Source organism: Cohnella fermenti, from assembly GCF_004801405.1.
In the GTDB taxonomy this organism is placed as follows: domain Bacteria; phylum Bacillota; class Bacilli; order Paenibacillales; family Paenibacillaceae; genus Cohnella; species Cohnella fermenti.
The window spans coordinates 1-57,671 of sequence record NZ_SSOB01000025.1 but is presented as its reverse complement, the minus strand read 5'-3'; the positions used below and the strand labels follow the sequence as shown (position 1 = coordinate 57,671).

The 57,671-nt window shown below is 59.4% G+C and carries 47 protein-coding genes and 1 riboswitch (1 of these 48 running past the window's edge); of the genes, 15 read left to right on the top strand and 32 right to left on the bottom strand.

The features are described from left to right. The 3 genes in view from E6C55_RS19125 to E6C55_RS19115 are tightly spaced (each overlapping or abutting the next) and all read right to left on the bottom strand, a layout consistent with a single transcriptional unit that may run on beyond the window. A protein-coding gene (locus E6C55_RS19125; RefSeq protein ID WP_136371417.1) for a Ger(x)C family spore germination protein crosses the window boundary here: on the bottom strand, window positions 1-176 show its beginning. It extends 985 nt beyond the left edge of the window; the window shows 176 of its 1,161 coding nt (coding positions 1-176); the start codon lies at window positions 174-176; its stop codon lies beyond the left edge, outside the window. Continuing rightward, a complete protein-coding gene (locus tag E6C55_RS19120; protein WP_230986761.1) occupies window positions 173-1,735 on the bottom strand; it encodes a spore germination protein in 1,563 nt (520 codons plus the stop codon). The genes E6C55_RS19125 and E6C55_RS19120 overlap by 4 nt, the downstream gene beginning before the upstream one ends. Further along, window positions 1,620-2,837 carry a GerAB/ArcD/ProY family transporter gene (locus E6C55_RS19115; protein ID WP_136371416.1) on the bottom strand — a complete coding sequence of 406 codons (1,218 nt, stop codon included), beginning with the start codon at window positions 2,835-2,837 and terminating at the stop codon, window positions 1,620-1,622. The genes E6C55_RS19120 and E6C55_RS19115 overlap by 116 nt, the downstream gene beginning before the upstream one ends. 154 nt (window positions 2,838-2,991) lie before the next feature. Between E6C55_RS19115 and E6C55_RS19110 the strand changes: the two genes are divergently transcribed. After that, complete coding sequence (locus E6C55_RS19110) at window positions 2,992-3,879, top strand: AraC family transcriptional regulator (protein ID WP_230986757.1); 888 nt, start codon at window positions 2,992-2,994, stop codon at window positions 3,877-3,879. A 429-nt stretch (window positions 3,880-4,308) separates the two neighbouring features. On the opposite strand, the gene E6C55_RS19105 is transcribed toward E6C55_RS19110, so the two are convergent. Continuing rightward, entirely contained in the window at window positions 4,309-6,705 is a 2,397-nt protein-coding gene (locus tag E6C55_RS19105; RefSeq protein ID WP_230986756.1) for a beta-galactosidase, read from the bottom strand. A gap of 277 nt (window positions 6,706-6,982) precedes the next feature. Between E6C55_RS19105 and E6C55_RS35225 the strand changes: the two genes are divergently transcribed. Beyond that, window positions 6,983-7,882, top strand: a complete 900-nt coding sequence (locus E6C55_RS35225) for a C40 family peptidase (RefSeq protein WP_136371414.1) — start codon at window positions 6,983-6,985, stop codon at window positions 7,880-7,882. A gap of 119 nt (window positions 7,883-8,001) precedes the next feature. Continuing rightward, window positions 8,002-8,292, top strand: a complete 291-nt coding sequence (locus E6C55_RS19095; RefSeq protein WP_136371413.1) for a hypothetical protein — start codon at window positions 8,002-8,004, stop codon at window positions 8,290-8,292. A gap of 403 nt (window positions 8,293-8,695) precedes the next feature. On the opposite strand, the gene E6C55_RS19090 is transcribed toward E6C55_RS19095, so the two are convergent. The 4 genes from E6C55_RS19090 to E6C55_RS19075 all read right to left on the bottom strand — a co-directional run bounded on the left by E6C55_RS19090 (window position 8,696) and on the right by E6C55_RS19075 (window position 14,973). Next, window positions 8,696-11,746, bottom strand: a complete 3,051-nt coding sequence (locus E6C55_RS19090; protein WP_136371412.1) for an efflux RND transporter permease subunit — start codon at window positions 11,744-11,746, stop codon at window positions 8,696-8,698. Between the two features lie 68 nt (window positions 11,747-11,814). Beyond that, window positions 11,815-13,200 carry a sensor histidine kinase gene (locus E6C55_RS19085; RefSeq protein WP_230986755.1) on the bottom strand — a complete coding sequence of 462 codons (1,386 nt, stop codon included), beginning with the start codon at window positions 13,198-13,200 and terminating at the stop codon, window positions 11,815-11,817. Then, entirely contained in the window at window positions 13,193-13,876 is a 684-nt protein-coding gene (locus E6C55_RS19080; RefSeq protein WP_136371411.1) for a response regulator transcription factor, read from the bottom strand. Before E6C55_RS19080 ends, E6C55_RS19085 begins: the two co-directional genes overlap by 8 nt. 188 nt (window positions 13,877-14,064) lie before the next feature. After that, on the bottom strand, window positions 14,065-14,973 hold the full coding sequence (locus E6C55_RS19075) for a LysR family transcriptional regulator (RefSeq protein WP_136371410.1): 909 nt from the start codon (window positions 14,971-14,973) through the stop codon (window positions 14,065-14,067). Window positions 14,974-15,130: 157 nt separating this feature from the next. Here E6C55_RS19075 and E6C55_RS19070 point away from each other — a divergent pair, with 157 nt between their 5' ends. Next, window positions 15,131-16,168: a 2,3-butanediol dehydrogenase gene (locus E6C55_RS19070; RefSeq protein WP_136371409.1), complete on the top strand. Its 1,038-nt coding sequence runs from the start codon at window positions 15,131-15,133 to the stop codon at window positions 16,166-16,168. 151 nt (window positions 16,169-16,319) lie between these two features. On the opposite strand, the gene E6C55_RS19065 is transcribed toward E6C55_RS19070, so the two are convergent. After that, a complete protein-coding gene (locus E6C55_RS19065; protein WP_136371408.1) occupies window positions 16,320-16,532 on the bottom strand; it encodes a hypothetical protein in 213 nt (70 codons plus the stop codon). A 200-nt stretch (window positions 16,533-16,732) separates the two neighbouring features. Here E6C55_RS19065 and E6C55_RS19060 point away from each other — a divergent pair, with 200 nt between their 5' ends. Further along, the gene (locus E6C55_RS19060; protein ID WP_136371407.1) at window positions 16,733-17,905 is read left to right on the top strand and encodes a cation:proton antiporter; all 1,173 of its coding nucleotides are present in this window, start codon (window positions 16,733-16,735) and stop codon (window positions 17,903-17,905) included. Window positions 17,906-17,971: 66 nt separating this feature from the next. Here the strand turns inward: E6C55_RS19060 and ahpF are convergent, their stop codons facing one another. Both ahpF and ahpC read right to left on the bottom strand, forming a co-directional pair. Beyond that, window positions 17,972-19,501, bottom strand: coding sequence for an alkyl hydroperoxide reductase subunit F (gene ahpF, locus E6C55_RS19055; RefSeq protein WP_136371406.1), 1,530 nt, complete (start codon window positions 19,499-19,501; stop codon window positions 17,972-17,974). A 17-nt stretch (window positions 19,502-19,518) separates the two neighbouring features. Then, window positions 19,519-20,082, bottom strand: coding sequence for an alkyl hydroperoxide reductase subunit C (gene ahpC, locus E6C55_RS19050; RefSeq protein WP_136371405.1), 564 nt, complete (start codon window positions 20,080-20,082; stop codon window positions 19,519-19,521). Between the two features lie 526 nt (window positions 20,083-20,608). On the opposite strand from ahpC, the gene E6C55_RS19045 reads away from it, so the two are divergent. Both E6C55_RS19045 and E6C55_RS19040 read left to right on the top strand, forming a co-directional pair. Next, complete coding sequence (locus tag E6C55_RS19045) at window positions 20,609-21,889, top strand: ArsB/NhaD family transporter (protein ID WP_136371404.1); 1,281 nt, start codon at window positions 20,609-20,611, stop codon at window positions 21,887-21,889. A 30-nt stretch (window positions 21,890-21,919) separates the two neighbouring features. Beyond that, window positions 21,920-22,207 carry a hypothetical protein gene (locus tag E6C55_RS19040; RefSeq protein WP_136371403.1) on the top strand — a complete coding sequence of 96 codons (288 nt, stop codon included), beginning with the start codon at window positions 21,920-21,922 and terminating at the stop codon, window positions 22,205-22,207. A gap of 62 nt (window positions 22,208-22,269) precedes the next feature. Here E6C55_RS19040 and E6C55_RS19035 read toward each other — a convergent pair whose 3' ends face one another. From E6C55_RS19035 to E6C55_RS19015, 5 genes are all read right to left on the bottom strand, one after another. Then, complete coding sequence (locus tag E6C55_RS19035; RefSeq protein WP_136371402.1) at window positions 22,270-22,950, bottom strand: hypothetical protein; 681 nt, start codon at window positions 22,948-22,950, stop codon at window positions 22,270-22,272. A gap of 100 nt (window positions 22,951-23,050) precedes the next feature. Then, window positions 23,051-24,151 carry a GerAB/ArcD/ProY family transporter gene (locus tag E6C55_RS19030; protein WP_136371401.1) on the bottom strand — a complete coding sequence of 367 codons (1,101 nt, stop codon included), beginning with the start codon at window positions 24,149-24,151 and terminating at the stop codon, window positions 23,051-23,053. Window positions 24,152-24,175: 24 nt separating this feature from the next. Then, a complete protein-coding gene (locus tag E6C55_RS19025) occupies window positions 24,176-24,394 on the bottom strand; it encodes a hypothetical protein (protein ID WP_136371400.1) in 219 nt (72 codons plus the stop codon). Further along, the gene (locus E6C55_RS19020; RefSeq protein ID WP_136371399.1) at window positions 24,391-25,596 is read right to left on the bottom strand and encodes a Ger(x)C family spore germination protein; all 1,206 of its coding nucleotides are present in this window, start codon (window positions 25,594-25,596) and stop codon (window positions 24,391-24,393) included. Before E6C55_RS19020 ends, E6C55_RS19025 begins: the two co-directional genes overlap by 4 nt. After that, window positions 25,586-27,175, bottom strand: coding sequence for a spore germination protein (locus E6C55_RS19015; RefSeq protein ID WP_230986754.1), 1,590 nt, complete (start codon window positions 27,173-27,175; stop codon window positions 25,586-25,588). The genes E6C55_RS19020 and E6C55_RS19015 overlap by 11 nt, the downstream gene beginning before the upstream one ends. A 141-nt stretch (window positions 27,176-27,316) precedes the next feature. Here E6C55_RS19015 and E6C55_RS19010 point away from each other — a divergent pair, with 141 nt between their 5' ends. Beyond that, entirely contained in the window at window positions 27,317-27,742 is a 426-nt protein-coding gene (locus E6C55_RS19010) for a FixH family protein (protein ID WP_136371397.1), read from the top strand. Window positions 27,743-27,753: 11 nt separating this feature from the next. Here the strand turns inward: E6C55_RS19010 and E6C55_RS19005 are convergent, their stop codons facing one another. After that, on the bottom strand, window positions 27,754-28,434 hold the full coding sequence (locus E6C55_RS19005; RefSeq protein ID WP_136371396.1) for a sulfite exporter TauE/SafE family protein: 681 nt from the start codon (window positions 28,432-28,434) through the stop codon (window positions 27,754-27,756). Continuing rightward, window positions 28,431-30,647, bottom strand: coding sequence for a heavy metal translocating P-type ATPase (locus tag E6C55_RS19000; protein ID WP_168735747.1), 2,217 nt, complete (start codon window positions 30,645-30,647; stop codon window positions 28,431-28,433). The genes E6C55_RS19005 and E6C55_RS19000 overlap by 4 nt, the downstream gene beginning before the upstream one ends. Before the next feature lie 202 nt (window positions 30,648-30,849). Between E6C55_RS19000 and E6C55_RS18995 the strand changes: the two genes are divergently transcribed. Beyond that, a complete protein-coding gene (locus E6C55_RS18995) occupies window positions 30,850-35,223 on the top strand; it encodes a DUF7507 domain-containing protein (RefSeq protein ID WP_168735746.1) in 4,374 nt (1,457 codons plus the stop codon). 93 nt (window positions 35,224-35,316) lie between these two features. Here the strand turns inward: E6C55_RS18995 and E6C55_RS18990 are convergent, their stop codons facing one another. Further along, the gene (locus E6C55_RS18990) at window positions 35,317-36,624 is read right to left on the bottom strand and encodes a class II aldolase/adducin family protein (RefSeq protein WP_136371393.1); all 1,308 of its coding nucleotides are present in this window, start codon (window positions 36,622-36,624) and stop codon (window positions 35,317-35,319) included. An 85-nt stretch (window positions 36,625-36,709) separates the two neighbouring features. Then, the gene (locus tag E6C55_RS18985) at window positions 36,710-36,916 is read right to left on the bottom strand and encodes a hypothetical protein (RefSeq protein ID WP_136371392.1); all 207 of its coding nucleotides are present in this window, start codon (window positions 36,914-36,916) and stop codon (window positions 36,710-36,712) included. 165 nt (window positions 36,917-37,081) lie between these two features. Between E6C55_RS18985 and E6C55_RS18980 the strand changes: the two genes are divergently transcribed. After that, window positions 37,082-38,110: an NADH:flavin oxidoreductase/NADH oxidase gene (locus E6C55_RS18980; protein WP_136371391.1), complete on the top strand. Its 1,029-nt coding sequence runs from the start codon at window positions 37,082-37,084 to the stop codon at window positions 38,108-38,110. Between the two features lie 190 nt (window positions 38,111-38,300). Here the strand turns inward: E6C55_RS18980 and E6C55_RS18975 are convergent, their stop codons facing one another. Next, complete coding sequence (locus E6C55_RS18975; protein WP_136371390.1) at window positions 38,301-39,653, bottom strand: MATE family efflux transporter; 1,353 nt, start codon at window positions 39,651-39,653, stop codon at window positions 38,301-38,303. A 137-nt stretch (window positions 39,654-39,790) separates the two neighbouring features. Here E6C55_RS18975 and E6C55_RS18970 point away from each other — a divergent pair, with 137 nt between their 5' ends. Continuing rightward, window positions 39,791-40,477 carry a TetR/AcrR family transcriptional regulator gene (locus E6C55_RS18970; RefSeq protein ID WP_136371389.1) on the top strand — a complete coding sequence of 229 codons (687 nt, stop codon included), beginning with the start codon at window positions 39,791-39,793 and terminating at the stop codon, window positions 40,475-40,477. A 268-nt stretch (window positions 40,478-40,745) separates the two neighbouring features. Here E6C55_RS18970 and E6C55_RS18965 read toward each other — a convergent pair whose 3' ends face one another. Beyond that, complete coding sequence (locus tag E6C55_RS18965) at window positions 40,746-42,068, bottom strand: plasmid pRiA4b ORF-3 family protein (protein WP_168735745.1); 1,323 nt, start codon at window positions 42,066-42,068, stop codon at window positions 40,746-40,748. Between the two features lie 153 nt (window positions 42,069-42,221). Further along, on the bottom strand, window positions 42,222-42,575 hold the full coding sequence (locus E6C55_RS18960; RefSeq protein WP_136371387.1) for a DoxX family protein: 354 nt from the start codon (window positions 42,573-42,575) through the stop codon (window positions 42,222-42,224). A 144-nt stretch (window positions 42,576-42,719) separates the two neighbouring features. Here E6C55_RS18960 and E6C55_RS18955 point away from each other — a divergent pair, with 144 nt between their 5' ends. After that, window positions 42,720-43,073, top strand: a complete 354-nt coding sequence (locus E6C55_RS18955; RefSeq protein ID WP_136371386.1) for a winged helix-turn-helix transcriptional regulator — start codon at window positions 42,720-42,722, stop codon at window positions 43,071-43,073. 342 nt (window positions 43,074-43,415) lie between these two features. On the opposite strand, the gene E6C55_RS18950 is transcribed toward E6C55_RS18955, so the two are convergent. The 7 genes from E6C55_RS18950 to E6C55_RS18920 form a co-directional block, all read right to left on the bottom strand. Further along, a complete protein-coding gene (locus E6C55_RS18950) occupies window positions 43,416-44,603 on the bottom strand; it encodes a KamA family radical SAM protein (RefSeq protein ID WP_136371385.1) in 1,188 nt (395 codons plus the stop codon). A gap of 130 nt (window positions 44,604-44,733) precedes the next feature. Then, window positions 44,734-44,873, bottom strand: a riboswitch (cyclic di-AMP (ydaO/yuaA leader). Window positions 44,874-45,037: 164 nt separating this feature from the next. Continuing rightward, a complete protein-coding gene (abc-f, locus tag E6C55_RS18945; RefSeq protein WP_136371384.1) occupies window positions 45,038-46,504 on the bottom strand; it encodes a ribosomal protection-like ABC-F family protein in 1,467 nt (488 codons plus the stop codon). Between the two features lie 303 nt (window positions 46,505-46,807). Then, window positions 46,808-47,170: a GIY-YIG nuclease family protein gene (locus E6C55_RS18940; RefSeq protein ID WP_136371383.1), complete on the bottom strand. Its 363-nt coding sequence runs from the start codon at window positions 47,168-47,170 to the stop codon at window positions 46,808-46,810. 38 nt (window positions 47,171-47,208) lie between these two features. Next, complete coding sequence (locus tag E6C55_RS18935) at window positions 47,209-47,688, bottom strand: DUF6530 family protein (protein ID WP_136371382.1); 480 nt, start codon at window positions 47,686-47,688, stop codon at window positions 47,209-47,211. 218 nt (window positions 47,689-47,906) lie between these two features. Further along, the gene (locus E6C55_RS18930) at window positions 47,907-49,196 is read right to left on the bottom strand and encodes a BNR-4 repeat-containing protein (RefSeq protein ID WP_211093617.1); all 1,290 of its coding nucleotides are present in this window, start codon (window positions 49,194-49,196) and stop codon (window positions 47,907-47,909) included. Window positions 49,197-49,371: 175 nt separating this feature from the next. After that, window positions 49,372-50,715 carry a (Fe-S)-binding protein gene (locus E6C55_RS18925; RefSeq protein WP_330999639.1) on the bottom strand — a complete coding sequence of 448 codons (1,344 nt, stop codon included), beginning with the start codon at window positions 50,713-50,715 and terminating at the stop codon, window positions 49,372-49,374. Then, window positions 50,708-52,123 (bottom strand): FAD-linked oxidase C-terminal domain-containing protein, encoded by a 1,416-nt coding sequence (locus tag E6C55_RS18920; RefSeq protein WP_136371381.1) that lies wholly within the window; start codon window positions 52,121-52,123, stop codon window positions 50,708-50,710. Before E6C55_RS18920 ends, E6C55_RS18925 begins: the two co-directional genes overlap by 8 nt. A gap of 105 nt (window positions 52,124-52,228) precedes the next feature. Between E6C55_RS18920 and E6C55_RS18915 the strand changes: the two genes are divergently transcribed. The 3 genes from E6C55_RS18915 (at window position 52,229) to E6C55_RS18905 (ending at window position 55,666) form a co-directional block, all read left to right on the top strand. Further along, window positions 52,229-52,969: a FadR/GntR family transcriptional regulator gene (locus E6C55_RS18915; protein ID WP_230986753.1), complete on the top strand. Its 741-nt coding sequence runs from the start codon at window positions 52,229-52,231 to the stop codon at window positions 52,967-52,969. A 612-nt stretch (window positions 52,970-53,581) separates the two neighbouring features. Next, on the top strand, window positions 53,582-54,163 hold the full coding sequence (locus E6C55_RS18910; protein WP_211093616.1) for a hypothetical protein: 582 nt from the start codon (window positions 53,582-53,584) through the stop codon (window positions 54,161-54,163). 24 nt (window positions 54,164-54,187) lie between these two features. Next, window positions 54,188-55,666, top strand: coding sequence for a methyl-accepting chemotaxis protein (locus E6C55_RS18905; protein ID WP_136371379.1), 1,479 nt, complete (start codon window positions 54,188-54,190; stop codon window positions 55,664-55,666). A gap of 144 nt (window positions 55,667-55,810) precedes the next feature. Here E6C55_RS18905 and E6C55_RS18900 read toward each other — a convergent pair whose 3' ends face one another. After that, window positions 55,811-56,374, bottom strand: a complete 564-nt coding sequence (locus tag E6C55_RS18900; protein WP_136371378.1) for a 5' nucleotidase, NT5C type — start codon at window positions 56,372-56,374, stop codon at window positions 55,811-55,813. Window positions 56,375-56,498: 124 nt separating this feature from the next. Continuing rightward, on the bottom strand, window positions 56,499-57,191 hold the full coding sequence (locus tag E6C55_RS18895; RefSeq protein ID WP_136371377.1) for a hypothetical protein: 693 nt from the start codon (window positions 57,189-57,191) through the stop codon (window positions 56,499-56,501). Window positions 57,192-57,671 lie beyond the last annotated feature (480 nt).

Here is a 57,671-nt window from a genome sequence, read left to right as displayed (position 1 = left end):
TTGGCCACACTGGAGAAATCCAGCGCTTGAACGTAGACGTGATAGGCGCCGTTCTTGTAATCCAGTCCGATCGCCTTGGCGTAAGTGACGTTCTGAATCTCGGAGGAGCTCCAGCAGCCGGTTAGCAGCAGCAGCGTCACCAGGGGACAGACGATCGCCGCGATCCGCCTGCTCATGTATTCTGTCCCTTCCGGTCCGGCTGCTGCGTGCTGAGGTTGACCGGCCGCTTCTTGTGCTGACTGCGGGGCAGCTTAAACAAGGCAGCCATCGCCTGTCGGATATTAAGCGGACTCACGGGCGCCAGATACGGATTGCCGAACGACTCCAGCCCGGACAGGTAGACGACAAACAGAATTAACGAGAGGATAAAGCCGTACACGCCAAGCGTTGCGCTGAACAGGAACGACACGAACCGGATCAGAATGATCGAGCTCGTCATCACCTGATTGACAACGGTCGCTCCCGCCACTACGGTCGTGGCGACGACAACGATCATGAGCGGGGAGACAATCCCGGCGCGGATGGCCGACTCGCCGATGATGAGTCCGCCGACGACCGTCAACGTCTGGCCGATCGCGCTCGGCAGGCGGACGCCCGCTTCCCGGAACAGCTCCATCAGGCTCATGATCAGGAACATCTCCACGGCCGACTCCATCGGCAGCCCCATCCGCCCTACCGAGATGGTGGCGACAAGCGGGAACGGCAGTTGATCCATGTGGAAGGCAGTGAGCGCCAGGTAGAAGCCGGGCAGGAACAGGCTCATGAGCAGTCCGACAATGCGCAGCACCCTGCCGACATTCACCGCCAGGAACGGGAAGTACGCGTCCTCCGGCGACTTCAGCAGCAGGAACAGGTTGACCGGACCGATGATCACGGTCGGATTGCCGTCCACGACGATAATAAAGCGGCCGCTGAGCAAGCATTCCGCGGCGTAGTCCGGCCTTCCCGTGTAATCCGTGATCGGGAACAGCGTGAATCGGGTCGGCGTCAGCAGATCCTCCAATTGGTTGCTTGTGAGAACCCGCTCCGTCCGGAGATTGCGCAGCCGTTCCAGCACATGCGAGACCGTCTGCGTGTTGGCGATGCTCTTCATATACAGGAGCGCCACTTTATTCGAAGATCGCGAGCCGACCACTTCGAATACGCAGGCGAGGTCAACCGTACGCAGCCTGGCCCGAATCAGGGCGACATTGACGGCGAGCGGCTCGATGAAGCCGTCCTTCGGCCCGCGAACCGACACCTCTGTCGTGGATTCCTCCGGCGTCCGCGTCGGGAGGTTGGAGATGTCGAGGCTCCAAGCTTTGCCGAGGTCGGGAACGCAGAACAGCATATGGCCTTCGAAGATGCGCCGGGCCAGAACGTCGCGCCCCTCCGACGTATTGTCGAAGTCGATGTGCGACCACAGCAGCGTCGACTCCCGTTCGATCGCCTCGCGGCTCTCGAACCTGGTCACCTCGAACACGCGATGAATCTCCGGCAGGATAACGTCATTGATCATCTTCGTCTCCGACATCCCGCTGCAGAAGGCGGTCACGAATTCGGACAACGATTCCAGCGGGTAGTGGCGATCGACAATGACGTCCTCGCACGCGCTGAAAAACTGCTTAAGCGCCGGGCCGTTAAGAAGAAGGGGCTTGGCCCGTCCCTCCTCCTGGGACGCCTCCGGACCCTCCTGCGGGGGTGCTCCGGCCGCCTTCTTGTCCTGACTGCCCTTCTTGTCCACTATCGGTTTTATTCGCACGACGTTTCCTCCTCATCTTGTCTTTTCGCCGAATCAGGGTGAGAATCGCGAGAAAGGTCATAAGCGTGTACACGTACGCCAGCATGACCGGGAACTGGACCCGCTTCAAGTATTCGTACACGAGGTCGGAGCGCCACCAATACACCGATATCCCGCCCATGCCGACGGCGAGACCCGTCAGCACGGAATATCGCGCACGCGGCTTGCGGATCTCCAGCAGATCCACGATCAGATATAGGCTGATGGCGATGCGGCCGAACGAGCCGCACAGCCACTGGTAGATGGACAGGAAGTCGACGTGCTGGAGCAGCTTGCCGATGTTGACCAGCTTCCATTGCTCGAACGGCGGGCTCCTCTGCTTCATCGCTTCATAGGGGCCGAATTCCGTAATCGCCGACATCGTCGGCCCGACCGCCATTCCGATCATGAAGACGACGAGCGCCAGCATGTGCCACAGCTTGAACCTGCTCTTCACCTCATGGTGGAAATAAATAAGAATCCAGATCTCCATAAGCGCGGCCAAGGCATAGACCGTCCCTTCCCAGACGGGGCCCATCCCGTATTCCATGACCGGCAGCAGCCGGCTGTAATCCTTGTAGCGAGTGTTCGCCGTCATGACGAAATACCCGAGGAACAGCACGACCGGCAGAATGATCGAAGACGTGATAGCGATCGAGCGGATGCCCAGGCAAGCCGCGATAAGCGGCACGAGCACGCCGACCGACACGATGAGCGCAATCGGCGTGAATTGCAAGTAGGTCGTGACCGCCCAGAACGAAGTCTCGTACAGCGTATGCGTGCCAAGGACGAAGATCATAATCGAGGACGTGATGCGAATCGTCCAAGCCGTTGCGGCGCCGAACTGATCCTGAATCCAGTCCGTCAGCCTTCGTCCATCCGTCCGTCGGATCACCCGGTACATCATGAGCACGAACAGCAAGAAGAACGGTGCGGCAACGATATTGGAGAGCCAGGCATCCCTTCCGGCCGCGTCGAGGACCGCCGGAATCGACAGCACGTGGCACACGAGCCCGGCGCTGAGCAGAATGATGCTGAACGAGAGCCAGATCGTGATGGAGCCTTTGCCGGATTGCATAAGGGCCTTCTCCTCTCTGGATAATCATGCCTTTAGCGTGTGCAACATCTTCCATTTTATTCGAGTGTCGAGAGAAGACTCGCCAAGCGCAGCGATTCGGATTATGATGGAGGATATTCGGGATTCTCGGAAAATGGAGGAAGGAGTGCGCCCGGTGACCGATATTCATAAGAGAGAAGGCTTCGCGGAGGAGAAGCTCATCGTTCTTCCCGATTACGCGGCAAGCGAGCTGTCCGGCTTCGAGCTGACCCGCGGCTTGTATGTGAGCGATATCGGACACTTCCCCCGCGCGAGGTTCCATTATCGGGAACGCCCGGAGGGCTGCGACGCCCATATCGTCATCTTCTGCACGGACGGAGAGGGCTGGGTCGAGCTGGACGGGCGCAGCGCGGCGGTGCGCGAAGGCCACCTGGCAATTATCCCGTCCGGCTCCCCGCACCGTTACGGAGCGTCGGAGCGTTCTCCCTGGAGCATCTACTGGTTCCACCTGAAGGGAGAGCTCGTCGCCCCTCTCCTTGAACTGTACGGCCTCGGCGGGGCCTCCTTCGCCATTCCGATCGGCCTGCAGAATCGGTTCCTCGAGAGCTTCGACCGCTGCTACCGCCTGCTCGCGGACAAGCCCTATTCCCTGCCTGCCCAGGTGCACGTCTCGCAGACGATCGGCCACCTGCTCGGCTCGATCGGCCTCGGACACGGCGGAAGCCATCGTCACCGCAAGCGGGAGGAGGAGCTGGACCAGGCGATCCGCTACCTGAACGAACACCTCGATTCCGCCGTCACCCTGGCCGAGCTGGCCGCGCACACGGGAATCTCGAAGCAGCATCTCATCTACTTGTTCAAGCAGGAGACCGGCTTCCCGCCGATCGACTACTACTTGCGCCTGAAGATGCAGAAAGCCGGCCAGCTTCTCAGCTTGACCGGCTTGTCCGTGAAGGAGATCGCGGCCCTCGTCGGGCTTGGCGATCCGTATTATTTCTCGCGCATGTTCAAGAAGATGATGGGCGTCTCCCCTACCGAGTACCGCAGCGTCCCGAAGGGGTGAACGGTCGGTGCTAATCTTGCCCGTGCGGCAGCCGTCGCCGATGAGGTCGGGATACGATCAAGCTGCCATTGGTTGGACTGGATGCGGGCTGCGGAATCTAGGCGGAATTTGGGCGGAATTTGGTTGGTTTGGATGCAGGATGCGGGCTGCGGAATGCAGGCGGAATTTCGTGCTTATGCGTTTGATCTGGCCGCGGGGTTCGGGGTTCAAGATCTATGTGAAAAATCACATTCATTCCGAGGAAAAAGCGGCTTCGAGCCGCCATAAATGTGAAAAATCACATTCATGGCGGCAATTCCGGTTCGAAGCGGCGAATGTATGCGAAAAATCGCATAAAACGCCTCGATTCGCCCGGAATCCGACCCACGAATGTGAAAAATCACATTAAATCAACGTCGAGCTGCGATCCCGCTAAAACCCTCTGTCCTGTTACCCCCTCCCCCTTCGCACAATCAGCTCCTGCACCGCCGCGACAGTCGCCGACTTGAGCTCGGCGATCGTCTCCGCCGCATTCTCGCTCCAGCCCGCCATCGTTGTGTTGCTGCTGACCACGCTGCCCTTGCGGATCGGCGAGATGTACACGTACATGCCGTCTCGCTCCAGGCGCTCGCGCAATGGCGCCAGGCCGATCTCCCAGGCGTTGCCGTTGCTGAAGTTGTCGTGGATCAGCTCCCCGTCGATGAAGGCGTAGCCGATGTCGCCGGTGTACTCGATCCGCAGCAGCGCCTCCTTCGCCTCGTCAAGCGCCCCTTGCTCGAAGGTGAAGATCGCCTTGTCGCGGCCGACCCGCTCGAGCCCGAAGCGAATCTCGCGGCGCGGCAAGCGGAAGCGGTACGAGGCGAACAGTCCCTCTTCCTGCCGCTGCACAAGCTCCCCTCCGGCAACCTCGCCGATTCCCGCCGGCCCGCCGGCCGCCGCTTCGAAGTCCGGGAATACCCGCAGCGTTGTCTCCTCCCCGGCTCTCCCGGTCCATTCGAGCTTAAGCTCGTCCCGATGAACCAGCACATTGACATCGGTCAGAAGCAGCCGCTCGCGGCCCCAGACGTTCGCCTGCCACAACCCTAGGCTGATCTCGTCGGACAGCGTCAGCAGCACGACCCGCTTGCCCTCCTGCGAGACCAGCTCCAGCGTCGTCAGCTCTTCCGCGTCGTCCGGCTTCACGACGGTCAGGCTCCCCGTCTCGCGGACGCTCGCCGCGCCGGCCTCGACGCTTCGCAGCGAACCGCTCGCGAAGACGTATTCCGGCGGCATTCCCTTCGGCGCGGAGAAGGCGTACAGCACGCCGCCGTCCGTCTCCAGCCGCGTAATCGGCTGAGCCGTCGCGCTGACGAGCCGGATGCCGTCCAGGTCGAAGTTGTACGGCAGCATGGCATACCCGTCCTTGCCGAGGCGAAGCGGGCCTGCGGACGGGAAGCGAATGTCGCCCTCCGCCGTCGTCACGGTGACGCCGTCCGGCACAGACAAATCGCGCGTCTCGACATGGTCCTGGTAATTGTTCAGGAACAGCAAGCCGGAGCCGTCCGCGGCCCGTACGGCATAGCGAAGCGTCTCGACGTCGCAGGGGTCCATCGCCGACGTGTCTCCCGGCAGAATCGTCTTCGTTCGGCAGAACCATTCCTCGAACGTGCGGAAGAACAGGTGCTGAAGCCGAGTCCGGTGATACGATTCGCGCACCTGGCCGAACTCTCCGATGCAGGCGTTGAAGTCGTAGGAGATTTTCGGCGTTGCCAGATCGTTCAGGAAGGTGTCCCGCTTGCCTCTCGGATTCGAGCCGCCATGATACATGTAGTATCCGATCAGGTTGCAGCCCTCGGCCACCTTGATGCCCGTCATCGCCGGCACGCTCACATACGGGAAGTCGAAGCGGTACCGATAGAACGGCGTCATGCCGCCTCCCATCTCGCAGCAGGCGTACGGGTGGTCCTCCGGCGCATACGTCGGCTCGAAGTTGTAGCTCTTCGGGATGTCGTTGTTATGTTTATCGCGGAAAATATACTCCGGAGTCGCCGGGTGCTCCTTCATCTCCCCGAAGCGGTCGTGCTCGTAGTAGATCCACGGCCAATGCGAGTAACCGCCCCACAGCGGCAGCATCTCTTCGGCCGGCGCGGACGCGCCTCCCCAAGCGGTGCATGTATACAGCGGCGTGTCGAGCCCGGCTTCGAGCGCCATCCGCTTCAGTGTCAGCATGTGCTCTTCCCCGTCTTCGCCGGTCGTCATCCATTCGTTGCTGATTCCCGTCGTCAGCGCCCACTGGGCCGCGGAATGCCGGTGCTCGTTCTCGATCTGCGTGCCGATGACCGGGCCTCCGTCCTTGTACAGCAGCCCTTGAACCTGCTCGGCGATCTGCGCATACAGCGGCTTAACGAACGCCAGATACCGCTCGTCGTTCGAGCGAATCCGGAAGGGCCGTCCGAACAGCCAGTCCGGCATGCCCCCGTTGCGCATCTCTCCGTGATCGAACGGACCGATCCGGATAATGACGTACAAGCCGATCTCTCCGCACAGCTCGACGAACCTCCGCAGATTTCTTGGCCCCGACCAATCGAAGCTCCCTTGAACCTCCTCATGAACGTTCCAGAAAATATACGTCGCAACGATGTTGACGCCGCCCATCTTCATCTTGACGAGCTCGTCCTCCCAGCGGTTCTCGTCATAGCGGGAATAGTGGAACTCGCCGCAGATGCCGAAGAACGGCTTCCCGTTCCTCTCCAGATAATAATTGCTCATGCCCAGCCGTTCGCCGTCCGGGTTCGCCCCCGACATCCGGCCGGAACCGGGACGAATGGATTTGCGATCCTGCCTCGCGTCAATTCGATATTCCGTCACTTGCTCTGCCTCCCCGGGCTATCGTGTAGATGCCGTATGCGTACTACTGTAACCCCTTCCAGGCAACAAGCCAATAAACGAAATGCGGGAGTTGATGGACAATATTCTCGTCAAGCCGATTTAGATGATGATTTTCTAATGAAGTTCTCATTCGGGCGGCGCACGCGTTGGCGGCCAAGCGGTCGCCTTCTCCTTGGTAACTGATGGGTCGAATCGATGTGGTATGGTGGTTACAGGCAACACCCATCCTGCACCCCCAAAGGAGGATATTCATCTCATGAACAACTTTAACATTCCATATAAGACATCCGACAAAAGGTTCCGCAAGGCGATAACCGGCACCGCCTTAAGCGTTGCGATTCTGTTCTCCGGCAGCGCCCTTCTGGCGCCGCAATCGACCTACGCCGCTTCCGCCGGCAATGCCGCCTCCGCTTCCGTCGCCGCAACCTCGACCTCAAGCTCGCTCGCGGATAAGATCATTGCCACGGGCAAACAATACCTCGGCGTCGAGTACGAATTCGGAGCGAAGAGCGGCCAGACGAACACGTTCGACTGCTCGTCGTTCACCCAGTACGTCTTCAAGCAGAACGGCATCGAGCTGCCGCGCTCCTCGAAGCAGCAAGCCAAGATGGGCACCTATGTGGCGAAGAGCGACCTGCAGCCGGGCGATCTCATATTCTCCGATACGAACAGTGACGGCGTCATCAACCACGTCAGCATCTATATCGGCAACGGACAAGTGCTGCAGACGTACCGCGTCGGCATCGGCGTAACGATCTCGGACTTCGAAGGAAGCACATGGGATCGCACCTATGTGACCGCCCGCCGCGTAATTGCGGACGATTCGGCGACGAACGATACGGCGAATGAGGCAACGGACGATGCAACTGCAACGAATGATACAGCTAATGGTGCGACGGATGATACAACGGACGATGCATCGAATGCTGCAACGGACGATGCGGCGCAAGCACCAACGGACGAGTTGTCGAATGCGGCGAAGGACAACGCGGCAGGCGGCGCAACGAACCAAGAACGCGGCGCTTGGACGGACAATGGGTCCCGATCGGGCGCGAACCGCGGTGCGAATACGGGAACGGCCGACCGAGATGCTTCCTGGCAGTCTTCGCTTCAGCAGCAGCTTGGCCAATTTTTCTCGAACAATCGCATGAACTGAACGCACGCGGCGGGGCACGCGGTATGAAGAGCGGAGCGGATCATTAGCCGCGGGGATATAGCCGTTCCTCCGGCGCACTTCCTTACATCTACTGGTTAAAAAAAAGGAAGTGGACAGCCGTGTCAATCGGATTTTTTACCTTCTATTCGCAGGATGCGGGCGTCGGACAAGGCTATTATTCCGCCGTCGATCCGTCCGGAACGGCCGGGCTCGTGACGATGAGCGTCGACAGCCTGACCGGACCCGCGCGCCTCGTCATTACAAGGTACGACGGGCTTCCCCCCTTCGAGCTGACCGTTCAGGGCGGTCTCGAATACGGGGTCAGCATCGACCGGATTCAGACGATCGGCATTCTGAACCTAAGCTCGGCCACCGTCACCGGCTCCTTCTCCATCTCGATCCCCGAATAACGGCAACGGCGTCGACCACGAGTCGGCGTCGTTGTTTTGTATACGAAGGAAGACGGCGATGACAACGATGCCGACGACTGACAGGAATTTATGCGAAAAATCGCATTGGCGCAGCTCGATACCGGGGCGTTCGGACGATTATATGCGAAAAATCGCATTCGTGGGAGGAATTTCCGGCTCGACTTGCCGCATATATGCGAAAAACCGCATAAAAAGCCGCGATTGCCGCCAATTCAAGCCGACGAATGCGAAAATTCATATAAAAGCGGCAATATCTCCAATCGCCTCGGCATCATCTCCAATCTCCAAGGTCATCGGGCCAGGATCGGGCGGACGCCAAGAACGGCCGCTCTGCGAGCGGCCGTTATATTCGAATGCGCTTGTATCCGTGAGCCCGATTCGCCTAGAAGCTCTCCGCCTCGCGCTCCTTGCGCTTCCTCCAGGCCATCTCGTAGATGACCGGGACAACGATCAGCGTCAGCAGCGTCGAGGTGAACAAGCCGCCGATAACGGTGATGGCGAGACCTCCGGAGATCAGGCTGGTCGAGGAGCCCGACAGCGCGAGCGGCAGGAGCGCCAGCATCGTGGCGAACGCCGTCATGAGGATCGGTCTCAGCCGCGTCGTCGACGCTTCGATAATCGCATCGGTCAGCGCCATGCCGCTCTTGCGGTTCTTCTCGACGCGGTCGAGCAGCACGACGGCGTTCGTGACGACGATGCCGACGAGCATCAGCATGCCGATCATCGCGCTCATCGACAGCGCTTGTCCGGTCAGGAGCAGCCCGGTGAGCGAGCCGACCGGGATAAACACGAGCGACGACAGAATGATCAGCGGCGTGGTCATCCCGCCGAACGTCATGCTCATGACGAGGAACACGAGCCCGACCGCGATGGCCATCGCGATGCCGATGCTGGTGAAGCCTTCGGTGATCATCGCCAGGCCGCCGCCGAAGCTGATCTCCACGTCGGACGGCAAGGCCAGGCTGCGAACGTCGTCCTGTACGCGATTCGTGACCGAAGCCGTGTCGGCGCCGTCCTTGATGCTTGCGCTCACTTCCGCATACAGCTTGCCGTCGTCGTGATTGATCGTCGCCAGCGCGTTCTGGACGTCGACGGTGGCGATGTCCCTCAGCGCCACGGGTCCGGCGGCGGTCGGAATCGCGATGCTCTCCAGCTCTTCCCGCGAGGCGACCTGACGGTCGTAAGAGATCGTCACGTCGCGTTCCTTGCCTTCAAGCGAGTACGTGCCGGCGCCCAGCGGCTTCAATTGCTCGTTCACGGCTTGCATGACGGCCATGGCATTGACGCCGGAATCGATTCCCTTCTGATTAAGCGACAGCACCCACTTCGGGGACACATCGTTCATGTTGTTGCTCGTGTCCTTGAGATCGGCTTGGGCCAAGAGCAGTTGCTCGACCTGCTTGGCCGCCTGCGCCAGGTGCTCCGCGTTCGCGGAATACAGCGTGACGTCGATGCCGCTGCCGTCCGGCAAGCCTTGCTGCTCGCCTTCCTTGACCGTGACGGTCGCGCCTTCGACCTCGGCGGCGACAAGCGCCGGAAGCTCGGCATTCGCTTGCTCCACGCTCTTCGCAGCGTCCTTGTCGCTGGAGAATTGAACCGTCACCGTCGCTTTATTGTTCTGCGCGACGCCTCCTCCGAACGGGTTGCCGGAGCCGCCGCCGATGCTGAGCTGGTAGTTGTCCATTCCGTCCAGCTTGCTGACGTACTCCTCGACCTTGACCGCGACCTGGTTTGTCTGCTCCTGCGAGCTCTTCGTCGGCAGCGACACCTCGATGGATGCCGTCGGCACCGTGTCGGCCGGCAGGAACGCGACGCCGAGCGCCGGAATCGTGCAGAGCGAGCCGATCAGCAGCACGACCGACAGGCTGAACACAAGCGCCTTGCGGCGCAAAGCCCCGCGAATGATTCTCTCGTAGACGCGGGCGAGCGCTCCCTGCCCCTCCTTGTGCGGCTTGACGTTCCGGAAGAACTTCGCCCCGAGCACCGGAATAAGCATGACGGCGACGAGCAGCGAGGACAGAATCGAGACGACGACGGCAATCGAGAACGGACGGAAGAACTCCCCGATCACTCCGCTCACGAAGGCCAGCGGAAGGAAGACGACAACGGTCGCAATCGTCGAGGAAGCGACGGCCCCGATCACTTCCTTCGTTGCCCGATAGGCCAGCTCCTTGCCCTTGACCTCGTTCCCCTTCTCCTGCCGCCAGCGGAAAATATTCTCGATAACGACGATGCTGTCGTCGACGATTCGGCCGATGGAGACGGCGATGCCGCCGAGCGTCATGATGTTGAGGGTGTACCCCATCTGGTTCATGACCGCTATCGTCGCGAAGATCGAGATCGGCAGCGACAGAATCGAGATCAGCGTCGCCCGGATGTTCCGCAGGAACAAGAAAATGATGATGACGCAGAACAAGGCGCCGAACAGCCCTTCGCGAACGAGCGAGGAGATCGACTCTTCAATCGCTGCGCCTTGATCCTCGATGACGTGAAGCTCAAGCTCTCCCTTCGCTTGATACTCCTCCAGCACGTCCTTCACTTCGTTCGCGACGTCCGCCGTGTTCGCGTCCTGGTTCTTCACGACGCCGATGACGTAGCTGGCCTGTCCATTGTAGCGGGCGATCGTGTCCTGCGAGCGAACCGTCTCGATCGTCGCGATGTCCGCGAGCTTGATCTTCCCTCCGGCGGGCGAGCCGCCGACTGCCAGGTTCTCGATCTGCTTAAGGGAATCGATGCTGCCGACAAGCCGCACCGGGATCGTCGTCTCCTCCTGGCTCACGTTCCCGAGCGGGAGCGCATAGGTCAGCGATTGCAGCGCCGATTGGATGGCGCCGAGCGTAACGCCCGCCTGGCTCGCCTTGTCCTTGTCGACGACGATGTTCAGCTTCTCCGTATTCGTCCCGTCCAGGCTGACCGAGCTGACCCCGCTCAGCTTCTGCAGCTTGGGCACGACCTCCGTCGCCAGCTTGTCCGCCAGCGCTTCGGCTGCGGCCTCGTCGCCGTCGGAGAACACCGCCGTCTGATACACCGGCGCCGATCCGGCGGACAGCCGCTGAACGGATACGCTCGCGCCGTCCGGCAGCGCCAGCTTGGCCAAGGCGGTCTCGACGTCCGCCGCCTTCTGCTCCATATCGGTGCCGAACGGGAACTGGATGAAGATGCTGGCTCCGTTGTCCGCCGTCGTGCTCGTCAGGGAATCGTAGCCCTTGAAGCTCTTCAGCGCATCCTCGATCGGCCCCGTCACGCCCTCCTCGATCTCCTCGGACGAAGAGCCGGGCTGGATCGCCTGGATAAAGACGGCCGGAAGCTCGATGTCGGGGAACGTCTGCTGCTTGATCTGTGTGGTCGAATAGAATCCGTATCCGAGAACCAGGATACAGAGGATGACGACGGCCACCCCATTCTTTAAGCTTAATCTGCTAAGTAGACTCATGAATTTCTCTCCTCTCTGTTATGAAGAGGAGTATAGCGAACGAATTTGTCGCCTATGTGAAGCGACCGTTACAGATTGGCCGGCGGCTGCGACAGAGGGAGCGTTACCGTGAACGTCGTTCCTTCCCCCGGCGCGCTCTCCGCCGCGATGTCGCCCCGATGAAGCTCGACGATCCGCTTCACGATCGACAGGCCGATTCCGTTGCCGCCCGCGGCCCGCGTGCGCGAGGGGTCGGCCTTGTAGAACGGCTCGAAGATGGACCCGCGCTCGTCCTCCGTCATGCCGATGCCGGAATCGACAACCTTCACGACCGCAGCCTCCCCTTCCCGGACGGCCGTCAACCGAATCGTCCCTTCCGGCTCCGTGAACTTGATCGCGTTGCCGAGCAGATTGATCCACAGCCGGTAAATTCGGTCCTCGTCCGCGTACAGCTCGAATTCATCCAGCTCCAGCTCAAGGCGAAGCCGCTTCGGCGCCCACTGCGGCTCCAGCGAGATCACGGCCTTGCGAAGCTGTTCGTCCAGCCGATACGTGCCCGTATTCAGCTTCAGATGCTCGTACTCCAAGGAAGAGAGCTGCAGCAGGTCTTCGCCGAGGCGCGACAGCCGCTCCGTCTCGTCCTCGATGATCGCGAGCAGCCTCATCCGGGCCTCTTCGTCCATCTTCTTATGCCGCAGCGCCTTCGTGAACCCCTTGATCGACGTGAGCGGGGATTGAATCTCGTGCGAGACGTTGGAGACGAACCGCTGGCGGATTTGCTCGAGTGTGCCGAGCTCCTTCGCCATCGAGTTGAAGCTTCGCGTCAACTGCCCGATCTCGTCCTGGCGCCTTGAGCGCAGTTCGAACGCGAAGTCGCCCTTGCTCATGCGCCGGGTCGCCGCGTTCAGCTTCTTGAGCGGCTTGACGATGTACTGCGCCGCGAGCAGAATCAGAATGCTTCCGAACAGCAGCGAGAACAAGAGCTCGAATTGGAAAAAACGCAGGATCAGCCCCATGAACGGACCAATCGTCGGACTGAGGAACACCGCGTAGGGCTGGCCGTCGATCTCGAAGGGCAAGCCGACCACCAGGCCGTGCGGCCCGAAGCCGTTGCTCCGGTATACGCCGCCGGCAAGCACCGCATCGACGGCCTCGGGGTCCAGCTCGATCAGCTTCCTGGCCGTCACCGAATCCCCGTGGCGGAGCTTGCCGTCCGGCCCGTAGAAGTTGACCGCGTTCGTCGATGTGACCGAGATGCCCCGCGCCAGCACCCCGGAATGCTGCGGGTAAGCTTCGATGTAGGACGCGATGATCTCCTGGCCGGTCTTGATCGTCTCGTCCTGAATGTAGCCGACCGCCTTGCTCTCGAACAGCCGGGTGATGACGAGCAGCGACAGGAACAGACTGACGATAACCGCGCCGAGGAAGATGAACACAACCCGCGCGTACAACGACTTCATCAGCCGCTTAATCATCGGCGAGCTCCAGACGGTAGCCGAGCCCGCGCAGCGTCACGATCCGGAAGGCTCCGGCATGACCAGCGAACTTCTCCCGCAGCCGCTTGATATGCGTATCGACCGTCCTCTCGTCCCCGTCGTAGTCCATTCCCCAGATTCGCCGAATGAGCATATCCCGCGTGAACAACTGCCCCGGATAGCTCGCGAGCGTGTAGAGCAGCTCGAATTCCTTCATCGGGAGCGTCGCCGCCTGCCTGTCCGAGCCAAGCTCCACCAGGTAGCTCTTCTTGTCCAGAAGAACGTCCCCGAGCCGGATCGTCTGCGACGTGGCGATCTTGTAGCGCTTCAGCAGCGCCTTCACGCGCAGCACCATCTCCACCGGGTCGAACGGCTTGACGAGGTAATCGTCCGTTCCGAGCCGGAAGCCCTTGATCCGGTCGGTCGGCTCGCCCTTCGCCGTAATCATCAGAATCGGCACATCGCCCGTCTCGCGAATTCGGCGGCACAGCTCCCAGCCGTCCAGCCGCGGCATCATCACGTCGAGCACAACGAGGTCGACCGCCTGCCTCATCATGTGCGCCCACGCGGCTTCCCCGTCCGACTGCTCGACCACCTCCATCCCTTCGTCCTCCAGGTACAGCCGCACGAGCTCCCGGATATGCCCCTCGTCGTCCACCACCATAACCGTCGTCATTTTCCCGCTCCTCTTCCCGATTCATGTCCTGCTGTTTGTATCCTGTCACCCTATCCTGTCATCGTAGCTTGTCCATGTGGCATGAATGTGAACGGACGATGACGGAAGCTACTCCAATGAGGAAAACCGTTACGTAACGCCTCGGTTCATCTGCTTGTGCATCTGCGCAACCAGGTTCTCCGTCATGCTTATATTCGATGCCGGTCGAACTCGTGGCGGAAGCGGGCGATGCACAGCCGGTACAGCGACGATACCTGCTTGGCCCCCGACTTGACCCAACCGATCTGCATCGCGCGCTGGGCGTAAGGGGCGAGTTCGACCATCGCGTACTGCTCCCCGAGCCAGCTCCGATTGCCGTAGAAGGAGAAGTCATGCCCGATCGTAATCGCGAAGTTCTCGTGCAGGGCGGCCTGGACCGCTTCCCCGTTGTTCGTCGAGAAGAGCACCGACAGGTCCCCGTACGTCGCGCGGTAATCCGAGCGGAAGTCCTCGAGGAAGCTGTCCCTGTACAGGACGAGATCGTACTTCAACAGCTCCTTCGGATGGACGGATGCCGCTTGCGCAATCGGGGATCGCTTGTTGGCGCAGACGACGAGCTTGCCTTCGGTGATCGGCTCGAAGGCGAGTCCGTCCAGCCTCTCGACGTCCTTGGCGTACAGGGCGATCAGCCCGAGGCCGATCCGGCCGGAACGGATATCCTCGAGAATCGACATGGAGTCGCTCTCCTCGACGCTCACCTTCAGGTTCGGGTACTCCAGCTTGATGGAGGATACGGCCCGAACCAGCAGCGACATGACCCCGGGGAACGAAGCGACATCGAGCTCCCCCTGCATCAGATTGCGGTCGTGCAGCGCGTTCAGCTTCATCTCCCCGATGGCCCGAAGCGCCTCCAGCGCCTGCCCCAGAATACGTCTCCCCTCCTCCGTCGCCTCGGTTCCGGAGTGCGAACGGTGGAAGATCTTCACGCCAAGCTCCTCCTCCAGCCTGGCGACCGCTTGCGACAGCGCCGATTGCGTTACGTGCAGCCCGCTTGCGGCCGCGGACAAGGAACCGGTCTTCGCGATCTCGACGATATACTCCAGTTGTTCGATGTTCATTCGGATGCCATACTCCTCTCGCTGGCTGCACGCTCAGCCATTAGCTTATCTAATGAGATCATTATAAACCTTAACTACTGCTTATCCAAGTGCAGAGGTATAATCGGATCGTAGAGAAGCAACAGCAATGCGAACCACGAACTGAGGAGGAATTCAGATGAGAGCAGCGGTTTATCATGCGATCAAGGACGTTCGCCTCGAGGACGTCGCCGTTCCCGCGGCGAAGCCGGGCAAGGTGAAGGTCAACGTGAAGGTTGCGGGCATCTGCGGCAGCGACTTGCACGCGTACCATCATGGCATCGGCGTGCAGACGGGAGCTCCCCACCCGCTGTCCGGCGCGATGGCGCCGCTCACGCTCGGCCATGAATTCTCCGGCGTCGTCGCTGAGGTCGGCGAGGGCGTCGTCGGCATTCAGCCCGGAGACCGGGTGGCCATCGAGCCGATCATGTACTGCGGCAAGTGCGCAAGCTGCCGGACCGGCCTGTACAACCAATGCGAGAAGATGGGCTTCGTCGGCTTGAACGACGACGGAGGCTTCGCCGAATACGTGCTCGTGGAGCCGTATATGGTCCATAAGCTGCCGGACAGCGTCAGCTTCGAGGAAGGCGCGCTTGTCGAGCCGACCGCCGTCGCGATGCACGCCGTGCGCCAGAGCAAGCTCAAGGTCGGCGATTCGGCCGCCGTCTTCGGCGTCGGCCCGATCGGCCTGCTGACGATTCTCGGCGCGAAGTCCGCTGGCGCTTCGAAGGTGTACGCGATCGACGTGTCGGACGAGCGCTTGGCGCTCGCCGAGAAGCTTGGCGCGATTCCGATCAACAGCTTGCGGCAGAACGCCGCCGAAGTCATTGTCGCCGCCGGCGGGGTTCATGTCGCCTATGAGGCGGCGGGCGTTCAGGCGACGATCGCTTCCGCCTTGACCGCCGTCAAGAGAGGCGGCGAGGTGATGGTCATCGCGGCGTTCGCCCAGCCCGCACAGCTCAACATGCTCGAGCTGATGGCCAAGGAAGCCAGCATTGCGTCCATCCTCGCTTACCGTCATATTTTCCCGGAGATTATCGCGCTCATTGCGGACGGCAAGCTGGACGTGAAGAGGGTCATTACGAAGCAGATCGACCTCGAGCAGATCGTCGAAGACGGGCTCGAGCTGCTTGTGAAGGACAAGAGCCAAGCGAAAATTCTTGTGCGCATTCCGTAAGCCGCAATTTTTATGCGATTTTTCACATTCGTCGGCGCGGATGAGGGGGCAATTGAGGCGTTTTATGCGGTTTTTCGCATATATCCGACACTTCGGGCCGAAAATTCCCCGATGAATGTGATTTTTCGCATATAATCGGACAAAGTACCCGTTATCGGGCAGCGCCAATGCGGTTTTTCACATAAAATTCGGCTGCGGCTGGCTGGCTTGGTGGATTCGACGGATTGGTGGGTTCGACGGATTTGGGAACTTCGACGGGCTTGGTGACTTTGACTGGTTTGGGAACTTCGACTGGCTTGGTGACTTTGACTGGTTTGGGAACTTCGACTGGCTTGGTGACTTCGGGTGGGTTCAGCGGGATCATTGGCCTCCTCAGGGGGCCGCCGCTTCGCGCCAATTCGTCCCATTCTCCATTCGCTGTTGCGCTTTTGCATACCCCTGCTTTATACTGGATATAACCGAATAATCGAAGATGAACGTTTTGGAGGAGCCTGCACCAAGGGCTCCTCTTTGTTTTTTTTCGGCGTTTGGACACCCTATGTATGCGTTAAAGGAGCGAATGGAATGGAATTTATTTTTTATCTTGCCCTTATGATCGCGGCAACCAAGCTCGCGGGGCATCTCTCGGTCCGGATCGGCCAGCCGGCCGTGCTCGGCGAATTGATCGCAGGCATTCTGCTCGGCCCCGCCGTGCTCGGAATCATCGATGCGGACGCGTCCTTTATTCATTATTTCTCGGAGATAGGCGTACTGCTTCTTATGTTCCTCGCGGGGCTCGAGACGGATCTCGACCAGTTGAAGCGCAATTGGAGGCCTGCGTTTGCAGTAGCGATCGGAGGCATCATCGTCCCCTTCTTCGGAGGCTATTGGTCGGCCCTCTTGTTCGGATTTGAAGCGGAGAACGCTCTGTTCTGCGGCATCCTGTTCTGCGCGACGTCGGTCAGCATCTCGGTTCAAGTGCTCAAGGAGATGAACCGGCTCGGTTCGCGGGAAGGCACAACCATACTCGGGGCGGCGGTCGTGGACGACGTGCTCGTCGTCATCCTGCTGGCGGTCATGATGAGCGTGCTCGGCGAAGGCGCGGACGTGTCGCTTGGGTGGCTGATTGGCAAAAAAGCGATTTTCTTCGTTGTTGTCCTGCTCGTCGGATGGCTTGTCGTTCCCAAGCTGCTCGAATGGCTCGCCAAGCTGCGCGTGACCGAAGCCGCCGTCAGCATTGCCGTCGCGATCTGCCTGGGCTTCGCTTATTTCGCCGAATATATGGGCATGGCGGGCATCATCGGCTCGTTCGCAGCCGGCATTGCCATCTCGCAATCGAAGCTTCGCCACGACGTGGAGAAGAAGCTGGAGCCGATCGCCTATGCCGTGTTCGTGCCCGTGTTCTTCGTCAGCATCGGCCTTAATGTCCGCTTCGACGGGCTTGGCTCGCAGCTCCTCTTCGTTGTCGTCATCTCGCTTGTCGCCGTCGCCACGAAGCTTCTGGGCGGGGGCTTGGGCGCAAGGCTCACCGGCTTCGACACCCGATCCTCGATCGCGGTCGGCTCCGGCATGATCTCCCGCGGCGAAGTCGCCTTGATCATCGCGGCTACCGGGCTCGGAGCCGGCTTGCTTCAGGAGGAATATTACACGTCTATCATAATCATGGTCATCGTCACGACACTCGTAACCCCTCCGGTACTGAAGGCGATCTTCTCGCGGATGCCGCAGCCCTCGTATTACCGGGAAGACGGCCATTGAGCAGGCAACTTCAGATAGAGCAAAAGAGCGGCCGCCCGCGAAGGCAGCCGCTCTCTTGCTCTAATCTTAATTCCGAATGAGATAGTCGAACGCGCCAAGCGCGGCGGTCGCTCCGGACCCCATCGAGATGATGATTTGCTTATAGGCGCTGTTCGTGCAGTCGCCTGCCGCGAATACGCCGGGAACGCTCGTCGCTCCGTGGCGGTCGACGACGATCTCGCCCATCCGGGTACGTTCGAGCGTATCGGCGAGCCATTCCGTGTTCGGAACGAGGCCGATCTGAACGAACACGCCTTCGAGCTCGACGTGAGTGGCTTCGCGGGAATCGCGGTCTTGGAACGTGATGCCGTTCACCTTGTCCGTTCCCGTAATCTCCGTCGTCTGCGCGTTTTTATAAACCGTGACATTAGCCAGGCTGTACAGCCGATCCTGAAGAACGGAGTCCGCCTTCAGCTCCGTGCCGAACTCGATGACCGTCACGTGGCTGACGATGCCCGCGAGGTCGATCGCCGCTTCGATGCCGGAGTTGCCTCCGCCGATCACCGCGACGCGCTTGCCGGCGAACAGAGGTCCGTCGCAGTGCGGGCAATACGCCACGCCCTTGTTCTTGAAATCCGCTTCGCCCGGCACGCCGACATTGCGCCAGCGCGCGCCCGTGGACAGAATAACCGTCTTGCTCTTCAGGACGCCGCCGTTCTCGAGCTCGACCTCGATCAGGTCCTTCTTCTCCAGGCGAACGGCCTTCTGCAGCTTCATGATGTCGACGTTGTATTCCTTCACGTGCTCTTCCAGGCTGGCGGCCAGCTTGGCGCCTTCCGTATACTTCACGCTGATCAGGTTCTCGATGCCGACCGTGTCCATCACTTGCCCGCCGAAGCGTTCGGCCACGATGCCGGTGCGAATGCCCTTGCGTGCCGCATAGATAGCCGCGCTCGAGCCGGACGGCCCGCCGCCGATAACAAGAACGTCAAACGGCTCTTTGTTCGAAAATTCCGACGGATCGGGAGCTGCGACGATCTTGGCCACAATCTCTTCGATGCTCATCCGGCCGCTTCCGAGAAATTCGCCGTTCAGATAGACGGTCGGAACCGCCATGACTTCCTTGCTCTCGACTTCGGCCTTGAATGCGGCCCCGTCGATCATCGTATGGGAGATGCCCGGGTTCAGAACGCTCATGACGTTCAGCGCTTGAACGACATCCGGACAGTTGTGGCACGTCAAGCTGATATACGACTCGAATGCATAAGTTCCCTTGATGCCCTTGATCTGATCGATGACATCCTGATCTACCTTCGGAGCCCGGCCGCTGACCTGGAGCAATGCCAGAACAAGCGACGTGAACTCGTGCCCGAGGGGAACGCCCGCGAAGGCGACGCCCGAATCTTCCGCATCGGCCCGGTTGACGCTGAAGCTTGGCGTTCTCGCCAGCTCGGCGCTTGCGAGCTTAATGCGGGAGGACATGCCGGCCAGCTCGTTAAGGAAAGCCAGCATGTCCGTCGATACGGAATCGTCTCCCGCGCTGTATTTGATAAGCAGGTCGCTCTCCAGGAGTTGAAGGTATTGGTCTAGTTGCTGCTTGATATCGGAATCCAACACCTTGAACGTCCTCCTTATTAGATCTTGCCTACGAGATCCAGGCTCGGCTTAAGCGTCGTGGAGCCTTCTTGCCACTTGGCAGGGCACACTTCGCCCGGATTGTTGCGCACGTATTGGGCAGCCTTGATCTTGTTGACCAGGGCGCTCGCATCGCGGCCGATGCCGCCTGCATTGATCTCGACCGTCTGGATCACGCCGTCCGGATCGATGATGAACGTTCCGCGGTCGGCCAGGCCGTCGGCTTCGATCAGAACGTCGAAGTTGCGGGAGACCGTGTGCGTCGGGTCGCCGATCATGATGTACGTGATCTTGCCGATCGTCTCGGAGCTGTCGTGCCAAGCCTTATGGGTGAAGTGGGTGTCCGTCGATACGGAATAAACTTCGACGCCCAGCTTCTTCAACGTCTCGTATTGGTCTTGCAGGTCGCCGAGCTCGGTCGGGCAGACGAACGTGAAGTCGGCCGGATAGAAGCAAACGACGCTCCATTGACCCTTGAAGTTCTCGTTCGTAACTTCGATGAACTTGCCGTTCTGGTACGCTTGGGCTTTAAACGGTTTGACTTCGGTTCCAATCAGGGACATAGATGGTTTCCTCCTAAAGTGTTTTTTATCTAAGAAACTTATTGAGAACGGTTAGCAGTCAATAATTATTCTTATTTACTGCTTGATACAAATAATATCATCCTTTGCGGCAAATCACATGAAGAAAAAATGAAGTAAATTCGACAAAATTGTGAACGCCCTTATTGGTTCGATTCGGTCGTTTCCGGGCGATTCCGCTCCATTCCTGTCAATTGCCGCAGACTCCGGTCCATCCCTATCGTTCCAGTATTCCATCTTGGACAATAGCTTATACCCGATAGAGCGGATCAGGCCGGGACCGGACGGATTAGAGAACGGCGTTGCCTGCTTTTTGCTTATGTTTCTTTACTTTTCTCGCACATCCGGATTATAATAAATTAGATTTTCATATGGAGACTACCGGAGGAGCCTGTCACTTGACAGGCTCCTTTTCGCTTTTTGGGGCTTCTGCAAGTGGAATTGTCGGGCATAATCCAAGTTCTCCCTGGGGAATCTGATGATAACCTTACAGGAGCAGGAGGATGTTATGGAGCAGCAAGCGGTTTGGGCAATCGGTATTTTTCTTGTGATTTACGCTTTGATTATTTCAGAAAAAATACATCGTACGATATTGGCGATGATCGGCGGAATTCTGATGGTTGGGCTTGGCATCGTCGACCAAGAGACGGCCATCCATCACATCGACTTCAATACGCTCGGACTGCTGATCGGAATGATGATCATCGTGAGCATAACGGCGGAGACGGGCGTCTTCAAGTATATTGCCGTCATCGCAGCGAAAAAAGCGAAGGGCGATCCGACCCGCATTCTTCTCTCGTTAATGCTGATTACGGCGATCAGCTCGGCTTTTCTCGACAACGTGACGACTGTCCTGCTTATGGTGCCGGTCACCTTCAGCATAACGCGCCAGTTGAAGGTGAATCCGCTCCCGTTCCTGATTACCCAGATCATCGCCTCCAACGTGGGCGGCACCGCAACGTTGATCGGCGACCCGCCGAACCTTATGATCGGCAGCGCGGTCAAAGAGCTGAGCTTTATGTCGTTTATTTATAACCTGGCTCCGATTACGGCCATTATTCTGGTCGTATACATCCCGATCTTCGTCTGGCTGTTCCGCAAAGGGATGCGTACGACGGACGAATTAAAGCAAAGCATCATGGCATTGGACGAGAAGGAACTGATCTCCGATCGCAGGCTCCTCCGGAAATGTCTGATTGTGCTTGCCCTTACGCTGCTCGGCTTCTTCACCCACCAGTTGCTGCATTTGGAGTCGGCTACGGTCGCCTTGGCCGGCGCGTTCCTGCTGCTCCTGTTGTCCGGCGAACATATGATGGAAGAAGCGCTCGCCAGGGTCGAATGGATGACGATCTTCTTCTTCGTTGGCCTCTTCGTGCTTGTATCCGGTCTGATCGAGACCGGCGTCATCGCCCGGCTGGCCGAGCAATCCATCGAGTTGACCGGGGGGAATCTGACGGCCACCTCGCTGTTGATATTGTGGCTCAGCGCGATCGCCTCCGCCTTCCTGGACAACATTCCGTTCGTGGCCACCATGATCCCGATGATTCAGGAGATGGGCAATATGGGCGTCGCCGATCTGGAGCCGCTATGGTGGAGTCTGGCGCTCGGCGCGTGCCTGGGCGGCAACGGCACGCTCATCGGCGCGAGCGCCAACCTGATCGTTGCCGGCATGGCCGGCAAGGAAGGCCATCCGCTCCGTTTCACGCAATTCCTCAAGTACGGATTTCCCTTGATGCTGCTGTCCATTGTCATATCAAGCATCTATGTATACCTGCGTTACCTGCTCTAAACATGTGATCATTAAGAGAGGGGAATCGGCATGTTGACTTATCGGTATGATCATCAAGTTATACAGATTAGCGAAGTCGCCAACAACGACGACTTCGAATTCCGCATCCGAATCATCCGGGAGCATCCCTGCTTGGAAGCGATGAAGAAGGTGCAACAGGAATTCGAGCATAACCGGGTGTATACGGATGTGTTGTTCTATGTATATCCCAACCACGAGTTCCATGTCATCGTGCGCAAGGACTACTACACCGACTTCGTGCTGGAATTGATGAAGCATCGGCTGCTGCAGCAAGTCGAGTGGGTCCCGGCTCCATAGTCTCAACAACCTGAACAGCCCGCCCGGTTCATGAACCGGGCGGGCTGTTTATTCATCGGCAATCACGACTCGGCAATCACTCGGTTATTAAGCGCATGAATCATCACCTCATGTTCCCCTTGATCGTCCAAGCGCAGAGTGACCACATAGATTAACGGTATGCCGGGCCGATTGGGCAGGTAGTACCTCTGAACGGAAGTCGTCTTCACTTGGACTCCCGAGCTTCGCAAGGATGCTATTGCGGTCGCAGCCGCCCTCTGCTCGGACACGGCAGCCTGCTTGGGGCGATGGAACGTAGCCTTGCGCAAGTCATAATGGACGCACCCCTCCGCTCGCCGGACCACTCCCCGTTCATCTATCTGCACAACCAGCCCATCTCCCCATACAGGCGTATCGTACAAGTAAAGCTGGAACCGAACCGCAGTCAAACTCCCGGGGTGTCGGACAACGTCCACGATCCGCATATCCCGATCCGGATAACGCAGCCCGTAGAGCTTCTTGTTCCGTTGCACGAATGTGCCTGCAATCCATTCCGGCGAATGGTTCGACGGCGCCGACAACATCCCCGCAAGAACGGCTGGCGTCCGGGCGGCTTCGTTCCATACGACCTCAAGCGAGCCGCCGCTTATTCGGTTCAGACGATCCAGACCCGGATTCGACGTTGCCGGCGGGCCGGCCAGCGCACTCTGCAGCGGGGTCAACTGCAGTGCTGCCGATAATAGAATGACGGCGATCAGCTTCATGGCGATCCCCCCTCTTCGATATGCACCTTCCCCATCATTCTCGGTTAGAAGAGAGAGGGATATTCAAAATAATACTTCCTATGCGCCACATCTAGTCGATCTATTCCGCTTGCCCTTCGCTTGCTCCCCGTTTCCCTCTGATATAGATGGCAGGCAAATAAACGAGCGGCAGCAGCAGCATGGCGTTCGCCAACACAACTCCCGCGTGGGCCAGGAAAGCTTGAACTTCGATGGCGTTGACCGCGATATGCTTGGACATCCCGAAGATGATGGCGCCTACGGAGATTACCAACGGCTTGCTCTGCTTAAGCCCGATCAATTGCCCGATTCCGGCGGAAGCCATATATAAGTACAAGCTCATCTTCAGAATCAACGTCGTCATCCAGATCGCGATAAAGAAAGGATCGAGGTTATCGAGGAAGTCCCCTATTCGGATCATGCGGTACAGCTCCAGAACCGGATAAGTAAAGTGCCCCGTCAGATGGATGCCGAATAGCAGCAGAACGCTCAGCAGCAACAGAAGCTGCAAGACGAGCGAGATCCCGCTCGCGAGCATAAGCGTCCTGCGGGTTTTGCGTTTATTTTGCAGATGCGGATAGAGGAACAGCACCAATATCATATCGTTGTACGTGAGTATCGAAGAGACGGAGCCTGCATAGATAGGCTTCAGCTCCCAATGGGTCACGAAGGCTCTGGCCATCGGCCATACAAATTGATTCTGAACCATAATTATCGCCATCAGGACGAGAACGACGATCATCAGCATAAACGCTCCTGCGCTGCGGAAGAGAGTCTCGATGCCAGAGCGCACCGCATAGATGCAGCAGATCGTGAATATCGCCGCAATCGCCCAGTCGGGCGTTCTCGCGAAGTAAATCTGGCTCATGAACTCCTGGAACTCGCGCGTGATGGAGGCGCCCACATGCAGGAAAAAAAGGAGAAGGATCGCCATCACAAAACCGTGCAGCCAGCGGCCGACAAGCCGGCCGCCGAATTGCGTAATGAACTTGTCCGGCTCATATTCCGCCACTTTGACGGCGAGGGACATCATCGCCAGGGCGATTGCCCAGCCCACGATCAAGCATAGCCATGAGGCATATCCCGCTCCCTGGGTCAGCCCGCTGAAGACGAAGCCGACATTGAGGCCGAAGATGCTCAAGGTAATAAACATTAACAGTTGGGCTTGCGATATGCGTTCCATCCCGCTGCACCTCCCTGCGGCGGCCTAGTTGCCGAGAAGTCGTTGTTGAATCGGGCCAAGCCATCTTGTCAAGACAGGATCGATCGGGGGAATTCGACAACGCCAGACAATCGCATTATAGAGAAAGGCAGCCGCGACGAATGCCATGACCCATACTTTGGTTTTGGGCTTGCGCGTATGCTTCTTCAGGTAACTCCACTCTATCCATCCGATTGCCGCGAAGGCAACCATCAGCAATATCATCGCTGCTCCTTCCCTTCCTCCGGAGTGATCGGCTTCCAATAGGAAGATCGTATAGCTCCCGTCCGGGCGACCTTGGCCTCGGGCACGACCTCGAAGATGACATCCTCTTCGTAATGACGGCGCCAGTCCATCTTCCATTGCTTCCATAAGGAAGGCAGATACCACTCCATATAGCTGCCGAATTGAAAATAATCGGCGCCTAATTGCTGCGATCGTTCCAGCGCCCTCTCGATTCTCTCCTTCAATTGTTCGTTCAAGGCCTGCTGAATTTGCCGGATCTGCTGCGGATCTTGGAAGTCGAGAGCGGAATTGGAGGAATAGACATCGTCGGTGGCGCGAACGGAGATGCGGATTCGCACGCGCTCCCCCTCCTGCTTCAACTTGATCCGGGTGGAAGCCTGATTGACGTACAGATCGATGGATTGGCCGTCCGTCGGAGATTGAATCGTAACGAGCGCATTCTCCATCTGATCCTTGACCCACATGGCCCCTCTCTGCTCGCTTGCGCTCAAGTACCCGACCAGCTTCTCGTTGCGCAGAATGCCGGTGCCGATGTTGTTGAGCGTGAGCCCTTTTTTCCCCTTCTCGCTGATCAGCCGAACTTCGTCCACACTAATCCTGCCGATCAAGCCGTCGCCTTCAAACGGTTCGCTCATCAGCAGATCCCGGGCCGTCGTGTTCATGATAGATTTCTGTGCGGCCAGCTCCCGCAAGATTTCGGAGGGGAATCGTTCCATGATCGGCGTAACCATAGACAGGCGATGCGCTTCGCCCTGGGCAATGAAGATAAAGCCCTTGAGCTGCATCGCAGGCTGCCTGGTTATGAACTCCAGAACAGGACGGATTCCTTGGCGCGCGAGTTTATCTCCGATAACGACTACCCGGGTGTGTCCCCAATTGATTTGCCTTGGGATATTCGCCTGGATGCGCCGGAAGGCAACCGCAATCGAAGGTCCCGTGTTGGACATCGTCCCGTACGGGTTGCCGCCGCCCCCGGCAATGCCTTGTTGAATGCTGGTCATTCGATTCGGCAGAGCGAAGCCGAGCGTCAGCTTGACCTCCCCCTCGTCGGCTCCGGCGTCTACGTACATGACCGATACGAACAAACGATCGTTCACTTCGAGCCGGGACCAGCATCCGGCGAGCAGCATCGGCATGAGGCCGATAACCGCCAATCGCAACAGCGTCCGTCTAATCGCCATCCCAACCACCCTCAGGCAACTGCGGGAGCTTGATCGCTGCCTCTCGTTGGTCCGAAGCGGTGCCGTGCAGGTGCGGTCTGGTCCTCATCTTCCACCAGGGCGCCCGAACGAGAACATCCTTGAGGTCCTCCGGTCGAAGGGGAGCTAGCGGCGACAGATAAGGCGTTCCGAACGAGCGAAGATTAATGAGATGGATATAGATCAGGATGATCGCAACCACAACTCCCAGCAACCCGAACGCCCCCGCCATAATCATGATCGGGAACCGCAGCAGCCGCAGGCTGAGGCCCAGATCGAAGTGCGGAATAATGAAGGACGCGATGCCTGTCATCGAGACGACAATGACCATCGGGGCGGAGACGATACCGGCTTGAACGGCAGCCTGTCCGATAATGAGGGCGCCGATAATGGAGACGGTCTGTCCGATCGCCTTCGGGATGCGCAGCCCCCCTTCCCTTAATGCCTCGAACGAGAGCTCCATAAGGATCGCTTCGACAAGCGCGGGGAACGGCGTCGTCTCCCGGGCGGCCGCAACGGTAATGAGCAGCGTCGGCGGCAGCATCTCGGGATGGAACGTCGTAATCGCGATGTAGATGGAAGGGAACAGCAAGGTCACGAATAGGAAAAAGAACCGGAGCGTTCGAATCCACGTTGCTGCGATAAACCGCTGGTAATAATCCTCCGACGCCTGGAGCAGCATGGGCAGCGTCAAGGGAGCGAGAATCGGAATCGGGGTCCCGTCCACGAACAAAGCGATTCGCCCTTCCAGTAGAGAGGCGGACACGACATCCGGCCGTTCCGTATGTTGAAGCTGCGGGAACGGGGAGTACGGATTGTCCTCGATGTATTCCTCCAGGTAACTCGATCCGAGAACCCCGTCGATCTCAACCCGGCCAAGCCGTTTTTTCATCTCACGGACAAGCTCTTGCTTGCAGATTCCTTCGATATAGACAAGCATCGCCTTCGTATGGGTGTACGTTCCGAAGGTCAGTTGCTCCGTCGTTAACGCCGGATGCTTGATTCTTCGGCGAATCATCGTCAGGTTCGTATCGATATCCTCGACGAATGCCTCTCGGGGCCCCCGAATGACGCTCTCGTTGGTCGACTCCGTTATCGCGCGAGTCTCGACCTTGCGCAACGGATAAATCCGAATGTCCGGTTGGTCGTCGAAGAGAAGAAGCAACTGCCCTTGAAGAACCGCCAATACGGCATGGCGGAGGCTTGTTGTTGTCCTTACGCCCGCCAAGGCGCTTCTCTTCCCGTTCTCCGCAGCAAGAATGCTCGCATCGCCCGGCAGGGACGGCTCGCGGCGCATAAGGCCGTTGTGAATCATAAGCTCGAGCAGCGACGTGTCGATCATATTCTCTACATAGACGATGAGGCCCTTATGTCCGGCTTCGGCTTCGAATTCCGCAGCGAACGGACGGAAGACGATATCCGAGCTGTGCGCGAGCTGCCGCTCCAGCCAGCTTATCCTCTCGCTTAGCGCAGATCCGCGAGGCTCGGGCGGGGACCACTTCGTATCCGCTGGTGAACGTCGGTAACGGCCGGTGTATTTAACCGTTCGAATCCACTTCACGGCAGCCCTCTCCTCATTACCCAGGTTTAACAGGAATTTATTGTTATCATTTGTTATCCCTTCCTTTTTTATTCTTGCGCTTCTTATGGACAGATTGGAACGCATACGCTTTGACATGAGGTTGAAGGAGGCGATCCCCTTATGGCGCGAATGCTGGGCAGAGGAATTTGGCCGATCGCAATCGCGATCTGCTTAGGCGTCGTCGTATGGCTGTCCCGCTCCGAAGCCGCTTCTCCCGCTCCGTTAATCAGCACGCTCGAGAAGGACGGCTATCGAATCGAGGTGAGAACGCTCGAGGCGAATTCTTCTCCCATGGAAGCCAAGCAGTTTCTCGTCACCATTACCGACTCCAGCGGGGCGGACGTCGAAGCGGCAAGCATCCAGATCAAATCCTGGATGCCGAAGATGTTCTGCGGAATTTTTACGGCCAAGGTTGTGATGAATTCGCAAGGCTCCGGTTACGAGGGAACTCTCGTGCCGGTCATGAGCGGAAGTTGGGTCGCGGAGACGCGGGTTCGGATCGGTTCGGAAGAATTCGTCGTTGTTCACGATTACGAGGTGGTTTAACGAGCGGCCGCTTACCAGAGCCACGGATGAATGTGCGGAATCCAGCCGTTCACGCTGCAGCCCTTCAGGATGGAGAGCAGCCCCATGAGCATCGCCAGCTTCTGCCCCGCCCCGCGAAGGAAGCGGCGCCACTTTTTGCCGATGCCATGGGCGGACAGAGCGAACGCGAACAGCAGCGGAACGGTCGCCGCTCCGAACAGAAGCAGCATCAGCAGCCCGTCCAGGGCGTCGCCCGAGGCGGCGGCGTTCATCTGCATGGCATACGTGAGACCGCACGGAAGCAAGCCCAGGAGCAAGCCGGTCGTGAAGATAGATGCATATTCGCCAGCGCCGCCGGACGGTTCCGGGCGGCTCTTCCGTCTGTCGCGGCCGGGCAGGCGGATGGCGTGGAGGGGAAGCGCGATTCGCCGCCATGCCCAGAGCAGAATCAGGAGCCCGCCAAGAATGCTGGCCGCTCCTTGCAGGCCGACGAGCCTCCCCGCCAGGTTGAGGAAGGAGCCGGCGGCTCCCATGACGGCGCCCGTTGCCGCATACGTGACGATTCGCCCGAGATGATACGCGGCGAGCGACCATGCCGCGCTTCTTCTCGCTTCCATGGCGAGCGAAGCGCCGATTCCGCCGCACATGATGATGCAATGCGGCGCCCCCGTGAGGGCGGCAAGAACGGCGACGGCGGCATCGTTGCCGTTCATCGCTTCGCCTCCTTCGCCGGACGGGCGGGCCGCAGCCGGGACAAGCGAAGCGAATTGCCGACGACGATAAGCGAGCTCGAAGCCATGCCGACGCAGGCGATGCGCGGGTCCAGCACCCCGATGACCGCCAGCGGAATCATCACGGCGTTATACAGAAGCGCGAGCAGCAAGTTCTGCTTCACGTTGCGCATCGTGCTGCGGGCAATCCGGAACCCGTCCCGGATGCGGGACAGCCGATTGCCGACAACGACGATATCGCCCGCCTGCAGCGCCGATTCGTTGCCCCCGGCCAGGGCGATCCCGACGTCGGCGGCCGCCAGCGCCGGCGAATCGTTCGCCCCGTCGCCGATCATGACGACCCGCTTCCCCTGACCGCGAAGCTCGCGAAGCAGCTCCAGCTTCTGCTCCGGATGCAGCTCGGCCCGCACGTTCGGGATGGCGAGCGACGCCGCGATCGCTTCCGCCGCTTCCCTCCGATCCCCGGTCGCCATCCAGAGCTCCCCGTCCGTCTCCAGCGCCCGCAGCGTCTCCAACGCGTCCTCGCGCACGGGGTCCCGGAAGCGGATCGACCCCATCCAGCTTCCGTCGAACGCGCAATGGAGCACGGAGTCCGAGTGACCGCCGGCGGAAGACGTCGGGGGCGGCGAAGCCGGCAGCCGGACTCCCTGCTCCTCCAGCCACGCGGCGCGCCCGAGAAGAACGCGCCTCCCTTCGACGAGGCCGCCGATGCCGCGGCCCGGCACTTCCGTCACGTCGCTTGCAGAAGCCGACAGCAGGCGGCGGACTTGCGCCTCCTTGACGACGGACAGCGCCAGAGGATGGTCCGAGTGCTGCTCCAATGAAGCGGCGAGGCGCAGCAGAAGCATCGGGGACACCACGGGCGCCGAGATGTCGGCGACGGCCGGCTGGCCGCGCGTCAGCGTGCCCGTCTTGTCGAACAGGAAGACGTTCGCCTGGCTGAGAGCTTCCAGCTTGCTCGCTTCCTTCACGACGATGCCGCTGCGCAGCGCAAGACTCGAACCGATCAGCATCGAGATCGGCGTCGCCAGGCCGAGGGCGCATGGGCAGGCGACCAGAAGAACGGCCATCGCATGATCGATCGCCGTCAGCGCTCCGGCCGCGTACAGCCAGCCGACGAATGTGGCCGCCGACAGCGCCAGGATTGCCGGGACGAACACGGCGGCGACGCGGTCGACGCTTCGTTCGATCCTCGGCTTGCTGTGCTGGGCGTTCTCCACGAATGCGATCATGCGGGACAGCTTCGTCTGTTCACCGGCCTGATCGGACTCGACGATCAAGCGGCCGCTGATCAGCCGCGTTCCGGCATAGACGCGTTCGCCCGGCTGCTTGAACACGAGCTCGGCTTCGCCCGTCAGCATCGCCTCCTCCGTCTCGGCGACGCCTTCCACAATCGTGCCGTCCACCGGCACCCATTCGGACGACACGACCTCGAACCGCTCGCCCGGCCGGAGCTCTCCGATCGGAATCACGCTCCGGGCCCTGCCGCGGACGAGGCGGACCGTATCCGCGCGCAGCTCCCTTAACGCCGAGAGGCTCTTGGCCGCATTGCCCTTGGCGATCGATTCCAGCCACTTGCCGAGCGTGACGGACACGAGAATCATCGCGATCGAGTCGAAGTAGAGCGCGGGATGACCGTGCAGCGCATGATCATGCCCCTCTTCGGGTCGGAACGCGCGGTATTGACTGTAGAAAAAAGCGACGGATGTGCTCATCGCGATCAGGACGTCCATGTTCGGCATTCTCTGCTTCAACGCGTGATAGGCGCCGAGATAGAACGGATACGCCGCATAGAGCAGCAGCAGCGAAGCGAGCGCCATCTGGACGAACGGCCGATAGACGAACTCCGGAATCGGAACACCCGCCGGCCCGAGGAAGTGGCCGGCCATCGCCGCGAACAGCGGGAGCGACAGCAGAGTCGAAGCGACGAACCGGTTGCGGTACGCCTTCGTCTCCGTCTCCGGCGATTTGCCGTCATTCTCTCTCAGCAGATCCGCTCCATAGCCAAGCTTCCGGATTCTCTCCGCGATCAGCTCGTCGCTTCCTTCTCCCCCGTCCCACTCCACCGAAGCCCGCGAGGTCGCCAGGCTGACGGAAGCCGACTTCACCCCCTCCAGCTTGCCCAGCGACTTCTCGATGCGGACGGAGCAAGCGGCGCAGGTCATTCCGGTAATGTGAACCTGAAGATGGCGCATAGATCCCTCCATAAGCCCATCTGTCGGACAAACGCAGGCTTATCTGGAATATATGCGGCAGGCTCCGCAGGCAGAAGGGACACCCTCTTCGTCCCTTGCAAGACAATCGAATTATAGGCGCACGGCGCACATAAATTGGTTCGAGAAGCATAAGAGAGGTGGGCTCCCATTGGATCCATGTCCGTATCAAGGACCAGGCAAGATGAACCCTGTCTTTATCGGAGGCTACGACGAGATCAGGCCGACGAACGATCCTGCGCAGGCCGGCTATTGGATCGGATCGGGAACTTCCGTGCTGTTCGATGCCGCCCTGAACGGAGGGGCAGGGGGAACCGTCGTATACGAGGATCTGATCCGAATCTCGAAGGGAGCGGAGCTGCAGCAGTCCGAGCAATGCGATTGCGTCGCAACGGTGACCCTCGACATCCAGGCGAAGCCGGCGACGTTCGGCTACTTCCCGCCCCATTCGCTGGACGTCGTCTTCGTTCTCGATGTGACATCCAGCATGATGTCGGGAGCGAGCACCAAGTTCGTGCAAGCCAAACGAGCGATGGTTAACACCATTAATCAATTATGGGCGTCCAATCGGGACACGACCGTGACGATCGTTCCGTACGGGCGGGCAGCCTTCCTGCCGAACGCAAGCCCGGCGACCGGCTTCGCTTACGATTACACAGGGTCCTTGTTCACCTGGAAGCGAAGCTCTGCCCCTCCTCCCGGCGGCACCTACTACATCGGGCAAATTCTCGGCTACCGGAACCAGAGCTTCGTCGGAACGAGCGAGATGGCCGCCTTCCTCGCGCAGACCGAGCCGCTCGAAGCCAGTGCGGAACGAAGCCTCTACAACTCTTATAATTATTACAAAATCAGATACAGCGACATCTATGACGCGGACGGCAATCCGCTTCCCGATTCGGTGCTCTCCGATTACATTGCGAATGTGTACACGCCCGAACCCGCCGCCTATTCGAGCAATCAGCTCGTCACGGTCGCCGCGGGTACGTCGTTCACCCCGATCGAGGCGACCTATGCGATCAATCCCGACTACCCGAACAATTCGATCCTGCAGAACCTGATTTGGGCGATTCCCTATTCCGAGGATACGAATACGGAATCCGGGCTGACCGCCGCCTATGAGCTGTTCAAGACGCCCGGCTTCGCGCAGTCGAACGACATCAACCGCAGGGTCGTTATCCTGATCACGGACGGGCAGGCGAATCGTTCGATCAATCCTTCCTATCCGACGACGTTCGCCGCTCCGGGGGACACCGATGCGACGTTCTTCCCCGATGTCGCGGGAGAGCCTTGGAAGTACTTCACATACCTTCAGCAGACGATGGCGCAGCTCGTCGCGGAGATTACGAACCGTTCCTCGACGTTCGAAGAGATCGGCTTCGCCTCGACAAGAGCCCAATCCATCTCCGACAAGCTGAAGAGCCCGGCGGACGGCAATACGCAATTGTACGCGCTCGGCATCGACATCAGCGCGCAATCGCCGGGACCCTACACGCGCGAGGACGTGATCGAGCTGATGCAGAGCTGGGTATCGGCTCCTTCCTTCTTCCACGAGGCCAATACGTCCGACCCGGAGTCGCAGATCGCCGAAGTGCTCGCGAAGCTCGTCGCCGACATCTTCAATCTGTACGCGGGCTCGCAACTCGTCCTGAACGATGCGATCAACACGGCGCTCTTCTCATATGTGCCCGGCACGATTGCCATCCGCGGCGTTCGCAACGGACTGAAGCTCAAGTCGCCCAACCAGCCGGATATCACAGACCCGCTGGACCCGGACTTCACGGTTTACCCGAAGGCTCCCTTGCTGCCGGACGTCGATGACAGCTTATTCGTGAACGGAGCGTTGACGCTCCCGTTCGGTCCGATGCCGCTGGGATTGCTCACGCAGGACAGTCTGACGACCGTAACGCTTGCTTATCAGGTGCGTTCGAATCCGTTCGCGAACGGGTTCCATCTTCACACGAACGCGGACGACCGAACCTTCGTCTCGTTTATCGAGCCGAACCATCTCGTTGCCGTCTCCTCCGTCATCGACTACGGGGCTTTGCCCAAGGACGTCTTTTTCCACACACCGGTCGTCTCCTGCGAATGCGCGCCATTCGCCGCTCTTGCGATCGAGAAGACGGCGAACGTGTCGTCCGCGAAGCCGGGAGAAGCGGTGGAATACGCCATTCGCGTGACGAATACGGGAACGCTGGCGCTCACGAATCTCGTCATCTCCGACCCTCTGCTTGGGATCGACATCACGATCGGCGAGCTGCCGCCGCTTCAGGACGTCGTCATTCCGGTTCCCCATACGATACCGGCCGGCACGCCGGAGGGACCGTATCCGAACACCGCATCGGTGACGACGACGGAGCTGCCCGACCCGCGGAGCGCAACGGAGACGATCCGTATCGAGCTTACGCCCTCCCTGCTCGTCTCGAAGGCCGTAAACACGCGAACCGCCAAGCCCGGCGAGACGGTCGTCTTCACGATCGCGATTACGAACAACGGCAATTCCGATCTAATGAATGTTCATCTTGTCGACGCCCTGCTCGGCATCGACGCCACGATCGAACAGATCGTGAAGGGAGCCACGGTCAACTTGGACTTCCCCTATACCATCCCGGAGGATTCCGTCATTGGAACCGCGATCCTGAACGTGGCGGTCGTTCGGGTCGAGGAGTTGCCGCCGATCACGGTCGGAGTGACGGTCACGGTCGTCGGAGCGCCGCGCCTCATTCTCACGAAGACGGCCGATCGGAATCGGGCGAAGCCCGGCGACGTCATCCTCTTCACGCTTACCGCGACGAATACGGGCGACGAGGCATTGACGAACGTGCGCATTACCGACCCGACGCTTGCCCTCTCAACGACGATCCCCTTCATTGCGGCAGGACAATCGGTCAGCGTTCCGGTCGACTTCCGGGTGCCGCTCGAGACGCTTCCCCGAACGTACGTCAACACCTCCACGGCCGTCTCCGACCAGACGGAGCCCGCCGTCGCCACGGAGGAAGTCGAGGTGCTGCCGCAGCCGGCGGTCGCCCTGCGCAAGACGGCGGACCGGCCGACGGTGCGTCCGGGAGAGACGATCGTCTATACGATTCTGGTCGGCAACTTCGGCAACGTGCCTCTCGGGCCGTTCGCGCTGTACGATCCGCTGCTCGGCATCGACATGACGATCGACGGCCTCGCGGTCGGAGACGCCCGCACGTTCGATGTGTCTTACACCGCTCCCGCCGATTCGGCGCTCGGCTCGGCAATCGTCAATCTCATCACCGCCGATTCGCCTGAGGCGGGCATCGTCCAGGCGGAAGCGACCGTGATCGTCGCGGGAGACGATCTTCAGCTCGCCAAGATCACCGACAAGGGAGCCGCTCTGCCGGGCGAGACGGTCGTCTATACGATCGTCCTGACGAATGTCACGGCGCTGCCGCAGACGAACGTGCGGCTGATCGACGCGGAGCTCGGCATCGACGAAGTCATTCCGGCGCTCCTGCCCGGCGCCTCGGTTACCCGGATCGTCCCGCGCGTCATGCCGAACGTGCCGGATCATACCGTCTTGCACAATGTCGCCTCAGCCCGGTCGGACCAGACCCCGACGCGCTATGCCGAAGCGGATGTGACGGTAGAGAGCGAACTGACCGGGACCGAGCTTAGGGTGACCAAGATTCCGAGCGGGAACGTCGCTCCTCCCGGACAGCCGCTCGTATACACGGTCACGGTCGAGAACGTCGGAGTCGCGGCGGCAACGAACGTGATCGTCCGGGACTCGCTGACCGGCTTCTCCTCCTTCGTCCAGGCGATTGCGCCGGGCGGACGGGTATTCCTGACGTTCTCCTACGACGTTCCCCCGGGCACGCCTCAAGGCGTTGTCGTTCACAACCAGGTGCTCGTCACCTCGCCCCAGACGAACCCGACCGAGGCGGAAGCAGACGTCGTCATTCTGCTGCGCAGCACCTCGCTGCGGCTGACGAAGACCGTCGATCCGTCCGTCGCGGCTCCGGGCAGCGTCGTCTCCTTCTTCGTCACCGTGACGAACACGACAACCGTGCCGCTGACGGACGTTCGCGTCTTCGATAATCTCGCTTCGTTCCAGACTTCCATTCCCGTTCTCGCTCCCGGCGAGACCCGTTCGTATGTTCTTCCGTTCCGGATTCCGGACGGCACGGCGGGCGGGACCGTGTTCCTCAACGTCGCGACCGCCTTCTCGGCGGAGACGCCGTTTATCCAGGAGGAGGCCGAGGTCGCCGCTCTTGAGATTCCGCAGTACGCGATCGGCGAGACGGTCGACAGGCCGGTCGTCCGCCCCGAGGAGACCGTCTTCTTCACCATCGTCATTCGCAACACGGGCAATGTCGGCTTGATCAACTTCGGCTTCGAGGCGCCGCTTCTCTCGATCGTCTTCCGGACCCGGCTGTTCCGCATCGGCGATGTCATTCGTATTCGAGTTCCCTTCAAGACGCCGGATACCGACGAGGAGATCGTCATCGTCAGTCCGGTATACGCCCATGCCGACAATGCCGGCCCGCAGCAAGTATCGGCGCAGGTGCTCGTCATCCCCGAGGAAGAGGAATAGGCCGGGAGAAGATAAGCACGCCCAAAAACGCCTCCATGCGCTGCGGACGATCCGCTGGCGAATGGAGGCGGTCTGGTGTGGTGCGGCGCCGTCTCAGTCTTCCAGCTTAAACGCCTTCTTCAAGTCGTCGATCTCGGCATCCTCGATGTGAACGACGTCTCCGAGAGCGCGGGCGGCCAGAATCGACTTCGCGCTGTATTCGGCGACTTCCAGCCGATCGAACGTATTGAGCAGCCCTTGGCCCGTGACGACAAGGCAATTGTTGCGGACGATGGCCAGCGGCGTATTCGGCTTGAACAGCTCCGCCGTCTTCTCCGGATCGTTATAGAGCGCCGCGAAGGGCAGCTTCGGCATGCCGCGCAGCAGGATGTAGCTCTCCGGAATCGTGCGGGAATCGAACGGCTCTTCCGTTACGGCGAACGCCATGATCTGCGGCGGATGCGCCAGAATGACGGAGTCGACGTGCGGCTGCCGCTCGTACACCGCCTGATGGAACCGGACCGACCGGCTCGGACTCTTCCCCTCTTCGCCCGCGCCGCCTTGAATGCGGACAAGCTCCTCCGGCTGCAAGTACTTGCGGTCGATGCCGTACGGCGTAATGAGGAAGTCCGTTCCGTTCAGCCGCTGCGAGAACGTTCCCTGCGTGCTCGTGAACAATCCCTGATCATAGGCGCGCCGAATAAAAGCGCACATCGAGCGTCGCAGCTCCATCTCCTTCTCGTCGATGTCTCCGCCCGGGTACGTCGGGATGTCCAGCTTGCTCTCCCTGCGGACGGTCTCGTAGTCCTCATCGGACAGCAGCGTCGGACGGCCGAACCGGGATGCTTCGATCTCCAGCCGCGCACAATAATCGAGCGTCTCGAACACGCGGAACGCCTCGAACAGGTCCTCCGCTCCGACAACGACGCCGTGGTTCTCCAGCATCACCGAATTGACGCCTTCCGCGAACACATCGGCGATGTTCCGCCCAAGCTGCTCGCTGCCGGGAAGCGCGTACGGCGCCATGCCGATGCGTCCGCAGATCTGGCGCTCGTTCGGAAGCAGCCGGGTATCGGGAATTCTCCGCACGATGCTGAACGAGACGAGCGCCGGCGGATGCGCGTGCACGATTGCGCGCAGATCCGGGCGAGTCTCGTAGATGAGCCGGTGGAACGGGAACTCGCTCGAAGGCCGATGCTTGCCTTCCACCGTGCCGTCCTTATGAACGAGCACCATGTCCGCGATCGTCAGCGCGCCCTTGTCCACGCCGGACGGGGTGATCCAGATATCGCCGTTGTCCTCGCGGATCGACAGATTGCCTCCGGAGGTCGTTGTCATGCCGTATCGATAAATTCGTTCCATCAGCAGAAGCAGTTGCTCCGGCGGCGTTAACTCGGTTGGTCTAATTTCGCTTGGTCTCATGAGTCGCTCAGCTCCACGTCTATGATCGTACTCTTCTATCATAAGGATCGATGCCCGGGTCGTCTATGATCCGGATTACAGCTTTTTAGCGAAGCAGCCAGATCATGAGAGCGACGACAAGAATGATCGTGACCACGTAGATCCAGGTCAGGTTGGTCCATATTCGCTTCGACTGGCGGGTATAATTGGCGCTCTCGTCCTTGTTGGCGTTCGAATGGCCGATCATGACCGTTCCGACAGCTCCCGCCAGAACGATGATCACGACAATCGCGATAAGCCAGGTCATATTCACTCGATTCTCTCCTCCCGTTCGCACGTTGTTCTCTTATGTAGAGTAACGGAAAGCGGTTACGCCGGTCAACCGGGGCTTTGCCGTTGCGCGGTGCTGTTGCATCGGACGCGTCAAGGTCGTACGATGGACTTGCAATCTTAGCAACGACACAAAGGAGCTGTCGCCATGACTTATCTGGATCAACCCTATACGCTGAGAGGTTTGACGCTGCGCAACCGCATCGTCATGCCGCCGATGTGCCAATATTCGGTCGAGGCCGAGGACGGCATCCCGAACGACTGGCACTTCGTCCATTACGTCTCCCGGGCGATCGGCGGCGCGGGACTTCTCATCGTGGAGATGACCGACGTCGAGCCGGACGGCCGCATCACGAATCGCGACCTCGGCCTCTGGTCGGACAACCACATTCCCGCGTTTAAGCGAATCGTGGACGAAGTTCACAAGCACGGCGCCAAGATCGGCATCCAGATCGCCCACGCCGGGCGCAAGGCCGAGGACGCCGCGCAGCCGGTCGGAGCTTCTTCGCTTCCGGTCCAGGGCATCAAGAACGCACCGCGCGCCCTCTCGACGGAGGAGACGCGAGCGATGGTCGGCAAGTATCGCGATGCGGCCAGGCGCGCCGTGGAAGCGGGCTTCGACACGATCGAGCTGCACGGCGCCCACGGGTACTTGATTCACCAGTTCCATTCCCCCGGGATCAACGACCGGACGGACGAGTACGGGGAAGACTTGTCGCGCTTCGGCACCGAGGTCATTCAAGCCGTGCGAAGCGTGATGCCCGCGGACATGCCCCTTCTCTTCCGCATCTCGGCCATCGAATACATGGACGGCGGGTACGACCTCGACCATTCCGTCGCGATCGCGAAGAAGTACCGGGACGCCGGAGTCGACCTGTTCCACGTCTCGAGCGGCGGCGAAGCGCCGGCCGGAGCGCGGAAGCCCGCGAACCACGCCGGCTACCAGGTGCCGTTCGCACGCGCGTATAAGCAAGAGCTGGGCGTGCCGGTCATCGCGGTCGGCATCCTCGAGGACCCGCTCGTCGCCGAAGCGGCGCTCGCCGGCGGGGACGCCGATCTCGTCGCCGTCGGCCGCGGCATGCTCGACGATCCGTATTGGGCGCTTCATGCGATCCGGGCGGTTGCCCGCAAGGTCGAGCCTCCCGTTCAATACGCCAGAGGGATTTACGTTCGTTAACCAGCGTGCTTCTTCGACGTTCCGTCCGGGGCGACTTATCGTCGCCTCGGGCACCAACCGGTCTTCCCAGAAAAGGGTGCCTTATCCCTGCTGTTCAGTTCCCCAAATTCCAATAATTAGGATACTGATCAAGAGGGATAAGGCACCCACTGGCGAGAAGGGATAGCGACAATTAGGAGGCAATTCCGCTCTACTGCACCAGACTCTCCAAATCCGGCTGCAGCTTGTTCCGCAGAACGTACAGCATGACGGCGCCGACAAGGAATGCAACGGCATCCGCAATGACAAGCGACCAGACGACGCCGTGGAAGCCGTTCATCCGATTGGCGAGATACAGCACCGGAATCAGGGTAATGCCCTGAATAATCGACATAATAAACGCAGCGGTTCCCTGAGCCGTCGCCTGGAAAATCCCCGTAAACAGCGTCGTCATTCCCGTAATGAACAGAGATAGGAACGTGACATGCAGAATGTAGCTGCCCATCTCGATCAATTGCGCGTCGTTCGTGAACAGGCCGATCAAGTGGTCGGAGATCAGATAGACGACGATGCCGAACACGACGGCCAGCGCCACAATCGTCTTGATCGTGAATCCGATCGTGTTCTTCATTCGCAGCTTATTCGCCGTGAAGGTGAAGGCGATCAGCGGCACGACTCCCTCGCACAAGCCCATCAGAATAAATTCCGGGAATTGCAGCAGCCGCGACGATATTCCGTAAGCCGCTACGGCCTGGTCCCCGTATTCGACAAGATAATGGTTAAAGATAAGCGACATGGCGCCCAGGAAGATGCTCATAATAAAGACGGGAACCCCGATCTTGAATACATTGCTCATAATGTCCTTCGTCGCCTTGAACCATCTGGCGGAGACGGTCAGGAATTGGCTTCTGTACCTCATATGGAAGGCGTAGAAGGCACTCGCAGCCAGGTTGGCCACCACCGTTGCCGACGCAACGCCGACGACTCCCCCATGGAAGACGAAGATAACGAGCGCGTCAAGAATAATGTTCACGACAACGCTGAGAATCATCCCGATCATCGACGTAATCGCCGCTCCCTCCGCACGCACGATATTTTCCAGCGTAAAGAACAGAACAACGATCGGTGAACCGATAAGCATAACCGTGACATAATCCTTCGTGAATCCGAACGACTCCGGCGTTGCCCCCAGGCCGTGAACGATGGAGTCGATCAACGGGAGGCCGGCGGCGATGACAATCAGACCGAGAACCAGGCTGCCGTAGAAGGCGAAGGATGACACATGCTTGACATCGTCGTACCTCTTCTCTCCCAGCAGACGGGAGATGAAGGCGCCGCCGCCGACACCGACCAGGTTGCCCAGCGCCATAATGGCCGCGAATAACGGCAGCGTCAGCGCGAGTGCGGTCAGCATGGCCGTATTGTGAAGCGTGCCGAGAAAATAAGCGTTCAGAATCGAATAGATGACACTCATCGACGTGCCCAGCATCATCGGGACGGCGAAGTGGGCTACGGCTTTGGCGATCGGCGCTTTCTCGAAGTAATGGAGGTTTTGTGTATCCATGTCGGTCACTTCTTTCATCATGTTATTCAGGCTTATCTAACAGTGTTAGATTGAACCTTACAGTGTTAGATGATATCATGAACCTATGGACCTGTAAAGCACAAACTTACACTGTTAGATAAAAAGGACGGATCGCGATGAAGAAGCAGCAGCCGCAAATATCGGAGGACAGGATTCTGGAAGCCTCGTGGGAGCTTCTTGGCGAGGATGGCATTGAGAGGTTCAGCTTGAGACGCTTGGCCGACCGGCTTGGCATTCAAGCTCCCTCTCTGTACTGGTACTTCAAGAGCAAGCAGAAGCTCTATCAGCGGTTGGCCAATCAGGTGTCGAAAATCATTGTCGAGGAGTTCCATGCCGAGGGGGACTGGAAGGAGCAACTGGCGGGGCTGGCGGCAACGGTGCGGAACGTGCTCAGCCGGTATCCCTGCTCCACGCAGCTTATGATGATGACGCTGCCGCACGAACCGGACATCATCCGGTTCACGAACCGCATGCTGCTCTGCGTCGAAGCGACGCCGCTTGAGCAAGAGCAGAAGATGCAGGTGGCGACTACGCTGATGAACTATGTTTTCTACTTTGTTATGGACGATTACCAGCATGAGCGCAATGTGTCCACCATCCTTAAGGAACGGGGAGCGGGAGCGCTGCCTGGGGACGAGATGATTCGCCTGCTGGATTCCATGAGCGAGACGGACGCGGGGCTGTTCCGGAGGATGTTCACAAGCGGATTGTTCGAGCTGATGGGCACCGACGGGGCGTTCGAGTTCGGCTTGAAGCTGATTCTGCTCGGAATCGAGCAGGTGATCAAGGAGCACGAGAAGTAGAATGCAAGAGAGCCGTCAGGGGGATCTTCCCTGGCGGTCCCCGGCGACGCTATTCGCTCTCTGTTCCGATGTTCTTTTGCGGTTTTATGCGGATTTTCACATTCGTCGGCGTCGGTTAGGAGCAATCGAGGCGTTTTATGTGGTTTTTAGCATACGTCCGGCGATTCGAGCTGGGATTTCCTTCACGAATGTGATTTTTCGCATAAAATTGCTCGAACCGCTCATTATCGGCCCTCGCCAATGTGAATTTTCATATCGATTACGGAAGTCAATCGTCTTTGTACTGCTCAGGGGCCTGGCCTCTCGATTCAATCACTTGAGGTTGCTCCTCGCGGGTGTCGACCGCTTGAATGTCCTCGACGGTTACCGTGAACGCCCACTCGTCGCCGAAATCGAACAAATATAGAAACTTTTGCCCCACCGACAATTCCAATTCTCCAAGATACGCTTCGGTTACGGTCGGCCTGTCCGTGTCATCCGGCGAATAGAACACGAACTTGGTTGACCACTTTTTCCCATCCATAAAAAATGCATACAAATGGTCGTCGCCGAAATCGAACGCATCCTGAATCGCTTGATGCAGATCGTATAAGGTGCAGTGAGACGATAGACGAATACGCCTCCAGCAATTGCGGCGGAGAGTCACTTTAAGAACATAGGTACAATCGACAAATTCAATGATTTGCCTTGGCAGCCACCGTGTCAACTCGCCTGCAGGGAAGAGATGGATCAACGAGTCGGCGAAGTTCTCCATCTCCCACTCCTCTTCACCTTCGTCTTCGCCCTGAGCTTCGTCTGCATCCTCGCCCGCATCTTCATCTTCCCATAACGGTTCCCCGGGGAAACCAGCCCAATCCCCCGCTTCTTGCCGCAGATGAAGATTCCAAAGCTCCAAATCTCTGGAACGGTAAAGTTCCATGCATAGCGAATAAAATAAAGGCGTCGGGGCGAGTGTCTTGATCGGGTAGGCAAACTTGGACACATACGATAGAAGGGGAGCCTCGTTTCTTGTCATTGCCCAGAATCCGAAGTACTGGAAGCAATAGACAATGTGACCCCATCTCCTTAGTCGAAGGATGAGTTGTTTACCGAAGTCGCTGCTGTCATCGACCACGCTTCCTGGAGGAAGCTCCGCCAGTAATTCGAACACCGCGCGAACCTCATCTGCCGATGGCGCTCTGTCGTAATCGATCATCAAGTCGGACCAATCTGTATCAACCCAGAGCGCTTCCAGCAAGGAGATATACTTCTCCGTGGGATTCAGGCTATAGAATACAGACAGCCTCTCCGTAGGGAGCAGCGTTTGTTTGCCGCTGGAATGCGGCTCCATGCGGAACAGGTCGGCGACCAGCGCCAGATTGTAAAACAAGGCTAGCAGCGGGTAAGCGTTCTGATCGGAGTAGACCGTCACTTCTTGTTCCGGCTCGGTCATCAGGGCATTGATGGCGAGCAGATCTTGACGGGGCAGCCAGCCTCTCGCTTTCGTCAGCAGGATCTCTTTCTTCTCCACATAAGCCGCGAAGGCCGTAAAATCCTTCACAATCGGCGTTGGTTCCGTTTCCGTTATGATCAGCTTTTGTCCGGCATTCATAAGGACCCCTCCTTGCTTAGTCAGAGTCATTATAACAGGTCGCCCCATCTCCGACGATATAACAGAACCGCCCATCCCCGGATCGGGCGGGCGGTTCTTCAGGCGGCTATAATTGCAAGGCGGGGTTGCACATGGACAAGTCTCTGCAATCCTTTAGAACCGGCCGATCGCGACGAACAACGACAGCGCAAGCAGGACGACGTTCATGACGACCGCTTGCTTCTCGCCGCGCTTGGCATGGTGGCCGGCAGCGAGCACCATGACGACGGCGAGGCCGATCGCTGCGATCGGCGTCAGAACCGGAGCGACATCCAGCGCTTCCGGCAGAATCAGGCCGATTCCGCCGAGAAGCTCCGCCAAGCCGACGAAGACGACGAAGCCGGTCGAAGAGTCCTGCGCCCAAGGCATGGTTGCCTTCGCTTTCTTGGAATTGAACGTCTTCATCGCGCCGGCCGAGATAAACATCAGGGCCAGAACCCCTTGCACAATCCAAAGTGCAATGTCCACGGCTTATATTCCTCCCCTTAAGTTGCTTACTTTTCGTACACAGATGTATAATAATCGCAAGGTCGCCGCTTGAGAAGTAGTAACCTCAAATAAACATAGTTACCTAATGGAGACCATGCATCAGAGCTGGGGGGGAATAGATTCATGTCCATGGATTGCAAGTTCGAATCGGCGCTCGAGATCTTCGTCGGCAAGTGGAAGCCCGTCATTCTGTTCCAACTGTTCACGAACGGAACGATGCGGTTCAGCCAACTGCAGAAGGCAATTCCCGACATCTCGAAGAAGATGCTGACACAGCAACTGCGGGAGCTGGAGTACCACGACATCGTGAATCGCAAGATGTACCTCCAGGTGCCGCCGAAGGTCGAATATACGCTTACGGAGTATGCGAACAACCTGGAGCCCGTCCTGAACGCCATGTGGGAATGGAGCGAGACGCATCTGAAGCATCTGAGCGAGCTTTACGGAGAAGAGCGCGCCCAGGGAGATCGGACTTAACGATTTTATGCGATTTTTCACATTCATCGGCTTGGATTCGGGGCAATCGAGGCGTTTTATGTGATTTTTCGCATACATGCGGGATTTCCGGGTGGAATTGCCGCAATTTATGCGGTTTTTCACATAGAATCGTCCAACCTGCCCAGTACCGCGCCGCACGAATGTGAATTTTCACATATATTCCTGTATTCCTGGCATCCGGCGCTACTTGAGAACAAAGAAGCGCTGCGGAGCCGCCCCATCCGGCAGCCTCGCAGCGCTCCTCGCTCTTCCTTCTACGTGCGTCCTTCCTCGACCATCCTTCTACTCGCTTCCTTCTTCGCTCTCCTTCTCCGCGCTCCCTTACGCCGTCGTCGCCTCGCGAGCCGCCTTCCGGCCGGCAGGCATGTCCGGCATGGCGTTGACGGATGCGACCGCATCCGTCTTCTTCGCCGGCTTCGTCCAATATTGCTCGCTGCCCGGCAGATCGTCGAACCAGGAGGCGTCATCCGGACAATCGAGCGCCATGAACGTGCCGTAGCGCCCATCTCTCGACTGATGGTACTTCAGGTACGCCTTGCCTTCGTTGATCGCGAGAATCTCGATTTTCCCCGAGGTGTGGCTCATCGACAGCCGGACTCTCTTGCCGAGACCGGACGTAAGCGCTTTCGCCTGTTCGACGATCTCGTACACTTCCCGCAGCGGCAAGACGAACGCCTTGTTGCCCGCCACCGGACGGTTCACGAAGAAGTAATACGGCGTCACTCCCGCCCACGACAGTCTGTCCAGCAGCTCCGCGAGCACCTTCGGATCGTCGTTGATGCCGCGCAGCACGGGCGTCTGGTTGACGACGATCGCTCCGGCCCGATGCAGCGCCTCGAAGCCCTTGACCGCCTGCGGCGTAATCTCGCGGGGGTGGTTGATATGCGCCATCACGTAGATTCTCTTCTCGGGCGTGGAGAATTCCGCGATCGCGCGGAGCAGTTCCTCGTCCTCGTAGATTCGCATCGGGTTGAACACCGGAATCTTCGAGCCAAGCCGGATGATCTTCACATGCTCGATCGCCCTCAGCCGCTCCAGAATCGCGCGAATCCGCGGGGTTCCGAGAATCAGGCTGTCTCCTCCGGTGAGCAGCACATTGTTGATCTCCGGGTGCTCCGAGATGTACGCCAGCCCCGGCTCGATGTCCGTGACCGATTCCTTGACATCGTTGCGGAACAGCCGCTTGCGGAAGCAATACCGGCAATATGCGCCGCACACCTCCGAGACGATCAGAAGCGCCGTCGTGCCGTACTTGTGCTGGCAGCCGGGCACGACGTAATTCGTGTCTTCGTCCGAGGCGTCCCAGCGCCCGTATTCGCCAAGCTCGTCGGAATTCGGAATGACCAGCTTGCGAATCGGGTCGTTCGGATCGTCCCAATCGATCAGGTCCAAGTAATAGTCGTTGACGCGGAAGACGAATTTCTCCGTAATCCGCTTAAGCTGCTCCCTCTCCGTCTCGGGCAACTGAGCGATCTTGTCGATAGACGTCAAATACTTCGGCTGAGGCATAGGCATTCTCCTTTAGCTGTATTTGGCTCTTGCGGGGTCTTCTCCCGTCTCGCACGGCGTGCCGCCGCGACAAAAAAAGACCCGTTGCACGGGTCAAAAGACAAGCCGAGGACACGTCCTCCGCTGCGCGTACTTGACCCATCCCAAGCTGACGAGGTTAGCTGACGGGCTCGGGTCAGATGGTCCCCTACGATCCGACGGATCGATTCGCCCCAGAAAATTGGTTCCCCCGCTCTCCGGCTGCCGCCGGAAACTAAGCTGTAAGACGCCTTATTCGGTTATTCTTCTTATCCTTCTATAGGCCTATCTTTAACTATAACAGACATTCGAGCATCAGACAACTTTTATATCATAATAAGGTTGTTTGTAAAATAATTCTAGAGGTTTGCCCCCATTCCAGAGGTTTGCCACAGTTCCAGAGAGTTGCCGCCCGGTTACAGCTCGACGATCTTCGTCGCAACCCGCTCATGGAACTCGCGATCGTGCTCCACGAAGACGATTGTCGGAGCGTGCTGCACAAGCAATTCCTCGATCTGCATCCGCGAGAGAACGTCGATGAAGTTGAGCGGTTCGTCCCACACGTACAGATGCGCCTTCTCGCTTAAGCTTCGCGCGATCAGCACCTTCTTCTTCTGGCCGCCGCTGAAGTCCGCCATGTCCTTCTCGAACTGCGTCCGGGAGAAGTCGAGCTTGCGCAGAATCGCCTTGAACAAGCTCTCGTCGATGTCGTGCTCTCTGGCGTAAGCCGATAAGTTGCCGCGGAGATGGGACGTATCCTGAGACACGTAGGAGATGCGCAGTTGGCTCCCTCTCCTGACCTCGCCCTCGTGCTTGATCTCCTCTCCGAGCAGCAGCTTCAGCACGCTCGACTTGCCGGCGCCGTTGTTGCCCCGAATCGCGATCCGGTCGCCCTGCTCGATCCGGAAGCCGACATTCTCGCACACCTTACGGTCCCCGTAGAAGATCGACACCCGGTCCAGTTCCGCAAGCTGATGCTTGTGGTAACGCATTTGGCCGATCTTCAAACTCTCCATACTGTCGACGTTGCGCAGCAGCTTCTCCTTCTCCGCCGCCGCCGATTGCTGCCGGTTCTCGATGGCTTTGGATCGCTTCATCATTTTCGCCGCCTTATGGCCGACATACCCCCGATCGGGCACCCCGTGGCCGATCTTCGTCTTCTCCACCTCGTCCGACCATTGACTCGTTCTCGCCGCCGCTTCGTTAAGCCTCTTGATGTCCTTGCGCAGCTTGTCGTTCTCGGCCAGCTCGTAATGGTCCTGCCTGCTCTTGTTCTCCATCCAACTGCTGAAGTTCCCTTGCTGAATCTCGATAGTGGCGCGATTGATGGACAGAACGTGGTCGACGCACCGATCGAGGAACGCCCGGTCATGCGAGACGAGGATGAAGCCCGACTTGGCGCTTAAGTACCGGCTCACCAGCTCGCGCGCGCCCATGTCCAGGTGATTCGTCGGTTCGTCGATCAAGAGGAAGTTGTTCTCCTTCAGGAACAGCGCCGCCAGCAGCACCTTGGTCTGCTCTCCGCTCGACAAGGAGTCGAACGGGCGGTCCAGCGCCTCCTCGGAGACGTCCAGCAGACTGAACTCGCGAAGCAGCTCCCAGTACACGTAATCGGGGTGGATGTCCGCAACGATCTCCAGCGCGGTCCTGCTCTTGTCTTCAACCGGATATGGAAAATAATCAAACGCGACGTTAGCGTCAATGCGACCGGAGTATTCATACTTGCCGAGCAGCAGATTCAGGAAGGTCGTCTTCCCTCTGCCGTTCCTTCCGGTGAAGCCGAGCTTCCAATCGGTGTCGATCTGGAAGCTGACGTTCTCGAACACGTTATCGTAGCTGCCGTCGTAAGCAAAGGTGAGATTCCTCACGTTAATTAATGACATAAATTATCCTCCCGCCATAAAAAATGAGCCGCGAGAGACAGCGCCTCTCGCGGCTCAAATACAGCGGCAACGACCGCCCCCCGGCATAAGGAGGCGGATCGCGCGCGATTCGTCTGAGCGAACGGATAAGGGCACTCTCTCGCATAGGCATAAAAAAGACAGCGAATAAACCGCTTCGCTTCCCTTCCATGGTCCTTGGCAAGAAAGTCACATTATCGCATTCAGCTCCCTGAATTAAAGTAATTGAATGATACCACGGATGCCAAGCGAATGACAACCCTCAGCGTTTGCCCCGGCCGCCCGTTACGGCTCGGCCCTCGGCCGGTTATAGCCGCTGTCCCCGTAAGGCTGCAGCTTCTCGAGCCAGCGCTTGCCCATCATCTTCGTCTCCCAGCGCACGTCGGCCACATCCGTCGTATCCTTCTGCTCCAGCACCTCGTACTCGAAGGCGTCCTTGCCGAGCTCGTTCCAGTCCTTCTGCAGCTCGGCGTTCGCGAACCGTCCCATGTCGAGCTGCATCTGTAGCGTCATCCACTTGTTCTTCAGGTTCGGGTAAGCGTCGATGAACATCTTCCCGCTTACCCGGTTGGTCAAGCGAACGACACCCATGTACGTCTTGATCTGCTTGTACTCCTCCTGCAGCTCCTTGCGCCTGTTCGTCTGCATTATGTTCGCTCCTCTCCTCTCGCCGCCTGGCGGCTTAATTAATAGCCCATCTCCTTGAGCAGCCGGGACAACGTCCGAAGCCTCTCCCCGATCAGCTCGCCGTCGTCGCTCAACGCCTGGTTGAACAGCTTGATGTCTTCCCCGATCTTCTCATTGTCCGTGCACACCTCGACCGTCATCGCATCCCCCTGCAGGCCGATCCGGTCGATCCGCGGATTCGCGGGATCGTAGTGGTTGTCGAACCGATACGACTCGCGAAAATGCTCCAAAGTGCGGCAGATGAGAATGGACAGGTCAAGCACGCGGTGCAGCGGAAGCTCCTCGGATTGGCGCGACCACTTCTCCCCCGTGTACCTCCATACCTTCGCCGAGATGTCGACCTTGCCGCGGTCGTTCCATTGGGCAAGCCCCAGCGACAGCCCCTTCGTATCGGTCTGTCCCGCCAGCCTGCCGTCGATTCGTTCGTAATCTTCGGCGACGATAACCGGCTTGTGCTTTAGTGTCGTCGGTATCTTCATGGGAATAGCCCCCTTCATGCGCTTCGCAACGTTCCATTCAAGATTCGAATTAGTTATTTACTAAATTACTGAATTACTAAATCGAATTCCATCGTAGCCCAGATCGCCCGCCCTGTCAACCGCATGCGCTCACAACAAGAAGACGCCAAGAAGCGCGGGCATATGGAATGTCCCGCGCCTCTTCGTTCGCTCTTGCCGTTGTCCGCTGTTAAGAATCGTTAAGGATTGCGCCCGTAGATCAGCTTCAGGTTCGTCAGGTCGACCAGATACAGAATGTCGACGCCCTTGGCGTTGCGCTTGACCGCCAGCCGCTCGATCGGCACGCCCGGCGCGATCGACGTCGGCGTCCACACTCCGCCGGACAACGTCGCCATATAGGCGCGATCGGTGCCGCTCGTTACGGCGTAATACACCCTCGCCGCGCTCCCCGTCCACGTGACGTCGATGGCGGCTCTCGTCTCGGAGGCGTTGTAGACGGTCTGCCTCTGCCACCCGGAAGCGTTGTGCGTCGCCAGCTTGACGGAGAAGGTCGAGCTGCCTTCCTCGCGGTACCGGTAGGCGATGATCGGGCTGTTGTTGGAATCGACGATCAGTTTGGCGCTTTGGACGCCCGGACCGCCGGGATCGTCGCCGCTGGTCACGTACGCTTCGGTCGAAGCGAGCGGCTGGACGATGTCGGCCGTCGTCAGCGACACCGGCGCCGACACGGCAGTCCCGTCCGCCTTCGAGAATGTGCCCGTTGACGGGCTGTACTTCAAATACGAGAGCTGGTGCCGCAAGGCGCTGGCCGCGAATTGCGCCCATTCGAACAGGATGTGCAGATCTCCGTTGGAATCGAACACGAGATCGTCGGGATAAACCGACTTGTTAAGATTCGACGCGATAACCGCAATCTGACTCCACGTCGAGGCGGCGTTATCCCACCGCAGCAGCACGCCGTAGCGCTTGCCTCCCGGATCGTTATCCGCGCGAACGAACAGATACAGATCTCCGTTCGGCGCCGTCGTCACGATCGGATAAGTGACCTTCATCGTCGGATCGGGCATATCCGCCGCATGCTCCTGCGGCGCTCCGCCCACCGTATCCGAGCGGAAGTACCGCCACGTGTTGTTGTGCATCGACGCGAACACATGGAAGCGCCCGCTGCCGTCCCGCGCGATCGACGGCTGATTGTGGCCGTTGTCGTCGACGAATTCGGCGACGCTTGTCCCGTTCATGACCGGGATGTTGCTCCAGGCGCCCGTCCCGTCGCGTCTGGCGATGTACACTTTATGTGTGCCCGCCGTGCTGCCCGGAGCATTGTAAGCCATGTACGCATACTCCAGCCCCGTCCCGTACGTGTCGAGCGGCGACCACCAGCCCGCCTGGTTGCTCGAGTCCATCGCGTAAGGCACTTCCTCCAGCGTGACCGCAGCGCTGCCCGTTCCGGCCGGAAGAACGGCCAACAGCGTCAGCAGCGACAGCCACATCCTCCACCCCCGCGTTCTCCGTCCCTTGTTGCTCCTCATCACAACCGCCTCCATTTGGTTCAATTCGGCGCCGATTCCAGAGTAGCACTTGGCGCGCCCTCCTTGGTAGCAACAATTTAGCGCATTCCATAGAACAGATCTACTCAACTGCAGCGGCGCGAATAGAACAAAAAAAGGAAAAGGCCTTCCGCTTCGGAAGACCTCGCGTTCGGCGCTATCCGCGCGCCGCCATTCTCTCGTGCAGGAAGTCGACGATGTGGACGGCCTCCATCCGCTTGTCGCTCGCATGACGCTCGATGCCCAGCTTCATCTGCAGCAGGCAGCCCGGATTGCTCGTGACGATGTAGTGCGCCGCCGTGCCGTTCGCATCCTTCATCTTCTTCTCCAGCAGGCGGTTGGCCATCTCCGGCTGCGTTATGTTGTAGATGCCGGCCGAGCCGCAGCAGGAGCCCGCATCCTTCATCTCGACAAGCTCGACGCCCGGAAGCGCGCCGAGCAGGCTGCGGGGGGACGCCCCGCCCTTCATGACGTTCTTCAGGTGGCAGGAGTCCTGATACGTCACGCGAACGGCCGCGGCTTCGCCGCCAACCGGCTCGGCGAACGGAAGCGGACGGCCTTCGTTCCACAGAATCGTGCTGATATCCTTCGTATGGCTCGCGAACCACGCCGCATCCTCGCGCCACTGCGGCTCGTCGTGCAGCAGATGATCGTATTCCACGAGGATGGCGCCGCAGCCCCCCGCGTTGGAGATGATCGCATCGACGCCGGCTTCGCGGAACGCCCGGATGTTGCGCTTCGCCAGCTCCTTCGCCTGTGCCGTCTCCCCGCTGTGCGCATGAAGCGCGCCGCAGCAGTTCTGCGCTTCCGGGATGGCCACGTCGAACCCGGCTTCGCTCAGCAGCTCCACGGTCTTCCGGTTCGTCTCCGCGAACATCGCGTCCATCAGGCAGCCGCGGAACATGCCGACCGTGCCGACCTTCTGTCCCTTCGCGGGAACATGCGTGCCGAGCGTCTTCACGACGCCCTTGCCCGTCGCCTCCGGCAGAATCTTCTCCATGTCGGCGAGCTGCTTCGGCAGCAGCTTCAGCGCGTTCGTCTTCCGCACTGCCGTCTGCAGGCCGGAGCGCTGGTACAGCTTAAGCCCCTTGCCGAGCAGCTCCATCCGCTTCGGATGCGGGAACAGCCCCTGGAACACAAGCTTGCGCACGCCCTTCACCCAGCCGCGATGCTGCGTCGTGTGCTCCTCGATCGCATCCCGCGCCTGCTCGATCAACTGACCGTACTTCACATCGGCCGGACAGGCCGGCTCGCACGCGCGGCAGCCGAGGCAGTGGCTCATCTGCTCCTCGAACGGCACGTCCGGGCCCATGATGCCGTCCACGGTCGCCTTCATCAAGGCGATGCGGCCGCGCGGCGATTCCGCCTCCAGCCCGGTCTCCCGGAACGTCGGGCAGGCCGGCAGGCAGAAGCCGCATCGCATGCAGTTCGTGAGCTGGTCGTAATCGAGCTTGATCTTCAGCGTCTCCCGCAGCGCTTCCCGGTCCGTCGTCTTAGCCACGCTCGAGCACCACCCTTCTTCTTGCCGACTTCGCGAAGATCTTGCCGGGGTTCAGCAGGTTATGCGGGTCGAACGCCGCCTTGATGCTCTGCATGACCGCGACGCCTGGCTCCCCGAGCTTCCATTCCAGATAAGGCGACTTGACGAGTCCGACGCCGTGCTCGCCCGTGATCGTTCCGCCGAAGGCGATCGCCGCTTCGAAGATCTCGGCGAACGCCTCCTCGACGCGGTGCACCTCGTCCGTATCGCGCGCATCGGTCGTCGCCGTCGGGTGCAGGTTGCCGTCGCCCGCATGGCCGAACGTGCAGATCTGCACGCGATGCTTCTCGGCGATCCGATTGATCGCCAGCACCATGTCGGCGATCTTCGAGCGCGGCACCGTCGCGTCCTCCAGAATCGTCGTCGGCCGCAGCCTCGCGAGCGCCGTGAACGCGCTGCGGCGCGCGGTCAACAGCTTCAGCGCTTCCTCGTGGTTGCGGGCGATGCTGACCTCCGTCGCGTTCTCCTCGCGGCAGATGCCCGAGATCAGCTCGATGTCGCGCTCGACCGTCTCGAGCTCGCCGTCCTGCTCGATCAGCAGCATCGCGGCCGCATCCGTCGGCAGCCCCAGCTTCGCATAATCGTTAACGACCTTAATTGTCGGGTTGTCGAGCAGCTCCAGCGTCGCGGGAATAATCCGGTTCTCGATGATCTTGGACACCGTGCGGGCCGCGTCGTACACATCCGAGAACATCGCCAGCATCGTCTTCTTATGCTTCGGCGGCGGCACAAGCTTCAGCGTCGCTTCCGTAACGATGGCGAGCGTTCCTTCCGAGCCGACGAGCAGCTTCGTCAGGTCGTAGCCGGCGACGTCCTTCACGAGCTTGCCGCCCGTGCGGACGATCTCCCCGCTCGCCAGCACGAACTCGAGGCCGAGCACGTAGTCCTTCGTCGTGCCGTACTTCAGCCCGCGCAGGCCGCCCGAGCATTCGGCGATGTTGCCGCCGATCGTCGAGATCGCCATGCTGCTCGGGTCCGGAGGGTAGAACAGGCCGAGGCTCTCGATATGTTCGGTGAACGCCTTCGTCAGAATGCCGGGCTGCACCGTCGCCGTCAGGTTCTGCAGATCGACCTCGACAATGGCGTTCATCCGGTGCATAACCATGACGATGCCGCCCTGGATCGGCACCGTCCCTCCGCACAGGTTCGTGCCGGAGCCGCGGCTGACGACCGGAATGCGATGCTCGTGCAGCACGCGCATGACGGCCGCCACCTCCTCCGTGCTGCCGGGATAGATAACCCCGTCCGGCAGCGCTTGAAGCATGGGCGTTCCGTCGTACGAATGGGCAACGCGGGTCTGGTCGTCGTCCTTGAACCAGGACGCTCCGACGATATCGCGAAGCTGCCGGGCTATAGCGTTGTCTAGCATAATGGTTGACCTCCGCTTGATTATTGATCATGTGATCTGATGACTTTTCTTTTAGCTTACCTTATGATTGAATGGATGTACATCATTATTTTTGGAGGAATCGTTGTGGCGTTCCGCAGAGTCGAAGCACGCAAAGGCTCGGAGCTCGTGCTCGAGCAGTTGAAGAACATGATCGAGACGGGAGACTACGCGCCCGGCTCGAAGCTCCCGACCGTCGTGGAGCTTGCCGACAGCTTCGAGGTCGGGCGCTCGACGATCCGCGAGGCGCTGAGCGGCCTGAAGGCGACCGGCTGGATCACGATCCGGCACGGCGGCGGCAGCTACGTGAGCCTGGAGCTCCCCGCCGCGGAGGACGCCGCCTCCCTCTCGTTCGGCAAGGAGAAGCTTCAGGAAGTGCTCGAGGTGCGGAAGTTCATCGAGGCGGGCTGCGCCGAGCTGGCTGCGGAGCGTCGCTCGGCGGAAGATCTGGCCGCGCTGCGGGATATTCTCGAACGGATGGGCGGCGCCTTGGGCGACGAGGCGGCGAGCGACGAGGCCGATATCCGCTTCCATCTTCGCGTCGCCGAGGCTTCGAAGAACGCGCTCCTCCTCTCGATGATGGAGTCGATGGCGGGACGGCTGCGCGAGAGCATGAAGCAGTCGCGGCGATTGTGGTTCTTCGCCGAACGGGCCTCCGCGGAGCAACTGCTTGCCGAACACCGCTCTATCTTCGAGGCGATCGAGACGCGGGACGGAGCGGCGGCGCGGGACCGCATGATGAAGCATCTGCTGAAGGTGGAGCAAGTGATCGAACGCAGCGAACGGAGCGGACAAGACGAACGGGACGAGCGAGGGCGAACCGAATAACGCCGTTATCGAGCGCCGTTATCGCCTCGTGTCGCTCGATAACGGCGCACTTGACCGATTTTATGTGAGAAACCGCATACATTCGCTGCCAACAACGGCCTCGCACCGCAACCAATGCGAAAAACCACATACATAGCCGCAATTCCACCCGGAAATCCCGTATATATGCGAGAAATCACATAAAACGCTCCGATTCCCGCCAATCCGAGCCGATGAATGTGAAAAACCGCATAAAACCGCCGCTTTCGTCCATCCTCCTCCATCCTTCGCCTTTATCGAGAACCGTCAGGGAGAGCTTCGACCTTCCCTGACGGTTTTTCCGCGTCCGCCCCTTTTCTGCAACCGCTTACGGTAATTTATGTCATATTTCCACAGAGAATTGTTCTCGAATCAATTGATTTTATCGGAAAATTATGGTTTATTGAAATTAATGCCGACCATTCTACTCAGCTTTCACAGAAGTAAATATTTACCTGCATTTTTCCCGGCCGTTACCGATAATTAAGGTAGGGCACATAGCGAAGGAGGCGAATGACGAGAGCAGCATCCGGCAAGGCCGAGTCGGCAGACAATCGGGCAGACAACAGAATAGATAGACAAGGAGTGATGGGAATGATCAGAAAAGTTCAAAACGAAATGGAGGCCGCGCTATTTAACTTTGTCTGGATGACCGTATGGCGGGAGAAAAACTTCGAGTTCGAATTTTCGTCCCATTGCTTGAGCCGGTATTTGTCCGTCACCCCGAACGGGGAAGCGGCAGGCACGGCGGAATTCAAGCCCTACTTCCCGGAAGACAATCGGCTCGATCGGATCGCTCCGTTCTCCCTCCACCCGTGGGTCGCGCAAGATCCGGCCAAGGTGGCGGAGATCGACAAGATCGCGTTCCTCAAGGAGCACCGGGGGCCATACCTGGCGGAGCTGCTTACGCTGATCGTCGGGTACTGCCGGGCGAACGGCTATCATTACCTTGTATCTCTTCTGGAGCCCGTCTTCTATCGCGCTTTGCGAATTACCTTCAAGGTGCCGATGGATAAGGCCGGGAAGCCGCAATATTATAAAGGGGACACGGTGATCCCCGTCGTGTTCGACATGAAGGCGATGTACGAGCATCCGGGAGATTACGATTGGCTGCGGCTTGACGACTTGGACCCCGCCGAGCTGACCGAACGTGCGCACCCCATTCTTAGCAGATAACCTAATGGACGAAGGCGGTACATAATGAACGAACTGACGGTTCTTGACAGGCGCAATCGATTATATGTGAAGATTCTATGGGGAATGCTCCTGCTTGGCATCGTGGCGGATATCTCCGCTTCGCTGCCCGCGAAGATGCTGGTGATCCTGATCGCGTTCGGAGGCTTCGCCTGCGGGCTGGCGACGGTGCTCACCTACAAGCGCGTCTGGAGCCAATATGTCATGTACTTCGTGCCGGTCATTCTGTCCGTGATCACGCTGCTGCTGCTCGTCTCGGACCCGAATCCGATCGTCAGCACCTACTTCCTCGTGTACGTGAATATTGCCCTCATGACGCTGTACTCGAATTACAAGCCTATTCTGCTTGCGGGCGTTCTCGGAATGGCGACGACGACTTACGTGTTCCTCGATTCGAAGCTGGGGCCCGAGCTGTTCCCGAACGATTCCTTGCTCTATCTGTACATGTACCTCATCTTCCTGACGGTTGCGCTTGCGGCGTCCGCCCGGTTCGGCGAGAAGCTGCAGAGCCAGGTTGCGGAAGAGCATCATCGGACCTCGGCGGCCAAGGAGCTGTCGGATCGGCTGATCGGGAAGCTGGAGTCGTCCATTCAAGTGCTCAGCGAATTCAGCGCGAGCCAGAAGGTCGACGTGAACAAGACGGGCGACATCTCCCGCGAGGTGACGGCCGCGTTCCAGGAGATGTCCCACGATATCGAGCAGCAGAGCCAGGCGGTCATCTCCGTGTCCGGCTCCGTGCTGGAGGTCGATCCGATCATTCGCGATCTGGCGGAAGGAACGAGCCGTCTGAACGGCTACTCTGCCAGAACGGCGGAACTGACCCATGAAGGCGAAGTGCATATCGCCGCTCTCTCCGGGGAAGTCGGCCGGGTGCGCGAGATCGTGCGCGAGACCGTCCACCTGATGTCGGCGCTCCGCGAGCAGAACGAACGCGTCAGTTCCATTATCGGCACGATCAGCGACATCGCGACCCAGACGAATCTTCTCTCGCTGAACGCGGCGATCGAAGCGGCCCGGGCTGGCGAACACGGCAAGGGCTTCGCCATCGTCTCGGAAGAAGTCCGCAAGCTGGCCGACCATTCCCGCGAGGCCGCGTCGGAGATCGCGACAATTCTCGCCGCGGTCCGCACGCAGATCGAAGCGGTCAGCGAAGAAGTGCTCAAGGGCGAGACCGCCGCCGACGCCAGCCATGCCTCCTGCCTCCAAGTCAACCAGATCATCGGCGATATCTCCGGCAACACCAATCAGGTGAAGGAGCAGGCCGAGCTCGCCTCGCGGGCGGCAGAACGCGTTCGCGAGAGGTATTCCGGCATCGCGGACGATTCGAACCGGATCGCTTACGCCGTCGAGCGCAACATGTCCTCGCTTGAAGAAGTATGCGCCAGCCTGGAAGACCAGAACGGCAAGATCGGCAGCGTCGTCTCGGGTTACGGCAGCCTGGACATGCTGATCTCCGAGCTGAAGCAACTGACCGCCAAGGCATAGGAAGCCGCCGCGACAGACGACAATCCCCCGCCGAGTCCGTTAATGGACTTTGCGGGGGATTGGTCTTATTTTCTGCTTCTTTACCTCTACTCCACCTCTGACACTCTGCCCCGCCGCACACTCTTTTTGCACCCGCCGCCCATCTCAATCAAGGCTTCCCAGCAGCTCGTCGACCCGCTGCTTCGCATTCTCCCACGATTCCATCAGCGGGAACGGATGGCTCTCCCTCATGCGTAGATTCCACGGATGCGGGATGCAGAGCGCCTTCTTCCCCGCCTCCAGCGCCGGCAGCAGATTATGCGGGCCGTCGTCGATCAGCAGATCGAAGTCGATAAGGCTCTTGCGCTTGCAGGCGAAGAAGTTGTCGAAGGGAATGAACGGCATGTGGCGCTGCAGCCAGTTCCACTTCTCTGCAACGCTGTTCGGCCGCGCGGCGGTGACGATAATCACGTCGTATTCCCGATGCAGCTTCTCCATCTCTCCCACCACATGCTCGTCGTACAGCTCAAGCTCCTCGTACAAGCCCGGACGGCCGAAGAACACTTCCTGCGTGCTGGCGGGATGCCTGAGGTGGTCCGTGTTCCAATCCATCATCTCCTCGTACGAGAGCGGATGAGTCGGGAACTCGATATTGTTGTGATAGATCGCCCTCTTGACGAGGTGGCAGATCGTATCGTCCATGTCGACGGCAACGATTTTTCTTCTCATACGGAATGCGTCCTCCAACGATAACGAATCAATATTGGGAAAATAACGACAACGGTATGGAAGAAATTTTCTCACTCATCGCCGACAATTGCAACTCCATCGGCATCCGCGCGCGAATCCGAGGTTAAGAGGATGCCGCGCCGGCCACCCGGCTCGCTTCCTCCCAGCAGGCGCGATACAGCTCCGAATCCGGCTGCACGTTCAACAAGCCGGCATAATACGGGATTACGGCGTTAGCGAAGTAGGCCGGATAGGCTTGCTCGTCGCGGACAAGCCCGTCTCCCTGCCAGCGAACCAGCTCGACCCGGTAGGCCTCCTCCCGGTCGTGCGTCCACAGAGCAAGGCGGAGCAGACGATCGGCAGCGGCGTCGGCCTCGCGGCCATACACCGGCGGCGCCGGCGGCACGATCGCCAAGCGGCTGTAGAACACATCGCTCGGCGTCAGATGGCGGTATTCCCCGGCCTCGAACTGGAACAAGTCCAGTTGCGCCCACCGCTCTCCGATCTGCCAGCCGATCAGCAGGCTCGGCGGATAGACGCCCGCGATCGGCGCCGCCGCCAGATTCGCGATGCCGTAGCCCGGCCCCCGGATGTGGCTGAAGACGTACCATCCCTGCAGCGAATGCTTCGCAATCAGCGCCCGCATCCCTTCCGCCGTCCGGTAGACGCCGACGATCTCCGGATTCCGATCCCCGTCGAGATCGACGGCGAGCACCGCCGGATAACTTGCCGGGTAATCGATCCTCGCGATCTCCGCCCCGGGCGGAAGCAACCCCGTTACAACCTGCGCGGCATATTGCTCGGTTAACTGGAACATTGCGAATCCTCCCTCCCCATCACTGAAGTATATGCGCGCGTATTCCCCACATTAAACTCCGCTTTCCTATTCGCGCCCCCCTGCGTCCCTAGCCCCCGACTTTGTACCATTCCCCCACTCGCGGGCTCTCTCACGCATACAGCCCCGGTTTTATACAAATTTCTCCATCCAAGGTTCCTCTCGCGCCCAAAACTCCCGATTTATGCGTTTTTTCACATTCGCGTCTCCCTCCGCCCCCCTCCGCCGCCGATTTTATGTGGTTTTTCACATTCATCGGCCTGGATAGGGGGCAATCGCAGCGTTTTATGTGGTTTTTCGCATATATCCGGTTCCTCGGGCGGAATTTTCCTCCACGAATGGTCGAGTAGGTAGGGCCTCTCCTTTCGAGGATTGTGCCCGTCCCCCTCACAGATCCGTACGTGCGGAATTCCCGCATACGGCTCTTCGACGCATCTTTCACAGAATGGTTATTTGTAGATA

Bases quoted from the DNA above. Each gene is read 5' to 3' on its own strand.
- E6C55_RS19080 (WP_136371411.1), bottom strand. From the start codon at position 13,876: ATGACGACGGTTATGGTGGTGGACGACGAGGGGCATATCCGGGAGCTC.
- E6C55_RS19060 (WP_136371407.1), top strand. From the start codon at position 16,733: ATGGAATTTATTTTTTATCTTGCCCTTATGATCGCGGCAACCAAGCTC.
- E6C55_RS19115 (WP_136371416.1), bottom strand. From the start codon at position 2,837: ATGCAATCCGGCAAAGGCTCCATCACGATCTGGCTCTCGTTCAGCATC.
- ahpC (WP_136371405.1), bottom strand. From the start codon at position 20,082: ATGTCCCTGATTGGAACCGAAGTCAAACCGTTTAAAGCCCAAGCGTAC.
- E6C55_RS19025 (WP_136371400.1), bottom strand. From the start codon at position 24,394: ATGATATTGCTGATGGTTGCCTTCGCGGCAATCGGATGGATAGAGTGG.
- E6C55_RS18895 (WP_136371377.1), bottom strand. From the start codon at position 57,191: ATGTTCCAGTTAACCGAGCAATATGCCGCGCAGGTTGTAACGGGGTTG.
- E6C55_RS19075 (WP_136371410.1), bottom strand. From the start codon at position 14,973: ATGAACATCGAACAACTGGAGTATATCGTCGAGATCGCGAAGACCGGT.
- E6C55_RS18965 (WP_168735745.1), bottom strand. From the start codon at position 42,068: ATGAATGCCGGACAAAAGCTGATCATAACGGAAACGGAACCAACGCCG.
- abc-f (WP_136371384.1), bottom strand. From the start codon at position 46,504: ATGTCATTAATTAACGTGAGGAATCTCACCTTTGCTTACGACGGCAGC.
- E6C55_RS19035 (WP_136371402.1), bottom strand. From the start codon at position 22,950: ATGAAGCTGATCGCCGTCATTCTATTATCGGCAGCACTGCAGTTGACC.
- E6C55_RS18970 (WP_136371389.1), top strand. From the start codon at position 39,791: ATGAAGAAGCAGCAGCCGCAAATATCGGAGGACAGGATTCTGGAAGCC.
- E6C55_RS18935 (WP_136371382.1), bottom strand. From the start codon at position 47,688: ATGAAGATACCGACGACACTAAAGCACAAGCCGGTTATCGTCGCCGAA.
- E6C55_RS18990 (WP_136371393.1), bottom strand. From the start codon at position 36,624: ATGAGACCAAGCGAAATTAGACCAACCGAGTTAACGCCGCCGGAGCAA.
- E6C55_RS18930 (WP_211093617.1), bottom strand. From the start codon at position 49,196: ATGAGGAGCAACAAGGGACGGAGAACGCGGGGGTGGAGGATGTGGCTG.
- E6C55_RS18950 (WP_136371385.1), bottom strand. From the start codon at position 44,603: ATGCCTCAGCCGAAGTATTTGACGTCTATCGACAAGATCGCTCAGTTG.
- E6C55_RS19005 (WP_136371396.1), bottom strand. From the start codon at position 28,434: ATGAACGGCAACGATGCCGCCGTCGCCGTTCTTGCCGCCCTCACGGGG.
- E6C55_RS18980 (WP_136371391.1), top strand. From the start codon at position 37,082: ATGACTTATCTGGATCAACCCTATACGCTGAGAGGTTTGACGCTGCGC.
- E6C55_RS19010 (WP_136371397.1), top strand. From the start codon at position 27,317: ATGGCGCGAATGCTGGGCAGAGGAATTTGGCCGATCGCAATCGCGATC.
- E6C55_RS18920 (WP_136371381.1), bottom strand. From the start codon at position 52,123: ATGCTAGACAACGCTATAGCCCGGCAGCTTCGCGATATCGTCGGAGCG.
- E6C55_RS19000 (WP_168735747.1), bottom strand. From the start codon at position 30,647: ATGCGCCATCTTCAGGTTCACATTACCGGAATGACCTGCGCCGCTTGC.
- E6C55_RS18910 (WP_211093616.1), top strand. From the start codon at position 53,582: ATGATCAGAAAAGTTCAAAACGAAATGGAGGCCGCGCTATTTAACTTT.
- E6C55_RS19085 (WP_230986755.1), bottom strand. From the start codon at position 13,200: ATGATTAAGCGGCTGATGAAGTCGTTGTACGCGCGGGTTGTGTTCATC.
- E6C55_RS19070 (WP_136371409.1), top strand. From the start codon at position 15,131: ATGAGAGCAGCGGTTTATCATGCGATCAAGGACGTTCGCCTCGAGGAC.
- E6C55_RS19030 (WP_136371401.1), bottom strand. From the start codon at position 24,151: ATGGAACGCATATCGCAAGCCCAACTGTTAATGTTTATTACCTTGAGC.
- E6C55_RS18955 (WP_136371386.1), top strand. From the start codon at position 42,720: ATGTCCATGGATTGCAAGTTCGAATCGGCGCTCGAGATCTTCGTCGGC.
- E6C55_RS18940 (WP_136371383.1), bottom strand. From the start codon at position 47,170: ATGCAGACGAACAGGCGCAAGGAGCTGCAGGAGGAGTACAAGCAGATC.
- E6C55_RS18900 (WP_136371378.1), bottom strand. From the start codon at position 56,374: ATGAGAAGAAAAATCGTTGCCGTCGACATGGACGATACGATCTGCCAC.
- E6C55_RS35225 (WP_136371414.1), top strand. From the start codon at position 6,983: ATGAACAACTTTAACATTCCATATAAGACATCCGACAAAAGGTTCCGC.
- E6C55_RS19065 (WP_136371408.1), bottom strand. From the start codon at position 16,532: ATGATCCCGCTGAACCCACCCGAAGTCACCAAGCCAGTCGAAGTTCCC.
- E6C55_RS18905 (WP_136371379.1), top strand. From the start codon at position 54,188: ATGAACGAACTGACGGTTCTTGACAGGCGCAATCGATTATATGTGAAG.
- E6C55_RS19020 (WP_136371399.1), bottom strand. From the start codon at position 25,596: ATGGCGATTAGACGGACGCTGTTGCGATTGGCGGTTATCGGCCTCATG.
- E6C55_RS19045 (WP_136371404.1), top strand. From the start codon at position 20,609: ATGGAGCAGCAAGCGGTTTGGGCAATCGGTATTTTTCTTGTGATTTAC.
- E6C55_RS18975 (WP_136371390.1), bottom strand. From the start codon at position 39,653: ATGGATACACAAAACCTCCATTACTTCGAGAAAGCGCCGATCGCCAAA.
- E6C55_RS19090 (WP_136371412.1), bottom strand. From the start codon at position 11,746: ATGAGTCTACTTAGCAGATTAAGCTTAAAGAATGGGGTGGCCGTCGTC.
- E6C55_RS19040 (WP_136371403.1), top strand. From the start codon at position 21,920: ATGTTGACTTATCGGTATGATCATCAAGTTATACAGATTAGCGAAGTC.
- E6C55_RS18995 (WP_168735746.1), top strand. From the start codon at position 30,850: ATGAACCCTGTCTTTATCGGAGGCTACGACGAGATCAGGCCGACGAAC.